Origin of the sequence: Pseudomonas sp. WS 5412, assembly GCF_012985615.1 — a bacterium.
GTDB lineage: Bacteria > Pseudomonadota > Gammaproteobacteria > Pseudomonadales > Pseudomonadaceae > Aquipseudomonas > Aquipseudomonas shahriarae.
Genome location: NZ_JAARMB010000007.1, coordinates 57672 through 114197 on the forward strand (window position 1 = coordinate 57672; position 56526 = coordinate 114197).

51 protein-coding genes and 3 pseudogenes (2 of these 54 running past the window's edge) are annotated in these 56526 nt (G+C 61.7%); 26 read left to right on the forward strand and 28 right to left on the reverse strand.

Going from position 1 to position 56526, the window contains the following annotated elements; translation table 11 throughout:
- Together HBR94_RS11600 and HBR94_RS11605 are read left to right on the forward strand one after the other, a co-directional pair.
- On the forward strand, positions 1-1340 hold the 3' portion of the coding sequence (locus HBR94_RS11600; protein ID WP_170044828.1) for a TRAP transporter permease. It extends 688 nt beyond the left edge of the window; 1340 of the gene's 2028 nt are visible here — the last part of the coding sequence; its start codon lies off the left edge, out of view; its stop codon occupies positions 1338-1340.
- Positions 1337-1753 carry a DUF1850 domain-containing protein gene (locus HBR94_RS11605; RefSeq protein ID WP_169961218.1) on the forward strand — a complete coding sequence of 139 codons (417 nt, stop codon included), beginning with the start codon at positions 1337-1339 and terminating at the stop codon, positions 1751-1753. The genes HBR94_RS11600 and HBR94_RS11605 overlap by 4 nt, the downstream gene beginning before the upstream one ends.
- A gap of 6 nt (positions 1754-1759) precedes the next feature.
- Here HBR94_RS11605 and HBR94_RS11610 read toward each other — a convergent pair whose 3' ends face one another.
- Entirely contained in the window at positions 1760-3907 is a 2148-nt protein-coding gene (locus tag HBR94_RS11610; protein WP_057439468.1) for a methyl-accepting chemotaxis protein, read from the reverse strand.
- Between the two features lie 237 nt (positions 3908-4144).
- Between HBR94_RS11610 and HBR94_RS11615 the strand changes: the two genes are divergently transcribed.
- On the forward strand, positions 4145-5464 hold the full coding sequence (locus tag HBR94_RS11615; protein ID WP_169961237.1) for a Na+/H+ antiporter NhaC family protein: 1320 nt from the start codon (positions 4145-4147) through the stop codon (positions 5462-5464).
- Between the two features lie 72 nt (positions 5465-5536).
- On the forward strand, positions 5537-7216 hold the full coding sequence (locus HBR94_RS11620) for a methyl-accepting chemotaxis protein (RefSeq protein ID WP_115128549.1): 1680 nt from the start codon (positions 5537-5539) through the stop codon (positions 7214-7216).
- A gap of 338 nt (positions 7217-7554) precedes the next feature.
- Here HBR94_RS11620 and yegQ read toward each other — a convergent pair whose 3' ends face one another.
- Entirely contained in the window at positions 7555-8874 is a 1320-nt protein-coding gene (gene yegQ, locus HBR94_RS11625; protein ID WP_170044829.1) for a tRNA 5-hydroxyuridine modification protein YegQ, read from the reverse strand.
- A 161-nt stretch (positions 8875-9035) separates the two neighbouring features.
- Between yegQ and HBR94_RS11630 the strand changes: the two genes are divergently transcribed.
- On the forward strand, positions 9036-10103 hold the full coding sequence (locus tag HBR94_RS11630) for an AI-2E family transporter (RefSeq protein ID WP_115128547.1): 1068 nt from the start codon (positions 9036-9038) through the stop codon (positions 10101-10103).
- Here HBR94_RS11630 and HBR94_RS11635 read toward each other — a convergent pair.
- From HBR94_RS11635 to HBR94_RS11645, 3 genes are all read right to left on the reverse strand, one after another.
- On the reverse strand, positions 10100-10279 hold the full coding sequence (locus HBR94_RS11635; RefSeq protein ID WP_057439464.1) for a hypothetical protein: 180 nt from the start codon (positions 10277-10279) through the stop codon (positions 10100-10102). The two genes, HBR94_RS11630 and HBR94_RS11635, sit on opposite strands and share 4 nt — an antisense overlap.
- 109 nt (positions 10280-10388) lie before the next feature.
- A complete protein-coding gene (locus HBR94_RS11640; RefSeq protein ID WP_029296627.1) occupies positions 10389-10583 on the reverse strand; it encodes a hypothetical protein in 195 nt (64 codons plus the stop codon).
- A gap of 231 nt (positions 10584-10814) precedes the next feature.
- Positions 10815-11162 (reverse strand): hypothetical protein, encoded by a 348-nt coding sequence (locus tag HBR94_RS11645; protein ID WP_057439463.1) that lies wholly within the window; start codon positions 11160-11162, stop codon positions 10815-10817.
- Positions 11163-11327: 165 nt separating this feature from the next.
- Here HBR94_RS11645 and HBR94_RS11650 point away from each other — a divergent pair, with 165 nt between their 5' ends.
- A complete protein-coding gene (locus tag HBR94_RS11650; protein WP_115128546.1) occupies positions 11328-12146 on the forward strand; it encodes a shikimate 5-dehydrogenase in 819 nt (272 codons plus the stop codon).
- Positions 12147-12332: 186 nt separating this feature from the next.
- Here the strand turns inward: HBR94_RS11650 and HBR94_RS11655 are convergent, their stop codons facing one another.
- A complete protein-coding gene (locus HBR94_RS11655) occupies positions 12333-12980 on the reverse strand; it encodes a DUF480 domain-containing protein (protein ID WP_057439461.1) in 648 nt (215 codons plus the stop codon).
- 115 nt (positions 12981-13095) lie between these two features.
- Here HBR94_RS11655 and HBR94_RS11660 point away from each other — a divergent pair, with 115 nt between their 5' ends.
- Complete coding sequence (locus HBR94_RS11660) at positions 13096-13605, forward strand: DUF1993 domain-containing protein (RefSeq protein ID WP_170044830.1); 510 nt, start codon at positions 13096-13098, stop codon at positions 13603-13605.
- Between the two features lie 175 nt (positions 13606-13780).
- On the opposite strand, the gene sstT is transcribed toward HBR94_RS11660, so the two are convergent.
- Positions 13781-15004 carry a serine/threonine transporter SstT gene (gene sstT / locus HBR94_RS11665; RefSeq protein WP_115128545.1) on the reverse strand — a complete coding sequence of 408 codons (1224 nt, stop codon included), beginning with the start codon at positions 15002-15004 and terminating at the stop codon, positions 13781-13783.
- A gap of 209 nt (positions 15005-15213) precedes the next feature.
- On the opposite strand from sstT, the gene HBR94_RS11670 reads away from it, so the two are divergent.
- Entirely contained in the window at positions 15214-16368 is a 1155-nt protein-coding gene (locus tag HBR94_RS11670) for an MFS transporter (RefSeq protein ID WP_057439459.1), read from the forward strand.
- Here HBR94_RS11670 and nhaR read toward each other — a convergent pair.
- Positions 16365-17264 carry a transcriptional activator NhaR gene (gene nhaR / locus HBR94_RS11675; RefSeq protein WP_170044831.1) on the reverse strand — a complete coding sequence of 300 codons (900 nt, stop codon included), beginning with the start codon at positions 17262-17264 and terminating at the stop codon, positions 16365-16367. The genes HBR94_RS11670 and nhaR overlap by 4 nt on opposite strands.
- 148 nt (positions 17265-17412) lie before the next feature.
- Between nhaR and HBR94_RS11680 the strand changes: the two genes are divergently transcribed.
- The 6 genes and pseudogenes from HBR94_RS11680 to HBR94_RS28650 all read left to right on the forward strand — a co-directional run.
- Complete coding sequence (locus tag HBR94_RS11680; RefSeq protein ID WP_057439457.1) at positions 17413-17664, forward strand: hypothetical protein; 252 nt, start codon at positions 17413-17415, stop codon at positions 17662-17664.
- A 29-nt stretch (positions 17665-17693) separates the two neighbouring features.
- Positions 17694-18443 carry a TerC family protein gene (locus tag HBR94_RS11685; protein ID WP_170044832.1) on the forward strand — a complete coding sequence of 250 codons (750 nt, stop codon included), beginning with the start codon at positions 17694-17696 and terminating at the stop codon, positions 18441-18443.
- 94 nt (positions 18444-18537) lie between these two features.
- On the forward strand, positions 18538-19572 hold the full coding sequence (selD, locus tag HBR94_RS11690; protein ID WP_057439455.1) for a selenide, water dikinase SelD: 1035 nt from the start codon (positions 18538-18540) through the stop codon (positions 19570-19572).
- Positions 19572-20672, forward strand: a complete 1101-nt coding sequence (mnmH, locus tag HBR94_RS11695; protein WP_170044833.1) for a tRNA 2-selenouridine(34) synthase MnmH — start codon at positions 19572-19574, stop codon at positions 20670-20672. The genes selD and mnmH overlap by 1 nt, the downstream gene beginning before the upstream one ends.
- Before the next feature lie 955 nt (positions 20673-21627).
- Complete coding sequence (locus tag HBR94_RS11700) at positions 21628-22896, forward strand: aspartate aminotransferase family protein (protein ID WP_170044834.1); 1269 nt, start codon at positions 21628-21630, stop codon at positions 22894-22896.
- Positions 22869-22994, forward strand: a pseudogene (locus HBR94_RS28650) (XRE family transcriptional regulator); the annotation flags it as partial. The gene HBR94_RS11700 and the pseudogene HBR94_RS28650, both read left to right, overlap by 28 nt.
- A gap of 186 nt (positions 22995-23180) precedes the next feature.
- Here HBR94_RS28650 and HBR94_RS11705 read toward each other — a convergent pair.
- The 3 genes from HBR94_RS11705 to HBR94_RS11715 form a co-directional block, all read right to left on the reverse strand.
- The gene (locus HBR94_RS11705; protein ID WP_120731713.1) at positions 23181-25214 is read right to left on the reverse strand and encodes a c-type cytochrome; all 2034 of its coding nucleotides are present in this window, start codon (positions 25212-25214) and stop codon (positions 23181-23183) included.
- Positions 25215-25378: 164 nt separating this feature from the next.
- Positions 25379-26986: a 5-guanidino-2-oxopentanoate decarboxylase gene (locus tag HBR94_RS11710; RefSeq protein WP_170044835.1), complete on the reverse strand. Its 1608-nt coding sequence runs from the start codon at positions 26984-26986 to the stop codon at positions 25379-25381.
- A gap of 118 nt (positions 26987-27104) precedes the next feature.
- Positions 27105-27989, reverse strand: a complete 885-nt coding sequence (locus tag HBR94_RS11715; protein WP_057960590.1) for a LysR substrate-binding domain-containing protein — start codon at positions 27987-27989, stop codon at positions 27105-27107.
- Between the two features lie 252 nt (positions 27990-28241).
- On the opposite strand from HBR94_RS11715, the pseudogene HBR94_RS11720 reads away from it, so the two are divergent.
- The 8 genes and pseudogenes from HBR94_RS11720 to HBR94_RS11755 all read left to right on the forward strand — a co-directional run.
- Positions 28242-29006, forward strand: a pseudogene (locus HBR94_RS11720) (ATP-binding cassette domain-containing protein); the annotation flags it as partial.
- 47 nt (positions 29007-29053) lie between these two features.
- A complete protein-coding gene (locus tag HBR94_RS11725) occupies positions 29054-29827 on the forward strand; it encodes a transporter substrate-binding domain-containing protein (RefSeq protein WP_120731709.1) in 774 nt (257 codons plus the stop codon).
- An 18-nt stretch (positions 29828-29845) separates the two neighbouring features.
- The gene (locus HBR94_RS11730; protein ID WP_057437878.1) at positions 29846-30559 is read left to right on the forward strand and encodes an ABC transporter permease subunit; all 714 of its coding nucleotides are present in this window, start codon (positions 29846-29848) and stop codon (positions 30557-30559) included.
- Positions 30560-30571: 12 nt separating this feature from the next.
- A complete protein-coding gene (locus HBR94_RS11735; RefSeq protein WP_057437876.1) occupies positions 30572-31261 on the forward strand; it encodes an ABC transporter permease subunit in 690 nt (229 codons plus the stop codon).
- A 21-nt stretch (positions 31262-31282) separates the two neighbouring features.
- Complete coding sequence (locus HBR94_RS11740; protein WP_057960592.1) at positions 31283-32464, forward strand: aminotransferase class I/II-fold pyridoxal phosphate-dependent enzyme; 1182 nt, start codon at positions 31283-31285, stop codon at positions 32462-32464.
- A 132-nt stretch (positions 32465-32596) separates the two neighbouring features.
- Positions 32597-34333, forward strand: a complete 1737-nt coding sequence (locus HBR94_RS11745) for an amidohydrolase (protein ID WP_170044836.1) — start codon at positions 32597-32599, stop codon at positions 34331-34333.
- Positions 34330-35247, forward strand: coding sequence for a GTP-binding protein (locus tag HBR94_RS11750; RefSeq protein ID WP_170044837.1), 918 nt, complete (start codon positions 34330-34332; stop codon positions 35245-35247). The genes HBR94_RS11745 and HBR94_RS11750 overlap by 4 nt, the downstream gene beginning before the upstream one ends.
- Before the next feature lie 108 nt (positions 35248-35355).
- Complete coding sequence (locus HBR94_RS11755) at positions 35356-36060, forward strand: hypothetical protein (RefSeq protein ID WP_170044838.1); 705 nt, start codon at positions 35356-35358, stop codon at positions 36058-36060.
- Between the two features lie 635 nt (positions 36061-36695).
- On the opposite strand, the gene cyoE is transcribed toward HBR94_RS11755, so the two are convergent.
- Genes cyoE through cyoA form a run of 5 tightly spaced genes read right to left on the reverse strand, consistent with a single transcriptional unit; the run spans position 36696 to position 41520 of the window.
- Positions 36696-37583, reverse strand: a complete 888-nt coding sequence (cyoE, locus tag HBR94_RS11760; protein WP_029300217.1) for a heme o synthase — start codon at positions 37581-37583, stop codon at positions 36696-36698.
- 11 nt (positions 37584-37594) lie between these two features.
- A complete protein-coding gene (gene cyoD, locus HBR94_RS11765) occupies positions 37595-37930 on the reverse strand; it encodes a cytochrome o ubiquinol oxidase subunit IV (protein WP_029300215.1) in 336 nt (111 codons plus the stop codon).
- Positions 37930-38556: a cytochrome o ubiquinol oxidase subunit III gene (gene cyoC / locus HBR94_RS11770; RefSeq protein ID WP_038446230.1), complete on the reverse strand. Its 627-nt coding sequence runs from the start codon at positions 38554-38556 to the stop codon at positions 37930-37932. Before cyoC ends, cyoD begins: the two co-directional genes overlap by 1 nt.
- Positions 38557-38559: 3 nt before the next feature.
- A complete protein-coding gene (cyoB, locus tag HBR94_RS11775) occupies positions 38560-40578 on the reverse strand; it encodes a cytochrome o ubiquinol oxidase subunit I (RefSeq protein ID WP_057444528.1) in 2019 nt (672 codons plus the stop codon).
- A 3-nt stretch (positions 40579-40581) separates the two neighbouring features.
- Positions 40582-41520 (reverse strand): ubiquinol oxidase subunit II, encoded by a 939-nt coding sequence (gene cyoA / locus HBR94_RS11780; RefSeq protein ID WP_029300208.1) that lies wholly within the window; start codon positions 41518-41520, stop codon positions 40582-40584.
- Positions 41521-41547: 27 nt separating this feature from the next.
- Between cyoA and HBR94_RS28955 the strand changes: the two are divergent.
- Positions 41548-41762, forward strand: a pseudogene (locus HBR94_RS28955) (hypothetical protein).
- Between the two features lie 77 nt (positions 41763-41839).
- Here the strand turns inward: HBR94_RS28955 and HBR94_RS11785 are convergent.
- The 3 genes from HBR94_RS11785 to hmpA all read right to left on the reverse strand — a co-directional run bounded on the left by HBR94_RS11785 (position 41840) and on the right by hmpA (position 44244).
- Positions 41840-42160, reverse strand: coding sequence for a hypothetical protein (locus HBR94_RS11785; protein WP_162947692.1), 321 nt, complete (start codon positions 42158-42160; stop codon positions 41840-41842).
- 155 nt (positions 42161-42315) lie between these two features.
- Positions 42316-42822 (reverse strand): disulfide bond formation protein B, encoded by a 507-nt coding sequence (locus HBR94_RS11790; RefSeq protein WP_057958354.1) that lies wholly within the window; start codon positions 42820-42822, stop codon positions 42316-42318.
- Positions 42823-43062: 240 nt separating this feature from the next.
- Complete coding sequence (hmpA, locus tag HBR94_RS11795) at positions 43063-44244, reverse strand: NO-inducible flavohemoprotein (protein WP_170044839.1); 1182 nt, start codon at positions 44242-44244, stop codon at positions 43063-43065.
- A 156-nt stretch (positions 44245-44400) separates the two neighbouring features.
- Here hmpA and norR point away from each other — a divergent pair, with 156 nt between their 5' ends.
- A complete protein-coding gene (gene norR, locus HBR94_RS11800; protein ID WP_057958352.1) occupies positions 44401-45942 on the forward strand; it encodes a nitric oxide reductase transcriptional regulator NorR in 1542 nt (513 codons plus the stop codon).
- 57 nt (positions 45943-45999) lie between these two features.
- Here norR and HBR94_RS11805 read toward each other — a convergent pair whose 3' ends face one another.
- Positions 46000-46911, reverse strand: coding sequence for a DMT family transporter (locus HBR94_RS11805; protein ID WP_170044840.1), 912 nt, complete (start codon positions 46909-46911; stop codon positions 46000-46002).
- Between the two features lie 136 nt (positions 46912-47047).
- Here HBR94_RS11805 and HBR94_RS11810 point away from each other — a divergent pair, with 136 nt between their 5' ends.
- A complete protein-coding gene (locus HBR94_RS11810) occupies positions 47048-47923 on the forward strand; it encodes an AraC family transcriptional regulator (RefSeq protein WP_169960559.1) in 876 nt (291 codons plus the stop codon).
- A gap of 31 nt (positions 47924-47954) precedes the next feature.
- Here the strand turns inward: HBR94_RS11810 and dacB are convergent, their stop codons facing one another.
- The 8 genes from dacB to HBR94_RS11850 all read right to left on the reverse strand — a co-directional run bounded on the left by dacB (position 47955) and on the right by HBR94_RS11850 (position 56024).
- Positions 47955-49409: a D-alanyl-D-alanine carboxypeptidase/D-alanyl-D-alanine-endopeptidase gene (dacB, locus tag HBR94_RS11815; RefSeq protein WP_170044841.1), complete on the reverse strand. Its 1455-nt coding sequence runs from the start codon at positions 49407-49409 to the stop codon at positions 47955-47957.
- Positions 49410-49478: 69 nt separating this feature from the next.
- Complete coding sequence (locus tag HBR94_RS11820) at positions 49479-51902, reverse strand: TonB-dependent receptor (RefSeq protein ID WP_170044842.1); 2424 nt, start codon at positions 51900-51902, stop codon at positions 49479-49481.
- 110 nt (positions 51903-52012) lie between these two features.
- Positions 52013-52162 carry a type B 50S ribosomal protein L36 gene (gene ykgO, locus HBR94_RS11825; protein WP_020297337.1) on the reverse strand — a complete coding sequence of 50 codons (150 nt, stop codon included), beginning with the start codon at positions 52160-52162 and terminating at the stop codon, positions 52013-52015.
- Positions 52163-52264: 102 nt separating this feature from the next.
- Positions 52265-53242 (reverse strand): FecR family protein, encoded by a 978-nt coding sequence (locus HBR94_RS11830; protein ID WP_057958349.1) that lies wholly within the window; start codon positions 53240-53242, stop codon positions 52265-52267.
- On the reverse strand, positions 53239-53817 hold the full coding sequence (locus tag HBR94_RS11835; RefSeq protein WP_115127456.1) for an RNA polymerase sigma factor: 579 nt from the start codon (positions 53815-53817) through the stop codon (positions 53239-53241). Before HBR94_RS11835 ends, HBR94_RS11830 begins: the two co-directional genes overlap by 4 nt.
- Positions 53818-53824: 7 nt before the next feature.
- The gene (locus tag HBR94_RS11840; protein WP_057437857.1) at positions 53825-54151 is read right to left on the reverse strand and encodes a DUF3325 domain-containing protein; all 327 of its coding nucleotides are present in this window, start codon (positions 54149-54151) and stop codon (positions 53825-53827) included.
- Positions 54151-55725 carry a PepSY-associated TM helix domain-containing protein gene (locus HBR94_RS11845; protein WP_170044843.1) on the reverse strand — a complete coding sequence of 525 codons (1575 nt, stop codon included), beginning with the start codon at positions 55723-55725 and terminating at the stop codon, positions 54151-54153. The genes HBR94_RS11840 and HBR94_RS11845 overlap by 1 nt, the downstream gene beginning before the upstream one ends.
- Positions 55722-56024: a DUF3649 domain-containing protein gene (locus tag HBR94_RS11850; protein ID WP_057437853.1), complete on the reverse strand. Its 303-nt coding sequence runs from the start codon at positions 56022-56024 to the stop codon at positions 55722-55724. The genes HBR94_RS11845 and HBR94_RS11850 overlap by 4 nt, the downstream gene beginning before the upstream one ends.
- Before the next feature lie 210 nt (positions 56025-56234).
- Here HBR94_RS11850 and HBR94_RS11855 point away from each other — a divergent pair, with 210 nt between their 5' ends.
- Positions 56235-56526, forward strand: partial view of a sigma-70 family RNA polymerase sigma factor gene (locus HBR94_RS11855; protein ID WP_170044844.1) — the 5' portion only. 197 nt of this gene lie beyond the right edge of the window; the window shows 292 of its 489 coding nt (coding positions 1-292); its start codon is at positions 56235-56237; its stop codon lies beyond the right edge, outside the window.

Sequence of the window (56526 nt, forward strand, 5' to 3'; positions counted from 1 at the left end):
TCACCGGTTCGGGGGTGGCCAACGTGGTCACCACCGGCCAATTCACCATCCCGTTGATGAAGCGCTTCGGCTACAAGTCGGCGTTTGCCGGTGGCTTGGAAGCGACCTCGTCGATGGGCAGCCAGATCATGCCGCCGATCATGGGCGCAGTGGCCTTTATCATGGCCGAGACGATCAACGTTCCGTTCTTCGAGGTGGCCAAGGCCGCGCTGATTCCGGCCATGCTGTACTTCGGCTCGGTATTCTGGATGGTTCACCTGGAAGCCAAGCGCTCCAACCTGCGTGGCCTGCCCAAGGACGAATGCCCGAACCCCTGGGCCGCGGTGAAGCAGCGCTGGTACCTGTTGATTCCGCTCTTTGTGCTGATCTACCTGCTGTTCTCCGGGCGCACGCCGCTGTTCTCCGGCATGGTCGGCCTGGCCCTGACGTCCATTGTGATTCTCGGCTCGGCGATCATCCTGCGGGTCTCGTCCAAGGTGATGCGTTTTGTCTTCTGGATCGTCCTGGGTCTGCTTTGCGCGGGCTTCTTCCGGCTCGGTATCGGCATGGTGTTCGGGGTGGTGGCGCTGCTGGTGGCGGTGTGCTGGTTTATCAAAGGCGGCCGCGACACCCTGACCATCTGCCTGCATGCACTGGTAGAGGGCGCACGGCACGCGGTGCCGGTGGGGATTGCCTGCGCCCTGGTGGGGGTGATTATCGGTGTCGTGTCGCTGACCGGGGTGGCTTCCACCTTTGCCGGCTACATCCTTGCCATTGGCCAGGACAACCTGTTCCTGTCGCTGGTGCTCACCATGCTCACTTGCCTGGTGCTGGGCATGGGGATCCCGACCATTCCCAACTACATCATCACCAGTTCGATCGCTGCACCGGCACTGCTGGACCTCGGCGTACCGCTGATTGTCTCGCATATGTTCGTGTTCTATTTCGGCATCATGGCCGACCTCACACCGCCGGTGGCATTGGCCTGTTTCGCGGCGGCACCGATTGCCAGGGAGAGCGGCCTGAAGATCAGCTTTTGGGCGGTACGCATCGCGGTGGCGGGGTTCGTTGTGCCGTTTATGGCGGTGTACGAGCCGGCGCTGATGCTGCAGGGCGATAGCCTGTTGGCCACACTGTATGTGGTGGCCAAAGCGTTGCTGGCCATTGGTATCTGGGGTGCGGTATTTACCGGCTACTTGCAAGCCAGGCTGAGTTGGTGGGAGCGCCTGCTGGGCTTCTTCGCCGGTGGTAGCCTGATTCTGGCGACGCCGTTAAGCGATGAAATCGGCTTCGTCATGGTGGGGCTGTTGATCGCACAGCACTGCTGGCGGGCCCATCGTGCCCAGGCGGCCACTGCGTGATCGGTCTGTGTCTGGGCTTGGCGGGCGCGGTATGGGCACAAGTGCCTACGCCTGTGTTCACCCTGGCCTGGACGCATACGATTGAGAAAGTGCGCTGGGAAGAGGATTACCGTGTAACGCCTGAGGGCCTGGTGTTGGGCGAGGCGCGGGTCAAGGGTTCCGGGGCCGGTATGGAGATCCCGCACGGCGCCGAACTGCGTGATGGCAGTTGGCATTACCAGCGTCAGTTGCCACCCTTGCAGCCCCTGCGCCTGGGCCGCACCCCCGAGGCCGGGGATTATCAACTGTGTTTCAACCAGCAGTGCCAGTGGCTGAGTGCCTGGCTCGGCCCGCCCCAGGCGAGCCAGCCGGCGGTAGAGCTGTGGGGGTGTGAGCTGGAGGTTGCGTCCAGCCCCCGGCCCCGCACCTTTTAACCGCGATCAGACCCGGAACTGGTCCATCAACCCCTGTTGCTGATTGGCCAGGCTATTGAGCGTCTGGCTGACCCGCGCCGATTCATTGGCTTGTTCCGACAGCGACTCGGTCACATCACGAATCGTCGCCACGTTGCTGTTGATCTCCTCGGCCACCGCGCTTTGCTGCTCGGCGGCGCTGGCGATCTGCAGGTTCATGTCGCTGATCACCGTCACCGCATCGCCGATCTGGCGCAATGCCGTGACGGCCTGGCCGACCTGTTCGACACTGCCTTGGGCCTGGCGATGGCTGTTGCTCATGGAGCTCACCACTTCCTGGGTGCCGTTTTGCAACTGTTCGATCACCTGGCGGGTTTCTTCCACCGACTCCTGAGTGCGCCGTGCGAGGTTGCGCACCTCGTCCGCCACCACCGCAAAACCACGCCCGGCTTCACCGGCACGGGCGGCTTCGATGGCGGCGTTGAGGGCCAGCAGGTTGGTTTGTTCGGCAATCGCGCGGATCACTTCCAGCACTGAACCGATCTGCTCGCTATTGGCTGCCAGACCTTCGACCTGGGCCATCGCCGTGCTCATGTCGGCAGCCAGGTGGCCGATGCTGGTGGTGGTGCGGTCGATCACCGTCAGGCCTTCGCGGGTGGCCTGGTCGGCATCCCGTGCAGCGTGTGCCGCCTGGGCGGCGCTGCGGGCGACATCCTGGGCGGTGGCGCTCATTTCGTGGGAGGCGGTGGCCACCTGATCCACCTGGCGGTACTGCTGCTCCATGCCGGCACTGGTCTGGCTGGCGATTGCCGCTGATTGGTCGGCGGTGCTGCGCGCGTCCTGCACCGAGCGTTTGACCTCGGCAATGATCGGTTGCAGTTTGTCGAGGAAGCGGTTGAACCAACTGGCCAGTTCGCCCAGCTCGTCGCGCTTGTCGTAGGCCAGGCGCCGGGTCAGGTCGCCTTCGCCGCTGGCGATATCTTCCAGCATATGGGCCACGCCGAGGATCGGCCGGGTGACACTGCGGGCCATCAGCCACACCAGCAGCAAACCGACGATGGCGGCGAGCAGGCCCAGGCCCAGTTCCAGCAGGGTGCCTTTGGTGTTGTCGGCATCCAGCTCGGCCTTGAGGGTTTCGGCGGGGCCGATCAGGACTTTTTCCGGCACATCCAGCAACACGCCCCAGGACTTGCCATTGGGAATGGGCTGGAAGGGTGCCAGCACCTTGAGTTGATGGTCGGTACGCAGGCTGTAGGTCTGGGTGCTGCTGGCCATGGCGCTGATCAGTTGTGCGCCGCTGGCGGTATCCACACTGTCCAGGCGCTGGCTGAGCTTGCTCGCATCCGGGCTGTAGCCGGCCAGCAAACCCACCGGGCTGATGATGCTGACGTTGGTCTGGCCGTCATACAGCTCGCGGCTGGCATTCTGGCTGACTGCCTGCAGGCTGTTGAGGTTGATGTCCACCGACAGCGAGGCGATGACTTTGCCATTGGCCATGAGCGGGAACACGATGCTGGTCAGCAAGACGTTGTGCCCGTCGATCACATAGAAGTACGGCTCGATCACACACGGCTTGAGGGTCGTGCGTGGGCAGGTGAACCAGGTGTTGGCCTTCTCGCCGCTGGGGCCGACGCTGGTGTCGGACATATCGCTTTCCGGCAGCGCCATCGAGGTCAGGGTGCCGGGTGTCGGCTGCGACCAGTACAGGGCAAAGCGTCCCTTTTCATTGCTGCCCAGCTCCGCTTGGCCGGCGAACAGCTCATCCTTGCCATCCAGGGCATTGGCTTCAAAGACCAGGGACAGGCCCAGCAGGTCCGGGTTGGCTTGCAGGGCGGCCTTGACCTGGCGGGTCAGGTCTTCACGCAGGTCGAAGGCATCGAGGAAGCGTTTTTCGGCCTGTTCGCGCAAAAACAGCACCTGGCGCGAAAAGCCATGGCCATATTGGTAGGCGTCCATAAATTGCTGGCGGATGCCCAGCGCCTGCACTTCACCCTGGGCTTCGATGCGCGATTGGGCTGCAACATTAAGCATCTGTGTGCTGGAGGTCTGGACCCGTTGTGAACTCTGGTCCATCCGATACAGCGAAAGACCCACCAGCAGGGTCACGATGCCCAACAGACAAAGGCCGGCGAGGAGGGTGATTTTCCATTGAATGGACAACTGCCTGAGCGACATGGAGATCCTTAACCTTTCGTTGCGACAGAGATAATCCACTCTATCGGCCGCGGGTTGTTTTTCTTTATTCATACGTTCAATTGAATCTATTCGCGACGTCGTTCTTTGACATGGCGCGCCGGCTGCTGCAAAGTGCGCGGCCTCTAATAAAACTCCCTTTCTGCGTGTGCCGTGGTCGACATCTGGCCGGGGCGCCGGCGCGTGTTGTGTTTATATTTCTGTCTTGAGGTAACCATGATTAACGCAGTAATCGCCGCGGTCGGCACCATGCTCGTGCTCAGCCTGTCCCGCGTGCATGTGGTCATCGCGATCATCGTGGGTGCCCTGGTCGGCGGTTTGACCGGTGGCCTGGGGATCGACGCGACGCTCAGCGCGTTCAACAGCGGCTTGGGCGGCGGTGCCACGGTGGCGTTGTCTTACGCATTGCTCGGTGCTTTCGCGGTGGCGATTGCCAAGTCCGGCCTGGCCCATGCCCTGGCGGACAAGGCCCTGCTGCTGGTGGGCCGCCAGGACGCCACTGGCGGCAGTTCTGTCAAATGGCTGCTGATCTGCCTGCTGGGAGCGGTGGCGATTGCCTCGCAGAACATCCTGCCGATCCATATCGCCTTTATCCCGCTGCTGGTACCGCCGCTGCTGTATGTGCTGACCAAGTTGCAGATTGACCGGCGCCTGATCGCCTGCGTCATGACCTTCGGCCTGATCACCCCGTACATGTTCCTGCCGGTGGGCTTCGGCAATATCTTCCTCAACCAGATCCTGCTGGCCAATGTCGCCAAGAGCGGGGTGGATATCAGCCAGGTCAACGTTACCCATGCCATGGGTATTCCGGCGCTGGGCATGGTGTTCGGCTTGTTGGTGGCGGTGTTTATCAGCTACCGCAAAAAGCGCATCTACGACCTGCAGAAGATCGAGCGGGTCGAGCAAGTGGCGGTGCAGTACAACCCGCTGACCCTGCTGGTCGCCGGGCTGGCCATTGCCTCAGCCTTTATTATCCAGTTGTGGCTGGACTCGATGATCATCGGTGCCTTGGCGGGTTTCCTGATCTTCTCGGTATCGGGCATCGTGCGCTGGCGCGACACCGATGATCTGTTCACCGAAGGCATGAAAATGATGGCGATGATCGGCTTCATCATGATCGCGGCGTCGGGGTTTGCCGAAGTGCTAAAGGCCACCGGCCAGGTACAGACGCTGGTGCAGGCTTCGGCCGAATTCATCGGCCACAGCCGTGGCGTGGGTGCGCTGTTGATGTTGCTGGTAGGCCTGCTGGTGACCATGGGCATCGGTTCGTCGTTTTCCACCGTGCCGATCCTCGCGGCGATTTTTGTACCGCTGTGTGTGCAACTGGGGTTCAGCCCGCTGGCCATTGTCTGCATCGTCGGCACCGCCGGGGCCCTGGGCGATGCCGGTTCGCCTGCGTCCGACTCTACCCTGGGGCCGACCTCGGGTTTGAACATCGACGGCCAGCACCACCATATCTGGGACACCGTGGTCCCGACCTTCCTGCACTACAACCTGCCGTTGCTGGTGTTCGGCTGGTTTGCTGCGATGACCCTGTAACAAGCAGATTCCTACAGTTTTCTCCTTTAGGGCCGTTAACCTCCTAACGTTGCCCTACAAGAGAGAAGATCCATGCGTCTGAGTCTGAAGGCCAAAGTCCTGTCCCTCGCTGTACTGCCAGTGTTGTTGTTTGCCGTGGTCATCAGCCTGACCACCGTGTGGATCCTCAAGGAACAGGCGCGCACCGAGGTGGCCGAAACCCGCCAGCGCCTGCTCAACAACGCCAAGGCCACCCTGCAAAGTTATGTCGAAGTGGCGATGACCACCATCAAGCCGCTGTACGACGCGGCAGCCCCCGGCGATACGGAGGCGCGGGCGCAGGTGGTCAAGCTGTTGTCCAACACAACCTACGGCAAGGACGGCTATTTCTTCGGCTACGACTCCGAAACCATCCGCCTGTTCAAGGGCAACAGCCCCGACGGCGTGGGCAAAAGCTTCAAGGACAACCGTGACCCCAACGGCGTCTACGTCAACCGCGACCTGGTCAAGGTCGGCAAGGACGGCACCCACTACCTGCAATACAGCTCGACCCAGCCGGGACAAACCGAACTGGTGCCCAAGCTCGGCTACACCGAGTACCTGCCCAAGTGGGACATGGTGATCGGTACCTCGGTCAACCTCGACGGTATCGAGGCCCTGGTCAGCGAAGTCGAAGCCAAGGTCAACGAGCGCATGGAAGGGGTGTTGTTGAGCATTGTCGGCATCGCCGTAATCCTGCTGTTGCTGATCGCTGCAGCGGGCATGCTGCTGGCCAATACCATCCTGCGCCCCTTGCACCTGATGAAAGCCAACCTCGACGATATCGCCGCCGGTGAGGGCGACCTGACCCGGCGCCTGGCAATCACCAGCCAGGACGAGTTGGGTGAACTGGCCGGCTCGTTCAATCGGTTTGTCGACAAGATCCACGGCCTGGTACGCCAGATCACTGACATGACCTCGCAACTGACCGGGCTGGTCAGCCAGGTGTCCGAGCAGGCCCATCGCTCGGAACAGGCCATGGAACGCCAGCGCCAGGAAACCGACCAGGTGGCGACGGCGATCAATGAAATGTCGTCTGCCGCCCATGAAGTGGCCCGCAGTGCCCAGGGTGCGGCCGTGGCGGCGCAGCAGACCGACGCCGAAGGCCAGGCCGCCAAGCGCGTGGTGGATGGCAGCATCGCGCAGATTCATGCGTTGGTGAATGACATCCGCAGCAGTGGCGTGTCGCTGGATAGCCTGCAACAGGACGTGTCGTCGATTGTCAGCGTGCTCGGGGTGATCCGCTCGATTGCCGAGCAGACCAACCTGCTGGCCCTCAACGCCGCCATTGAAGCCGCCCGTGCCGGTGAAGCCGGGCGTGGTTTTGCGGTGGTGGCCGATGAGGTACGCGCACTAGCCAGCCGCACCCAGCAAAGTACCCAGGAAATCCAGGGCATGATCGACCGCCTGCAAAAGGGCACCGAGGCGGCCGTGGAGTCCATGCGCCGCTCCAGCGATGCCGGCGACGGCACCTCGGCCCAGGCCAACGAAGCCGGGGCGTCCCTCGATACCATGGCGCAACTGATCGGCACCATCAACACGATGAACGCGCAGATCGCCAGCGCCGCTGAAGAGCAAACTGCCGTGGCCGAAGAGATCAACCGCAGCGTGCATCAGATTGCCGTGGCGGTGGACAGCGTGGCGGACGAGACCCAGCAGGGGGCACAGACCTCCCGCAGCCTGGCGGAACTGGGGCAGCGGTTGGGGCAGTTGGTGGGGCAGTTCAGGATCTGATCTGGCAATTGCGGTGCTTGATCTGGCCTCATCGCAGGCAAGCCAGCTCCCACACTTGATCGGTGAACATGGTCAAAATGTGGCGGTTGCTGGGGTAGTTCGGGATCTGATCTGGCAATTACGGTGCTTGATCTGGCCTCATCGCAGGCAAGCCAGCTCCCACACTTGATCGGTGAACATGGTCAAAATGTGGCGGTTGCTGGGGTAGTTCGGGATCTGATCTGGCAATTGCGGTGCTTGATCTGGCTCCATCGCAGGCAAGCCAGCTCCCACATGTTGAACTGTGAATGCAGTCAAATGTGGGAGCTGGCTTGCCTGCGATGGGGCCCTAACAGCCGCTACACATCCCGCATCAACAACCCAAACCCGATATCCATGTCCAACGGCACCGGCACATATACCGTGTGCCCATCCCCCGGCGCCACCTCAATCGCCTCACCCTTGGCGTTATGCATCATCCCCAGGTCAAAATGGAAGTTCCCCGCCGGGGTCATCAGTTCCAGGTGATTGCCCACGGCAAAGCGGTTCTTCACCTTGACTTCGGCCAGCTCCCCGCGCCGTTCGCCGGTCAATTCACCGACAAACTGCTGTTGTTCCGAGACGGAGCTGCCGTTCTGGTAGTTCTGGTATTCGTCATGCACGTGGCGGCGCAGGAAACCTTCGGTGTAGCCACGCTGGGCCAGGGACTCAAGGTTGGTCATCAAGCCCCGGTCGAACGCACGACCGGCCACCGCATCATCAATGGCCTGGCGGTACACCTGGGTGGTGCGCGCCACATAAAAGTGGGACTTGGTGCGGCCTTCGATTTTCAACGAATGCACGCCCATCTGCGTCAGGCGCTCGACATGTTGCACCGCCCGCAGGTCCTTGGCGTTCATGATGTAGGTGCCGTGTTCGTCCTCGAAGGCCGGCATCTGCTCATCCGGGCGGTTGGCCTCCTGCAGCAGGAACACCTGGTCGGTGGGCGCGCCAAGGCCCAGGGTCGGCTCGGGCTGATACTGCTGGACGATATCGCCCACGGTGTTTTCGGTCGCGGGTGTGGCCTGGTATCTCCAGCGGCAGGCGTTGGTGCAGGTGCCCTGGTTGGCATCGCGCTTGTTCATGTAGCCGGACAACAGGCAGCGCCCGGAGTAGGCCATGCACAGCGCGCCATGCACAAACACTTCCAGCTCCATGGCCGGCACGTGCTGGCGGATTTCGGCGATTTCTTCCAGGGACAGCTCCCGCGACAGGATGATCCGGCAGATGCCTTGCTGCTGCCAGAACTCGACACTGGCCCAGTTCACCGTGTTGGCCTGTACCGACAGATGGATCGGCATCTGCGGGAAGTGCCGGCGCACCAGCATGATCAAGCCCGGATCGGACATGATCAGCGCGTCCGGGCCCATGGCGATCACCGGTTCCAGGTCCTTGAGGAAGGTTTTCAGCTTGGCATTGTGCGGCGCGATATTGACCACTACATAAAAGCGCTTGCCCTGGGCCTGCGCCTCGGCGATGCCCAGGGCCAGGTTGGCGTGATCGAACTCGTTATTACGCACCCGCAAGCTGTAGCGCGGCTGGCCGGCGTAGACCGCATCGGCGCCGTAGGCAAAGGCGTAGCGCATGTTTTTCAGGGTGCCGGCAGGGGCGAGCAATTCGGGAGCGAGGACAGGGAGCATGGGATTCAGATCGCAAAAGGGCGGCAGGGTAGCCGAGCCGGGTCTGGCGGTTATTGATCTGGGTCTACGCTGTAGAAATAAAGATGGCACTCGCCGGATGCGCGGTGGACTAAGCAACAGGGCGCGCTGGGCGCCCAGCGTTTTTCTGGCACGGATCGGACATGAACCAAACGAATCTGCAATTCAAAACCCTGCTATTGCTGCTGGTCCTGGTGACCCTCGCGTTTTTCTGGATCCTGTTGCCGTTCTACGGCGCGGTGTTCTGGGCGGTCATCCTCGGGATCATCTTTGCGCCTATGCAGCGGCGCCTGCAGCTCAAGTTTGGCTGGAACCGCAACCTCACGTCGCTGTGTACCCTGATGGTGTGCCTGGTGATCGCGATCTTGCCGGTGATCATCACCAGCGCCTTGCTGGTGCAGGAGGGGGCGACGCTGTACAAGAACGTCGAAAGCGGCAAATTGGATGTGGCGGGCTACATCGAGCAATTCAAGAACTTCCTGCCGCCGTACTTCCAGAACCTGCTGGATCGCTTCGGCATGGGCAACCTGGAAGGCCTGCGCGAGAAAATCGTCAAGGGCGCGATGCAGGGTAGCCAGTTCTTTGCCAGCCAGGCATTCAGCTTTGGTCAGGGCACCTTTGATTTCCTGGTGAGCTTTTTCATCATGCTCTACCTGCTGTTCTTCCTGCTGCGCGACGGCCCCGAACTGGTGCGCAAAGTGCGCACGGCGGTGCCGCTGGCCGAGCCACAGAAGCGTCGCCTGCAACTGAAGTTCAACCGGGTGGTGCGGGCGACCGTCAAGGGCAATGTGCTGGTGGCGGTGACCCAAGGGGCGCTGGGTGGCCTGATCTTCTGGTTTCTGGATATTCCCAGTGCGTTGCTCTGGGCGGTGCTGATGGCGTTTCTGTCATTGCTGCCGGCGGTGGGTGCCGGGATTGTGTGGGGGCCGGTAGCCGCGTACTTCCTGCTCAGCGGTTCAATCTGGCAAGGGGTGGTGCTGGCCTTGTTCGGGGTGTTTGTGATCGGCCTGGTGGACAACGTGCTGCGCCCGATCCTGGTGGGCAAGGACACCAAGATGCCGGATTACCTGATCCTGATCTCGACCCTGGGCGGCCTGTCGGTCTTCGGCCTCAATGGTTTTGTAATCGGGCCGTTGATTGCCGCGCTGTTTATTTCCAGCTGGGGGCTGTTTGTCGAAACCAAGCCCCGGGTACGCCTGCCATTGCCCTAAGCCGAGAAACAATGGGCCATCTTGCGTGACAGGGCCTGGGCATCGGGCAGTGAGGTCAGGGGGCCACTGATGGCTTCACCGTCGCGTACCAGGTACCAGCAGGCGAGCAAACCCAGCTCGCGAAGGGGTACAGGGACGGCACTGCCGACGACGGACATGATCTGGATAGTGGGCATATCTACCTCCATTGCTGATGGAGGTCACCTTACGGTGGCCCGGCGGCGAGGGAAAATCACCTTGCTCGATAGTCAACATCACTGTCATCGAGGCTGCACCGGCAGGGGCTCAGTCAACCACCTGGTCCAGCATGTGCAGCACTTCCTGTTCATTGAGCAGGCCTTTGTGGACCAGGTTTTCTGCCAGCAGCGAAAGAAACTTGGCGCTGCGATGGCCTTCCAGGTGCTTGAGCTCGGTCAAGGCGCTATAGACCTTGCTCGAGGTGCAGAGGCCGGCGGTACGGTGCGGATTTTGTGTGGGCATGCTGGGGCGTCCTTGTTGTTATGGCCTGTTATAGGGGACAGTTTTGATAGTGAGAGTGCCGTGTGACACAAACATGACAGCGCGGCCCCCCATTGGGCAAGTGCACGTTGGCCCTAATAATGTCGGAATTAACAGCCAGGGTTGTCCCCATAACGACCCTGGCGAGATTTATTCAGACCTGGCCACCCATAAAAAAGCCCCGCCGGGTGTGCGGGGCTTTTGCTGATGGGTTTACCAGCCACGCCCGTAATAGCCACGGGGCGGGCCGTAGTAGCCACGTGGTGGCCCGTAATACACGGGCGCCCGGCGGTAATACACCGGTTGCTGCACGTACACTGGCGCCGGCTGATAATAGACCGGTGGCGGGGCGGCATACACCGGCTGGGGCTGGTAATACACCGGTTGCTGCTGCACATACACCGGTCGATCATGGCTGGCGATCACAGAGCCCACTACGGCTGCGCCGACAACCGCACCCAATACGGCCGGGCCACCCCAACCGCCACCATGGGCGGAGGCTTGGCCGGCTACAGCAAGTGCACCGATCAGCAAAGCGATCCTGGGGATTTTACGAATCATGGTCTTTCCTCGGTTGGCCCCTGCGCTTGTGGTCTGCAATCAATAGACTCAAGGATTGTCGCGGGGATACTTTTAAGACAACGTATTTCAGGAAAACAGCACGGCCACTAGGTAAAGGTTGTGTAAGGTCTGTACCGATTTGCTTACTTCGAAGAGGCGTTACCGATGCTGATGAACCCCAACAAGGATACCCAGCTGTGCATGTCGCTGTCGGCCCGTCCGGGCAATTTCGGCCTGCGATTTCATAACCATTTGTATGAGCAGCTGGGGCTGAACTTCTACTACAAGGCGTTCAGCAGCCAGGACTTGAACGGCGCCGTGGCCGGGATCCGTGCCTTGGGGATTCGTGGGTGTGGGGTGTCGATGCCGTTCAAGGAAGCCTGCATCGAGCTGGTCGATGAGCTCGACGAATCGGCCCGCGCCATCGCCTCGATCAACACCATCGTCAACACCGCCGGGCACCTCAAGGCCTACAACACCGACTACATCGCCATCGAGCAACTGCTGCAAAAACACGCGGTGCCCAAGGAATCGACCTTCGCCCTGCACGGCAGCGGCGGCATGGCCAAGGCCGTGGCCAGTGCCTTGCGGGATGGTGGCTATGCCAATGGCGTGATCGTTGCGCGCAATGAAACGGCGGGCCGGGCCCTGGCGCAGAACCTGGGCTATCAGTGGCAGGCGACCTTGGGTGAAGCGCGCCCGCAGATGCTGGTCAACGTGACGCCGATCGGCATGACTGGCGGCGCCCAGGCGCAGGACCTGGCGTTTGCGGCCGACGCAATTGATGCGGCAGACACCGTGTTCGATGTGGTGGCCATCCCCGCCGAAACGCCGTTGATCGTGCGGGGCAGGGCCCAGGGCAAGCGGGTGATTACCGGCCTGGAAGTGATCGCGATCCAGGCCCTGGAGCAGTTCGTGCTGTACACCGGCATCCGGCCGACGGACGAACAGTTCCAGAAGGCGGTGGATTTCGCCCGGCAGTAAACACCGCCGGCCCAGGTGGGAGCGGGCAAGCCCTAATGCAACGCAATGCTCAAAGCAGCGAAAATCAAATGTGGGAGCGGGCTTGCTCGCGAAGACGTCGGCCCAGCAAACATTGATGTTGACTGACCCACTGCTTTCGCGAGCAAGCCCGCTCCCACACAAGCCCGCTCCCATAAGGGGGGACGTTTATTCGAGGCGCGACAGGCGCTCTTCCAGCGCCGCAATCCGCGCCTCCAGCTCCTCGATGCGCTCCACGGAAACCCCACTGGCGCTGCTGCGCTCCACCGGGCTACCGCGGGCGGCCAGGATCGCCTCGATATCCGCGGGATCGCCCAGGGAGTGGGTGTAGCGGTCTTCGCGCTGGCCGGCCTGCTTGGGTACCAGCACCGCCAGGTCACGGGCGATCAGGCGTTCCAGTTGATGCACCACCTGCTCGGCATCTTCAAAATCATGCATGCGCCCGCTGCGGGTCAGCAGTTCGTTGACCGTCTGCGGCCCGCGCAGGAACAGCAGGCCGGTAAGGATCACCTGTGCCGGCACCAGTTCCAGGGCCTTGTCCACGCGGTGTTCCCAGCGGTCGGCGCGACTGCCCATCACCAGCTTGGTAAAACCACGGCCCTCCAGGGCGCGCAGGCTCTGGCCAACCTGGCCCTGGCTGAGGTTCATCACCGGTTCCCGGCTGGTTTTCTGGTTGCAGGCCAGGACCAGGGCATTGAGGGTCAGCGGGTAGGTTTCCGGATTAGTGGCCTGTTTCTCGATCAGGCAGCCCAAAACGCGGATTTCCGTGCTGTTCAGGCGCGGCTCGGAAGAGGTGGTGTCGTGCTCGGCGGTCATCGCGCTTTCCCTATGCAGTGAGCCCACTAGCCTAATCCCGAAAAAATAAAAGACAAGCAGCGCTCATGTCTATAATCGCCGCTGTTCAAACCCTGTCACCACTGTCGAGACTGTCATGACTATTTCCCTGTACGCCGCTTCACTTCCGGTCTTCAAGCAAATGCTCAACGCCCTGAGCGATGTGCTGAACAAGGCCGAGGCCCACGCCACCGCCAAGAACATCGACCCTAACGCCTTGCTGCAGGCGCGTCTGTTCCCGGACATGTTCCCGCTGGTCCGTCAGGTACAGATCGCCGTGGATTTTGCCAAGGGCGTTTCCGCGCGCCTGGCTGAGATCGAAGTGCCGAAATACGAAGATACCGAAGTTTCCTTCGCTGACCTGCAAGCGCTGATTGCCAAGGTCCTGGCCTTTATCGACACCATCACCCCGGCACAGATCGACGGCAAGGAAGGCATCGAGATCGTCACCCGTCCGGGCACGCCTAAAGAGAAGCGCTTCAGCGGCCAGTCCTACTTGCTGACCTACGGCCTGCCGCAGTTCTTCTTCCACGTCACCACCGCCTACGCCTTGCTGCGTCATAACGGTGTGGAAGTGGGCAAGCGTGACTACATGGGCGCATTCTAAGCCCCGAGTCACACCGCAAAACAAATGTGGGCGCTGGCTTGTGTGGGAGCTGGCTTGTCGGATCGCCGCATCGCTGCGATAGCATCACCTCGGTATCACTGATAGACCGAGTTGCTTGCATCGCAGGCAAGCCAGCTTCCACCCAAACCAGCGCCCACTTGCTTGCCGGGTTGTGTCAGGCCGGGTTCTTGTCTTCCTGGCCCAGGCACGCCGCAGCGGTGAACAACACGTCGGTAGACGAGTTCAGCGCGGTTTCCGCCGAATCCTGCAACACCCCGATAATGAAGCCTACGGCCACCACTTGCATGGCGATTTCACTCGGAATGCCGAACAGGCTGCACGCCAGTGGAATCAGCAACAGCGACCCCCCGGCCACACCCGACGCGCCACAGGCACAGATCGCTGCAACCACGCTGAGCAGCACGGCGGTCGGCAAGTCGACGGCGATGCCCAAGGTGTGCACGGCCGCCAGGGTCAGCACGGTAATGGTGATCGCGGCGCCGGCCATATTGATGGTCGCACCCAACGGGATCGACACCGAATAGGTGTCTTCATGCAGGCCCAGGCGCTCACTCAACGCCAGGTTGACCGGGATATTGGCCGCCGAACTGCGGGTGAAGAAGGCGGTGATCCCACTTTCACGCAGGCACAACAGCACCAGCGGGTACGGGTTGCGGCGCAGTTTCCAGAACACGATGGCTGGGTTGACCACCAGTGCCACGAACAACATGCAGCCGATCAGCACCAGCAACAGGTGCGCATAACCCAGCAAGGCATCGAAGCCGGAAGCGGCCAGGGTAGAGGCCACCAGACCGAAAATACCCAGGGGGGCGAAGCGAATCACCACGCGCACGATCAGCGTGACGCCGTTGGACAGGTCGTCCAGCACGGTTCGGGTGGTTTCCCCGGCATGGCGGATCGCGATGCCCATGCCGATGGCCCAGGCCAGGATCCCGATGAAATTGGCGTTCATCAGAGCGCTGATAGGGTTGTCCACCACGCTGAGTAACAGGCCCTGCATCACCTCGCCAATCCCGCCGGGGGCGCTGACGGCCACGTCATGGGTGCTGAGCACCAGGTTCGAGGGGAAGAGGGTGCTGGCAATGACCGCGACCACCGCCGCCGAAAAGGTGCCCAGCAGGTACAGGAACAGAATCGGCCGGATATGGGTTTCCTGGCCATGCTTGTGGTTGGCAATCGAGGCCATCACCAGCACAAACACCAGGATTGGCGCCACGGCCTTGAGCGCCGAGACAAATACCTTGCCGATAAACGCGGTGGACAGGGCCGCACTGGGCGACAGCAGGGCCAGCAAGATGCCAGCGGTCAGGCCGATGACAATCTGGGTGACCAGGCTGAGGCGCATAAGTCGTTGAAAGAGTGAGGGAGCAGCAGTCATAAGAGTGTCTCTAGTTTTTTTAATGTGTACAGCGCTATGCGGGGCGCGAAGTCTAACATGCTGTAGGAAATATCCAGTTTACTGCGGCATTCAGTCGCCAAGGCCGTGTGTGGCACGGTCACATTCTGTTAAGATTCGCCATCCTCTTCTTATATCTCTGTCAGCGGGCCTCAAGGCTAACGCTGGCGTCGCCGTTTCTGGAGTTGTGCATGTTGTTGCCCATCCTGCTGCTGTCCGCAGCCGGTTTTACCGTGTTGACCACCGAATTTGTGATTGTCGGGCTATTGCCCTCCATCGCTCGCGACCTGGATGTGAGCGTGTCCCAGGCCGGTCTGCTGGTGACTTTGTTTGCCTTTACCGTGGCCGCGTTCGGGCCGTTTCTGACCGCGTATTTCGCGCGTTTCGAGCGCAAGCGTCTGTTTATCAGCATTCTATTGATGTTTGGCGCGGCCAATACCCTGGCGGCCCTGGCGCCGAATATCTGGGTGATGGCCGTGGCCCGCCTGATTCCCGCTCTGGGGCTGCCGGTGTTTTGGGCCCTGGCCAGTGAAACGGCAGTGGACATCGTCGGGCCGGACTACGCTGGCCGGGCGATTGCCAAGATCGGTTTCGGGATTGTCTGCGCTACCGTCTTCGGCATCCCGGTGGGCACCCTGATCTCCGATGCGTTTGGCTGGCGCAGTGCCTTTGGCATCCTCGCCGGGGTGGCGATGCTCAAGGCATTGCTGCTGTTGATCTACCTGCCGGCCACCACCGTGAAAAAGGACGCGGTGACCCTGCGTTCGCAGTTCAAGATCCTGCGCAGCCCGTTGATGCAGGGCCACGTGTTGCTGTCGATCCTGGTCTTCAGCGGCATGTTCACCGCTTACACCTACCTGGCCGATATTCTGGAGCGCCTGGCCGGCTTCGATGGCACCCTGGTGGGCTGGTGCCTGATGGGCTTTGGCGCCGTTGGCCTGATCGGTAACTCCCTGGGCGGGCGCATGGTCGACAAGCATCCGCTGATCGCTTCTATGGTGTTCTGCGGCTTTATGATCGCCGGCATGGTAGCGCTGGTACCGGCGATCCACTCCACCCTCGGCCTGGCGGCGGCCATGGCGATCTGGGGCGTGACCCAGGCGGCGCTGTTTTTGGTCAGCCATGTGCGGTTGATGAAGGCCGCACCCCATGCGCCGGCATTTGCTGCGTCCTTGAACATTGCCGGGGCCAACCTGGGCATTGGCCTGGGCGCGATGGTCGGTGGGCGGGTGATCGACACCATGGGCCTGGGCAGCCTGGGGTTTGCCGCGTCGGGGTTTATCCTGCTGTCGATTCTCCTGGCCCTGTGGCTGATGACCGCCAAGACCCGGGTCGCCTGCGCCTAAAGCGCGGTAAACAGCTCGCGGCGAGCACCTTCGGTAATCGCCACGATGCCGGGGTGCTTGACCTTGCGCTCCACCGAGATGGCATAGAACGACTCGGTGACCGCGTCTGTCTGGCCAATCAATGCCACGCTGTATTGGCGTAGCACTTCCTCGGCAATTACGCTGGGGGCGATAAAAATCCCGCTGCCGGATTGGCCGAACGCCTGCATCAAGGCGCTGTCGTCGAACTCGCCGATAATCTTCGGACGGATCTGCTGCTCGGCGAACCAGCGCTGCAAACGGCTGCGCACCACGGTTTCTGCACCAGGAATCAACAGCGGCGCACCGTGCAGGCATTGTGGGAAATCGCCGCCGTGCAGGTCCGCCAACGCCTGTGTGGCGAAGAAGCTGATGCCACATTCCCCCAGCTTCTGGCTGTAGCCCTTGATATCCAGGTGGGTCGGCATCGGGCTGTCGGAGATCACCAGGTCCAGGCGCTGGATCGCCAGGTCGGCCAACAGCCGCTCGAGTTTGTCTTCGCGGCAGGTGATGCGCAGCGGCTCGCTCAGCTCCATGGTCGGCGCGATCAGGCGGTAGACGATGGACTTGGGCACCACATCCGCCACGCCGACACGAAACACAATCTGTTGTTCATTGGGCTGGGCGCGCAACATCGCTTCCAATTCATTGCCGGTCTGGAACATCTGCTCGGCATAGGGCAGGGCCTGGCGCCCGGCCTCGGTCAGCTCCAACTGGCGGCCGACTCGTTGAAACAGTGCGATACCAAATGTCTGCTCCAGCAGGCTGATTTGCCCGCTGATGGTCTGCGGTGTGAGGTTAAGTTGCTCGCAGGCACGCACGATGCTGCCGGTCTTGGCGACCACCCAGAAGTAATGCAGTTGTCGGTAGTTGAGCATCAGGTGCCTCGGTTGCAGAGTGTTACTTCGTATAAATCGAAGTATAAGCGAAAAAAATACGAATTTTCCTGAAGTGTTCGCTTCCTTAGAATGCCTCGCTATCGCGGGCCCAATGCTTGGGCCCAACGGTTCTAACGAGGAATACATCATGAAACTCAATTCCCTGGGCGCGGCGTCGTTGCTTGCGCTTTCATTAGTGGTGCTCAGTGGTTGCGACCAGGTCGAGAAAAGCACGCAGCAGGTGCTGGGCAAAGCCAGCGAAGCGGCCAAGCAGGCCATTGACGACACCCATAAAGCCGCCGAACAGGCGTTGAGCGAAGCGACCCAGGGCTTGATCGCCCCCAAGGACGACGAGCAAGATCAGGACTCCAAGCCTGAGCCAAGTTCCAAAGAAGCTTAATTCCCCGTATACCGAGTCAGGACTGACCTATGGATTATCTTGTACAACTGGCCGCGAGCCCTACCGCCTGGGTGGCCCTGGCGACATTGATCGTCATGGAAATCGTGCTGGGGATCGACAACCTGATCTTCATCTCGATCCTCACCAATAAATTGCCGGAGCAGCACCGGGCCAAGGCACGGCGCATCGGCATCAGCATGGCGCTGATACTGCGCCTGGGCCTGTTGAGCACCATCGCGTTTATTGTGCAATTGACCTCGCCGGTATTCGAAGTCTTCGGCCAGGCGTTTTCGTGGAAGGACATGATCCTGATCGCCGGCGGCCTGTTCCTGGTATGGAAGGCAACCACCGAGATCCACCACAGCATGGACCCGGAGCCCGAAGAGAAGACCAGCGTCGGCAATACCGTGGCTATTGGCTTTGCCGCGGCCATCGGGCAGATCCTGTTGCTCGACCTGGTGTTCTCTATCGACAGCATCATCACCGCCGTCGGTATGACCGAGCACTTGCCGATCATGATCATTGCTGTGGTGACTTCGGTAATCGTGATGCTGGTGGCGGCTGAACCCCTGGCCAAGTTCATCAACGACAACCCGACCGTGGTCATGCTGGCCCTGGGCTTCTTGATCATGATCGGCATGACCTTGATCGCCGAAGGCTTCGGTGCCCATGTGCCGAAAGGCTACGTGTACGCGGCCATGGCTTTCTCGGCTGCCATCGAGTGCCTGAACATTGCCCGGCGTAATCGCCACAAGCGTTTGCTAGCTGCCCGCCAGTAACCGCTGAACCCCAAAGGCCGGCTGCGCTCACAAGAGCCCAGCCGGCCTTTTGCTGTCTGTTAGAATCCCCGCACTTGATAGTTTGAGGTCCACCATGAACGAGCCGATTCGCCTGACCCAGTACAGCCACGGTGCCGGTTGCGGCTGCAAGATTTCGCCACAGGTGCTGGAAGTGATCCTCGCCGGCAGCGGTGCGCAGAACCTCGACCCCAAGCTCTGGGTGGGTAATGCCTCGCGGGACGACGCGGCGGTGTACGCCATTGATGACGAGCGCGGGGTGGTGTCCACCACGGACTTTTTCATGCCGATCGTCGACGATCCCTTCGATTTCGGGCGCATTGCTGCCACCAACGCCATCAGCGATATCTACGCCATGGGCGGCGATCCGTTGATGGCCATCGCGATTCTCGGCTGGCCGGTCAATGTGCTGGCCCCGGAGATCGCCCGGGAAGTGATTCGCGGTGGCCGTGCAGTGTGCGACGCGGCGGGCATTCCCCTGGCCGGTGGGCACTCCATCGACGCCCCGGAGCCGATCTTCGGCCTGGCCGTCACCGGGCTGGTGCACAAGCGTCATATGAAGCGCAACGACACCGCCACCGCCGGTTGCCGCTTGTACCTGACCAAACCCCTGGGCATCGGCATCCTTACCACCGCCGAGAAGAAGGGCAAGCTGCGGGAAGCCGATATCGGCCTGGCGCGGGACTGGATGTGCACCCTCAACAAGCCCGGCAGCCGCTTTGGCAAGCTGGCCGGGGTCAGCGCCATGACCGACGTGACCGGTTTCGGCCTGCTCGGGCACCTCGTGGAAATGGCTGACGGCAGCGGTTTGACCGCGCTTATCGAATACGAAAAAGTCCCACGCCTGCCAGGGGTCGAATACTACCTGGACCAGGGTTGTGTGCCTGGCGGTACGTTGCGCAACTTCGACAGTTACTCGCGCCAACTGGGCCGTATCAATGAGTTGCACAAGCGCGTGCTGTGCGACCCGCAAACCAGTGGCGGGCTGCTGGTGGCGGTCACGCCTGAGGGCGAAGCCGAGTTTCTCGCGGCAGCGGCCGAACTGGGGCTGAACCTTGCGCCCATTGGCCAGTTGGTCGAGCGACAGAGCCACGCGGTAGAGGTGTCTTGATGCCCATCGACATCACCGATTACCGCGATATCTTTCTTAACGACCGGCCGATGATGGATACCCGTGCGCCGGTCGAATTCGTCAAGGGTGCGTTCCCCGGCGTGGTCAACCTGCCGTTGATGAACGATGACGAACGCCAGCGGGTGGGCACTTGCTATAAGCAGCAAGGGCAGCAGGCGGCGATTGTGCTGGGGCACCAACTGGTCAGCGGCGCAACGCTGCAGGAGCGACTGGCGCGCTGGACCGCGTTTGCCCAGGCCAACCCTGACGGTTACCTGTATTGCTTCCGTGGCGGCTTGCGCTCGCACTTGGTGCAGAAGGTGCTCAAGGACGAAGCGGGGATCGACTATCCCCGGGTCGGCGGTGGCTACAAGGCTATGCGTACCTTCTTGCTGGAGACCGTGGACCAGGCTGTGGAACAGTGCGATTTCGTCCTGCTGGGTGGCCTGACCGGCAGCGGCAAGACCGAAGTGCTCCAGCAACTGCGCAATGGCCTGGACCTGGAAGGCTACGCCAACCACCGGGGCTCCAGCTTTGGCAAGTGGGCCACGGGCCAGCCGTCGAATATCGACTTTGAAAACCGCCTGGCGGTGGACGTACTGAAAAAGCGCGCGCGGGGCATCGAGCAGTTTGTGCTTGAGGACGAAAGCCGCATGATCGGTAGCTGCGCTTTGCCGCTGAACCTGCACCGGGGCATGCAGGCGTACCCGATGGTGTGGCTGGAAGAGAGCCTGGAAAACCGCGTCGAGCGGGTCTTGCGCGACTATGTGATCGACCTGTGCGCGCAGTTCAACGCAGAGTTTGGTGAAGCGGGCTTCAGCCTGTTCGCCGAGCGCCTGGTGCAGAGCCTGGCCAATATCCACAAGCGTCTGGGTGGGGAGCGCTACCAGCGCTTGCACGGGCTGATGCAGGACGCCCTGGCCGAGCAGGCTCGCTCGGGGAACGTGGATTTGCATCGCGGGTGGATTGTCGGGCTGCGTGAATACTACGACCCGATGTACGCGTTCCAGCGTGAGAAGAAGGGCGCCCGGATCGAGTTTTCCGGGGAGCAGGGCGCGGTGGTGGAGTATCTGCGCGAGCGTGCTGCCCGACGCGGGTGATTGGTTGGTTTTCAGGGCACCATCGCTGGCTTGCCTGCGATGAGCTACACGTCTCTTTAGTGATTCTTAGGTTTGTGTACATATCCGTTGCTGCGGTCATGGCCACTTAGGGTTCCGCCCTTACGGCGGCTCACTTTGGAAAGCCCCAAAGTAAGCAAAGGGCTCTTGCCCCACCACTCGGCACCTCGCCCAGGCTCGGTGTGCCCGTCATCCGACATTGATTTGGGGGGCCGCCGCGATGGGCCATCCATGGCCCAGCGCGGCTAACCCGGCGTCCTGCCGGTTTACCCCCCAAATCAATATCGGATGACGGCCAGCGTGGTTTAACGGGGCGCCTCAGATCAAAAGCAAAGCGAGGCGGCCTGACAGCCGACCTGATCGTCGAGATGTACGCATATACCTGTGGGAGCTGGCTTGCCTGCTCCCACAGGGGGAATGCAGCTTCGCGCTCTGGCTCTGCTGTTGCTTTGCTTTTGATCTGGCTTTTGATCTTGATCTCAGGCGCCCCGTTAAACCACGATGGCCGCAGGCAGGTATTGCGCAGTGGGCACCCCGGCATGGATGCCGGGGTAGCCGCGACACGGCCATGGATGGCCGATCGCGGCGGGCCCACGGAGCAATGCCTGACTGCGGGCATGCCGAGCCTAGGCGAGGCACCGAGTGGTGGGGCAAGAGCCCTTTGCTTACTTTGGGGCTTTCCAAAGTGAGCCGCCGTAAGGGCGGAACCCTAAGTGGCCGTGACCGCAGCAACGGATATGTACACATCCCCAACAACCAAATCAACCAACCCATCTGCTGACTGATACACCACCATCGCGGGCAAGCCCACTCCCACCGCAAAGCCATTGCCACATCCCGATTTTTGCGAATGACCCGGCGACTTTATTTCGTTTGCCGGGCCACCGCGCTCGCGGCTTAGATAGGCGCAAACCGCCCCTTTGCGAGCCCGTGATCCATGAGCCACGAAACCATCAGCCAGTCGATTTCCATCGTCCATCCCATCTGCCTGAGCCACGGGCGCAACGCCGAAGTCTGGGACACCGAGGGCAAGCGCTATATCGACTTTGTCGGCGGCATTGGCGTGCTCAACCTCGGCCATTGCCACCCGACTGTGGTCGAGGCAATTCGCGAGCAGGCTACCCGGCTCACCCATTACGCCTTCAACGCCGCGCCGCACGCGCCCTATATCCAGTTGATGGAGCGCCTCAGCGCCTTTATCCCGGTGGCTTACCCGGTCAGCGGCATGCTCACCAACAGCGGCGCCGAAGCCGCCGAGAACGCACTGAAGATCGTCCGTGGCGCCACCGGCCGCACCGCCGTGATTGCTTTTGACGGCGGCTTCCACGGGCGCACCCTGGCCACCCTCAACCTCAACGGCAAGGTGGCGCCCTACAAGCAAAAAGTCGGCGTGCTACCCGGCCCGGTTTATCACCTGCCCTACCCCAGCGCAGACAATGGCGTGACCACAGACGATGCACTCAAAGCCATGGAGCGCCTGTTCAGCGTCGAAATCGATATCGCCGACGTGGCCTGTTTCATCCTCGAACCGGTGCAGGGCGAAGCCGGTTTCCTGGCCCTCGACATTCCCTTCGCCAGAGCCCTGCGGCGCCTGTGCGATGAACACGGCATCCTGCTGATCGCCGACGAAATCCAATCCGGCTTTGGCCGCACTGGCCAGCGTTTCGCCTTCTCACGCCTGGGCATCGAACCCGACCTGATCCTGCTGGGCAAAAGCATCGCCGGCGGCGTGCCCCTGGGCGCGGTGGTCGGGCGTAAGGCCTTGCTGGACAACCTGCCCAAAGGCGGCCTGGGCGGCACCTATTCCGGCAACCCGATCGCCTGCGCGGCCGCCCTGGCCACCCTGGATGTGATGAGCGACGAACACCTGCAAACCTGGGGCGAACAACAGGAAGCCGCGATCACCCGGCGTCATGCCGCCTGGCAGGCGAAAAAAATCTCGCCCTACCTCGGCCGCCTGACCGGCGTCGGCGCCATGCGCGGTATCGAGTTGGTCAACCCCGACGGCAGCCCAGCCAGCGCCCAACTCCAACAACTGCTGAACCTGGCCCGCGACGCAGGATTGCTGCTGATGCCCAGCGGCAAGGCCCGGCATATCATCCGCTTACTGGCCCCGCTGACCATCGAGCCGGCGGTGTTGGAGGAAGGCTTGGATATTCTGGAGAAATGCCTGGCACAGCTCGACGCGCCGGCATGTCGCAGATGACCCAGCGGGCTCTGGAGCGAGGCGCTGCGGGTGTCACCCTCGGCCTGTCTGTGCTGCAGGTACTGGGTTTGGAACCGGACATAGCCCATATCGCCGCCAAAGGTGTCGATTGGCAACGGATACTGATTGCTCCAGGCAGAACATTGGGCGGCGTACGTCCAATACGACGGCCACCTGCCGGATCGCCAATGGCCGACATTGGCCAACGTCCTGGGTATACGGATGAGCCGGGGATTCAGGCTGGCGCTGTAGGAGCCGACAAGTCGGCCCCTACAGGGTTGAGGTCAGTAACGCGCGTCCACCGGCTTACCGCCGTTCGGCCAGTCCTTCACCTTGTCCGGGAAGTCCGGGCGTGGCTTTTGCGAGAAGTAGGCGGCAACGTCTACCGCTTCCTGGTCCGACAAGCCGCCCTGGCCCAACGGGAATTTCTCGTGGAAGCCGATCGGCATATTGCGTTTGACGAACGCGGCCGCCGTGTAGGTGCGGGCCATGCCAGCGCCGATGTTGAAGGACTGGTCGCCCCACAACGGTGGGTACACCAGGCTGCCGTCGGCACGGGCCAGGCCCTCGCCGTCGCTGCCGTGGCACACCGCGCATTGCTTGGCGTAGACCTGCTCGCCATTGGCCAGGTCGGGCTTGATGGCCGGGTCGATCTTGCCGACACCACGGCCAGGGACTTTATCCTCGGGCTTGGTGTTGTTTTTCATCCAGTCGAAGTACGCCACCATCGCCTGCATATCCGCCGATTGAGGCGGTATTGGCTTGCCGTTCATCGAGCGGCGGAAGCAGCCGTTGATGCGCTCCTCCAGGCTCACCACCTTGCCGGCACGTGGGGCGTAGCTGGGGAAGAAGGCCGACACGCCCACAAACGGCGAGCCATCCGCCACGGTGCCAGCGTTGAGATGGCAACTGGTGCAGTTCAGCGCGTTGCCGACATTGTCTGGCAGCAGTTCCTTGGTCTGCAGGTGCAGGCGCATGCCGCGGACCACTTGATCGGCATTGGATGCTGCCAGCAGGTTGGCCAGGCGCGGCGTCTCGAACGCCGAGGAGTCGGTGCTCACCGGGTTGAGTTGGTCACGCATTTTCTTCACCTGGGCGGTGCTGATCGGCGTGCCTTCGTTGCCCCAGCGTGTGCGCACAAAGGTGAGGATTTCCGCCACTTCGTTGTTCGCAAGCCTGGCAAAGCCCGGCATGGTGTAGACCCGTGGATGGGCGGCGGTCTCGGCGGTTTCCCAACCGGTCAGGGTGATGTGCAGCAACGAGGTCGGGTTGCTGGCAACCACGCCGGTGTTGCCGGCCAATGCCGGGAACAGGCCCTTCACGCCCGCGCCATCGCTGCGGTGGCAATCGCTGCAGAACTGCATATAGCCCAAACCGCCACGGCTGGTGAACAAGTCCTTGGGCAGTTCGGCCGGGCCTTTGGCGACGGCCGGCATCGGCAGGTCATCCTTGCCCGGTGGCAGGGATTTGAGATAGGTCGCAATGGCCGTCAGGTCAGCATCCGTGAAGTGCTGGGTGCTGTGCCGGATCACGTCCACCATGTTGCCCGATACCGTGGCAAAGCGGTTCTGCCCGGTCTTGAGCAGTTGCACGGTGTCTTGCACCGTCCATAGGTTGCGCAGGCTCAAGGCGCGCCAATGCTCGACGGTTTCCCCGCCCAGGTAATGCTCGCCGCTGCTGCCGGCGTCGCTCATGGCTTTTTCCTGGAAGGCGATACCGCGCGGGGTGTGGCACGAGCCACAGTGGCCGAGGCCCTGGACCAGATAGGCGCCCCGGTTGAGCACGGCATCCCGGGCCGGGTCGGGCTGGAACGGTTGCTTGTCGAGGAACATGAAATTCCACAACGCCAGGCCCCAGCGCTGGTTGAACGGGAAGCCCATGTCGGCTTCGAGGTTGGCCTGTTTCACCGGCTCGACGGCGTGCATCAGGTAGGCGAACAAGGCACGCATGTCCTCTTCGCTCATCTTCGCGTAGGACGGATACGGCATCGCCGGGTACAGGTTCATACCCGCCGGCGTCACGCCTTCACGCATCACACGGTCGAACTGTTCGAAGGTATAGGCACCAATCCCGGTCTCGCGGTCCGGGGTGATGTTGCTGGAGTAGATGATGCCCATGGGCGTGCTCAGCTCCAGGCCACCCGCCATCTCGGGGCCTTGCTTGGCGGTGTGGCAGGCGATGCAGTCACCCAGTTGGGCAACGTATTTGCCCTGGGCAATCAGTTCGGTATCGGGTTTGGCGGGTTCGTTGGCGTGCAGGGGAAGCGCAAGACACAGCGTCGCCCCCATCCAGGCCAAACGTGACAGAGAAAGGGCCATCGCATTATTCCTTTAATAACCTGGCCTGGGGGTTGGCCCCTGGGTACAGGTTTGTCTGCGTTTTTATGAGGTCATCAGGCGGACAACCGGGGCTTTGTAAGCCCCGGTTTGTTGTAGCGGATTTTCGAGGGGAGCCCGTTGATATGGATCAGGCCGAGGGCGGTTCAGGCGTTTTGCAGGTAGTGCGCGGCGTCGAGCTCGATCATCACCGGTTGACGGCTATCGACCAGGGTTTGCAACAACCCGTGCAAGGCCTGTGGCGTGTCGGCCGTGTGATAGGCGACGTGGCAGCTGCGGGCCATCGCGGCAAAGTCCGGGGTCAGGATATCCACCCCCAGCGGCGCGATTTCCCGGGCCTGCATATAGTCCCGGATCTCGCCGTAGCACTGGTTATTCCACACCACCAGGATCACACCGATGCCGGCCTCACGGGCCGCGATCAGTTCGTTGCTGGCAAACTGCAGGCCGCCATCGCCGACCAGTGCCACCACTGGCCGTTCAGGCTTGGCCAGCTTGGCACCGATCGCCGCTGGCAATCCGTAGCCGAGGGTGCCGTAGCCGGTGCCGGCGTTGAACCAACTGTTGGCCGCCGGCGCTTGGTAGCCCACCGCGCCCTGGTACACCGGCTGGGTCGAATCGCCAACGATCAGCGGGTCGACCAGGCTGTCGCGCAGCAGGTCCAGCAAGCCTTGCAGCCCCTGTTGCTTGGCGTTCCAGCTCTCGCGTTCCAGACGGTTGACGCGCTGCACGCTGTCCTGTGCCCAACGCCCGCTCGGCGCTGGCGGGCTGACCGCAGCCAGCAACGCCTGCAAGCCTTCGCGGGCATCGCCCAGCAGCCCGACATGGGCGCGTTGCACGCCCATGACTTGCATCGGGTCGATATCCAGGCGGATCAGCGGTGCCTTGAATTTCAGTGGGCCAAGGCCGAAGAAGTCGTAGTCGGTTTCTCCCAATTCAGTGCCCACGGCGAGGATCACATCGGCCTCGTCAAACAACGAGCGGCCATGCCTGGACGACTGCACACCATCCAGCAACAGCGGGTGACCCATGGGCAGCAGGCCACGGGCATTGGTGGTCAGGGCCACCGGCGCTTGCAGGCGTTCGGCCAGTTGCTGCAACACCTCAGCGCAATCACGGGCACCGCCGCCGGCGAGGATCAGCGGCCGCCGCGCTTCATTGAGCAGGCTCAGCGCCGCCCGCAGCGAGGCCGGCGCCGGAGCCGGGGCGCCGGGCAGGCTGCGAGGCATCAGGTTGAGGTCGATGGCCGGCATCTCCAGCACATCCAGGGGGATTTCCAGATGCACCGGGCGCGGGCGCGCGCACTTGAACACCGCGAAGGCGCGGGCCAGCAGTTCCGGCAATTGCTCCGGTGATTGCAGGGTATGGCTGAAGGCACACACACCGGCGACCATCGCCCGCTGGTCCGGCAGCTCGTGCAGATGCCCGTGGCCCAGGCGCAGATGTTCGCGGCGGTTGGTGGTGGATATCACCAGCATCGGCACCGAGTCGGCATAGGCCTGGCCCATGGCGGTCAGAATATTGGTCATGCCGGGGCCGGTAATGATGAAACACACGCCCGGCTTGCCACTGGCGCGGGCGTAGCCGTCGGCCATAAACCCGGCGCCCTGCTCATGGCGCGGGCTGACATGCCGCAGACGGCTGCCATGCAGGCCGCGATAGAGCTCGACGGTGTGCACACCGGGGATGCCGAACACGGTATCTACCCCATAACCTTCCAGCAGGCGAACCAGGGACTGGGCACAGGTGGTCATTGCTCATTTCCTTCTTATTGTTCTGTGTCGATTGGTCAGACCTTAGGGGGCGCTCCGAGGGCGGACAAGCAAAAAATTTGCCGACCATTGGCAAAAAAAATTCACGGATTGCCGCGCACTACAGCCCACCGCCCAGCTGCGACTTCACCCACTCGCCAAACGCCTGCACCACCGGGCGCTCGACTTTCTGATGATCGGCCACCAGGTAATAACCACGGTTGGATTCGATCTCGGTCTCGAACGGACGCACCAGCAAGCCCCGGGCCAGGGCCTCGCCGCTGATCAGGTTGTCGCCCATGGCGATGCCCTGGCCGGCGATGCACGCCGACTGCACAAAGTGCGCATCGGCAAACACGATGCCGCGCTGCACATCCACATTCGGCGCCCCGGCGGCGGCCAGCCATACGCGCCAGTCGGAGTAGTCGATCATATGCAGCAGCGGTGCGCCGGCCAGGTGTTCCGGGTTCTTCAGGCCGCCCATGGTGTTGACCAGGCGCGGGCTGCACACCGGGAAATAACGCAGCGAAACGATTTTCTGCACATGCTGGTTAGGCCAGTCGCCCATGCCGTAGGCGATAAACAGGTCGGCGCCGTGGTCGCTGGTGTCGTCCGGGGTGCGCGGTGATATCAGGTGCAGTTCGACCTGTGGATAAAGTGCCTGGAAGTCGGCGATATGGGTGCACAGCCAATAGGTGGCAAACCCCGCCGGGCTGCTGATACACAGGCGCCCGCTGACCTGCTGGCCATCGAAACGCTGCCCGGCTTCAAGGATATTGGCCAGCAGCCCATGGATATCCCGGGCATAGCGCTCGCCCTGCCAGGTGATGCGGATGTTGCGCCCGGTGCGCTCGGTCAGGGCAAACCCCAGGGTCTGTTCCAGGCTCTTGATCTGGTGGCTGATGGCGCTGGGGGTGAGGTTCAGCTCGGCGGCTGCCTCGGACACGCTGCCCAGCCGGGCCACCGCGTCCAGCGCCCGCAAGGCGGTCATGGAGGGGTAACGCATGGATGTTCACCTGCTCGAAGATACCCGCACCATAGCCGGAATCAGCCGTCAGACATAGCCACCGGCGAGCGGGACAGTTGAATTAAATTTCAATATCGAGCGAAAAATGCTCGATTGACCTCATGTGGCCAGTGGCTATTCTCGATCCTCATCACTGCATGCCTGTGCAGCTTTGCGCAGGAGCCGGCTCCTGCAGAAAACTGCCTCATCTACAAAAATAAAGAGGGATAACCCTTGAACCCAGTCACCCCGGTGGTCGCCATTGATGCTCTGCACAAGAGCTATGCCGCGCACCATGTTCTCAAAGGCATTTCCCTGCGCGCCAACGAAGGCGATGTGGTGTCGCTGATCGGCTCCAGCGGTTCGGGCAAAAGCACCCTGCTGCGTTGCATCAACCTGCTGGAGATCCCGTGCAGCGGCAGCCTGCGCATCAATGGCGAAGAAGTGCGCCTGAAAAAGGACCGCGCCGGCAACCCGCTGATCGCCGATCCCGACCAGGTGGCACGCCTGCGCACGCAACTGGGCATGGTGTTCCAGAGCTTCAACCTGTGGCCCCACCGCACCGTGCTGGAAAATGTCATCGAAGCACCGGTGTATGTGCTGGGTGAAGACCGCAAGGACGCCATCGCCCACGCCGAGCACCTGCTGGAAAAAGTCGGCCTGGCGAGCAAGCGCGATACCTTCCCGGCCTTCCTCTCCGGTGGTCAGCAACAGCGCGTGGCCATCGCCCGCGCCCTGGCCATGCGCCCGCGCGTATTGCTGATGGATGAACCCACCTCGGCCCTCGACCCGGAGTTGGTCGGCGAAGTGCTGAAGGTGATCCAGGGCATCGCCGAAGAAGGCCGCACCATGATCCTCGTCACCCACGAAATGGCGTTTGCCCGGGATGTATCGAGCAAGGTCATGTTTTTGCACCAGGGATTGGTTGAAGAAGAAGGCACGCCCCAGCAAGTCTTCCAGAACCCCACCAGCGAGCGTTGCCGCCAGTTCGTCATGGCCCAGGACAATCGCGTTTGAACTGCCGCTTCCATCCTTCAAAACAATAACTTCGAAAGGGTCAAGCCATGCATAACTCTCTGAAATCCCTCGCCGCCGGCTGCGTGCTCGCCGTGCTTTCCCACAGTGCAGTGGCCGCCGAAAAAATAGTGTTCGGCATCGCCCTGGAACCCTACCCGCCGTTCTCCGAAAAAGCCGGCAATGGCGCCTGGAGCGGTTTCGAACCAGACCTGATCAAGGCCCTGTGCGAACGCCTGCAAGCCCAATGCCCGCTCAAGGAAGTGTCCTGGGACGGTTTGATCCCGGCACTGCAATCGAGCCAGATCGACGTGATCCTCAACTCCCTGAGCATCACCGAAGAGCGCGAAAAGGTCATTGCCTTTACCGCCCCCTACTACCAGACCCCGGCCATGTGGGTCGCCGACAAAAGCCTGGACCTGGTCACCACCCCCGAAGGTCTCAAGGGCAAGTTGATTGGTGTGCAGGGCTCGACCTCCAACGCCACCTACCTCAAGGCCTACTACGCCAAGGGCTCGACCCTGCGCTACTACAACACCCAGGACGACATGACCGCCGACCTGCAAAGCGGGCGTATCGACGTGATGCTGGCCGACGCGCTGACCATCGAGCCGATGCTCAAGTCCAATGCCGGCAGTGGCCTGGCTGACAAGGGCCTGGCGCCCAAAGACCCGTTGTTCGGTTCCGGTATCGGTGCCGCCGTGCGCAAGGGCGACGACAGCCTGCGCGAGCAGCTCAACACCGCGTTGGCGGCGATCAAGGCCGACGGCACCTACGACAAAATTCGCAGCCGCTATTTCAGCGTCGATATTTCCGCGCAATAACGTCCAACGGAACGCGCCATGATTTCTTTGTCCGAACTCACCCAGTTGTTCGTCGCCGACGGCTGGCTCAACGCGCTGCTCCAGGGCGCGGTGGTGACCTTGCAGATTTCCGCCGGGGCTTTTGTGCTGGGCCTGGGCATCGGTTTGCTGGTGGCCATGATCAAGCTCAAGGGCCCACGCTGGATGGTGCGCCTGGCCAACCTGTACACCACGCTGTACCGCGCGGTGCCGGAGCTGCTGCTGATTTTGCTGCTGTATTACGCCGGCACCGACCTGCTGAATATGGCGATGGCCGCCATGGGCCGCGACAGCGTGACGGTCAACGGTTTTATCGCCGCCGTGCTGGTGCTGGGCATCGTTCAGGGCGCGTACTCCGCGGAGATCATTCGCGGCGCGATCCAGGCCATTCCCGTCGGCCAGCTGGAAGCGGCGCGGGCCTTTGGCATCGAGCGCTGGCTGCTGGTGCGCCGGGTGTTGCTGCCGAGCATGTTGCCGTTTGCCATGGCCGGCCTGTCGAACCTGTGGCTGGTGCTGGTCAAGGACAGCGCGCTGATCAGCATCGTCGGCTACAGCGAGTTGCTCTCGGTGGGCAAACAGGCGGCCGGCTCCACCAAGCATTATCTGGTGTTCTACCTGGCGGTGGCGGCGGTGTATTTCATCATCACCCTGATTTCCAACGGCGCCTTCCGGGTGTTCGAGCGACGGATCAACCGCTGGATGCCGCAGCACTAAGGAGCGCAGCCGATGGACTTTTCATGGATCAACAGTTTTGGCAACGAGCTGCTGCACGGCCTGGGTATCACCCTGAAGTTGCTGGCCTTGTCCGGGGTGTTTGGCTTTTTGCTGGCGGTGCTGGTGGCCTTGGGGCGCTTGTCGTCCAACCCGCTGATCAGTGGGCCGTTGCGCGCCTATACCGCGGTGTTCCGAGGCACGCCGCTGCTGGTGCAGATCTACATCCTGTATTACGGCGTGGGCAGCGTGTTTGCCAGCTACCCGCTGATTCGCGGCAGCTTCCTCTGGCCGTACTTGCGTGAAGGCTTCTGGTACGTGGCCCTGGCCCTGATTCTGTGTGTCGGCGCGTATGTCGGCGAAGTGCTGCGCGGCGCCCTGCGTGCGGTGCCACGGGGCGAGCTGGAAGCGGCGCGGGCGTTTGGCATGAAGCGCCTGATGGTGCTGCGCCGGGTCTGGTTGCCACGGGCCCTGGAGCTGGTGAAGCCGACCCTGGTGGGCGAGACCGTGTTGCTGCTCAAGGCGACCGCCCTGGCCTCCACCGTGGCCGTCACCGACCTGCTCGGCGCCGCCAACCTGGTGCGGGCGCAGACGCTGCGGGTGTATGAACCACTGTTGGCCGTGGCGGTGATCTACATTGTCCTGGCGTTCGTGATCGAACACGTCTTCTCGCGCTGGGGCAAAGTCCCGCAGCGCCAGGCTTGAATCAATTTTAGGAGAACAAGGATGCGTTATTCACCGTTTGTCGAGCGCATTAGTGGCGAGTCCGTCAGCGCCTGGGATATTCACTACGCGGCCGTCGAAGCCCGTGGCCGTGGCGAAGATGTGATTGTGTTGAGCGTCGGCGATCCCGACTTCGCCACCGCCAGTGCCATTTGCGAAACCGCCGTCGACGCCCTGCGCGCCGGCGACACTCACTACACCCATGTCCTCGGCCGACCGGCCCTGCGCGAGGCGATTGCGGCCAAGCAAAGCCGTCTGCAAGGCATCGCCGTACACGCCGATAACGTGGCCCTGGTGGCCGGTGCGCAAAACGGCCTGTTCGCCACCTCGCTGTGCCTGTTCAGCCATGGCGACGAAGTGCTGGTGCCGGAGCCGATGTACCTGACCTATGAGGCGTGCATCCACGCTTCCGGGGCGCGCATCGCGACCATCGAGCAACCGGCAGCCAACGGCTTTCGCCTGACCCGCGCGGCCCTGGAAAAAGCCATTACCGCCAAGACCCGGGGCATTGCCCTGGCCACGCCGTGCAACCCCACCGGGAACGTCTACAGCCGTGAAGAGCTGGAGTGGGTGGCCGAAGTCGCCCGTGAGCACGACCTGTGGGTGATTTCCGATGAGGTCTACGGCCAGATCACTTACGACCAGCCGCACCTGAGCATTGCCTCGCTGCCAGGCATGGCCGAGCGCACCGTGGTGCTCAACAGCCTGTCGAAAACCCACGCCATGACCGGCTGGCGCGTGGGCTGGGTGGTGGCCCCGACCGCGTTGGTCGGCCACCTGGATAACCTGCTGCTGTGCATGCTCTATGGCTTGCCCGGGTTTATCCAGGAAGCGGCGATCAAGGCCCTGGAGCTGGATGACGAGGTGGTGAGCGACGCGCGCACGGTGTATCGCCGCCGGCGCGACCTGGTGGTGGCCGGCCTGGGTGGCATCGCCGACCTTGATTGCCGGGTGCCACAGGCCGGCATGTTTATGCTGGTGGACGTGCGCCGCACCGGGCTGTCGAGCATGGACTTTGCCTGGCAGCTGTTCCGCGCCACCGGGGTGTCGGTGCTCGATGCCCAGGCGTTTGGCGCCAGTGCCGAAGGCTTTGTGCGCATCTCCTTTACCGTCGCCGACGACACCCTCAAAGACGCTTGCCAGCGGATTGCCGGGTTTGTCGAGGGCCTGCGCGCCAACCGCTGAGCTTTATGTGGGAGCGAGCGTGCTCGCGATGCGGGCAACTCGGCCCCACAGGCACACCGCGGTGATGCCATCGCAGGCAAGCCAGCTCCCACCCTTTGATCGTCGCCGCTTCTGAATATTGAGGTTTCCCCCGTGACCGCTTCCGACCAATTCACTTCCACCCACTCCGTTGTCGGCGAGCACGCTGACCTGGTGCTGCACCACGGCCGCTTCTACACCCTCGACCCGGCCCAACCGTGGGCCGACGCGGTGGCGATTCGCGGGGGACGTTTTATCGCAGTCGGCACATTCGCCGACCTGCAACACCTGATCGGCCCGCAGACCCGCCAGCATGATCTGCTGGGCGCATTCTGCATGCCCGGCCTGCACGATATGCACACCCATCCCGACCTCGCCCTGGCGCCACGCTACAGCGATGACCTGGATGTGGGCATCGAAGATCCCACCCCCGAACAACTGGCGACGGCGATCCACGCCTACGCCGATGCCCACCCCGGCGATAGCTGGATCTACGGCCAATACTGGGTGCGCTACACCTTCCGCGAAGCCGGGCTGACCCCAGGGCGCGAATGGCTCGACAGCATCATGCCGGACCGCCCGGTGGCGCTGCTGGACCGTATGTGGGGGACCATGATGGTCAACTCCTGCGCCTTGAAACTGGCCGGCATCGACCGCCACACCGCCGACCCGCGCAACGGCTATATGGAGCGCGACGAACTCAGCGGCGAGCCCAACGGCCTGATGATCGACGGTGCCTACGCACTGATCCACGCGGCCATGCCGCCGACCCCGGTGGCGGTGCTGCGCCGAGCCTATCGCGACGGCGTGCATTTCCAGAGCTCGCGTGGCGTTACCGCGACCAAATATGTTCACGTCTGCGAGCGGCGCCTGGACGCCCTCAAGGAGCTGGACGATGCGGGCGAATTAAGCCTGCGTGTGGAAGCCGCGATCAGTTGGCAGGACGATATCTTCCCGGTGCGCCGGCGCTGGGAGTTGCTCGGCGGCGAGCGTCACTACTATCGCAGCGCGCGGCTGAACGCCAACGCGGTAAAGTTCCATTTCGACGGCACCGTGGAGCCCAAGTCTTCGTACCTGATGACCCCCTGGGCGGCCGACTCCACCTGGCGCGGCAAGCTCAACCTGACCCCGGAACATATCACCGACATGGTGGTGGACATGGACCGCCGTGGCCTGCGGGTGATCGCCCACTGCACCGGCGACGGCGCTTCCGATGTATTCCTTGATGCGGTCGCCGAAGCGCGGCGGGTCAACGGTGACAGCGGCATTCGTCACCAATGCGCCCACAGCACCTTGCTGCATCCGGGCAACCTCAAGCGCTTCAAGGCGCTGAATGTGATCGCCGAGTTCTCCCCGGCGGCCTGGTACCCGACGCCGTTTGCCAGCGGCGCCCGCTCCGGTTATGGCGCCGAGCGCCTCAAGCGCATCTACGACTTCAAAGGTGTGCTGGCCGAAGGCGGCCTGGCGGTAATGGGCACCGACTGGCCGGTGGCCTCGATTGACCCGTGGCTGGCCCTGGAAACCATGGTCACCCGGCAGAACCCCTGGAACCAGGAACCGGACTGCTTCGGCGAGCCGATCACCCTGGAACAGGCACTGCAAGTGGCGACCCTCAACGGCGCCCACGCCATGGGCCTGGAGCACTCCACCGGCAGCCTGGAAGTGGGTAAGTGCGCCGACCTGATCGTGATCGACCGTGACCTGTTCGCCCAGCCGGCGCGCAACTACATCCACCAGACCCAGGTGCTGCTGACCCTGGTCGATGGTCGGCCGGTGTACGACCGCCTCAACACCTTTGAAGGCACGGCGCTGCAAGCCGTGTGGCAAGGCCTGCCGCCGGTGATCGAATGAATAGCGAGAGCATTGCAGTCACGGTAGTTTCGGGCTTTCTCGGCGCAGGCAAGACCACCCTGCTCAACCGCATCGCCCAGCAGCCGCAACATGGGCGCATGGCGGTGATCGTCAATGACTTCGGCGAGCTGAACATCGATGCGGCGATCATCGCCGAAGTCACCGACGCCGTGTTCAGCCTGCAGAACGGCTGCATCTGCTGCACGGTGCAAGAGGACCTGCTGGCGCAGCTGGTGAGCCTGAGCCAACTGCGCCCCCGCCTGGACCGTATCGTCATCGAGTGCAGCGGTGTGTCCGACCCGCAACGCATTGTGCAAACCCTGGGTTATCCACAGCTCAAGGCGCACCTGCATCTGGATACGGTGATCACCCTGGTGGACGCCAGCGGCTATGGCGCCTTGGAAGGTGAGTTCGCACGCTTGTCCCGCGCTCAGGTGGCCTGTGCCGACCTGGTGCTGCTGAACAAAGCCGACCTGGTCAGCGCCGCCGAACTGCAAAGCCTGCGCGCAACTATCGGTGCCCGCACACGCGTGATCAGCACCGTGCAGGCGCAGATCCCCGATGCCCTGCTGCTGGGCGAGCGCACCCCGCGCAACGGCTTCACTCCCGTGCCGACGCCGCACCACGAACTGTTCGAAAGCTGGACCTGGCAAGCCACCCAGGCCCTGCCGGCCAAAGCCCTGCGCGATTGGCTGGGGCAACTGCCCAAGGACTTGTTCCGCCTTAAAGGCCTGGTGCATTTACAGGGCAATGAGCAACCCTTCTGGTTGCAACATGTGGGCAACCGCAGCCAGTTCAGCCTGGCCAGCGGCGAGCACGCGCAGGACTCGGCGCAACTGGTGTTTATCGCCCGACGGGATAGCGGGCTGCGGGAAACGCTGGAGGCGCAATTGCGGGAGATGCAGGAACTGTAAGCGCGGATGACGATGAAGGCAGAGTGCCGCCTTGACCTTGCTACCCCGGCCCTTGAAAATGCCCGACGTTTTTCCCGTCTCCCCGCTTACAGAAGTAGTGAAATTTCAATGTCAGATTCCCGTACTGAAGAATCCGTAGTCACTTTGCAGTCCAAAGCTGAATACGAAAACGCCATCAATATTTCACAGCATGTGCCAGCGGCCAAGAACATCAGTGAAATGGTGCTGGACGCGTTCCACACCTCCAAGGAAAGCGACCAGATCCGCGAATTGCGCGTCGCCATCCGCCAGGCCCACGATGCCTTTGACGATGACCAGGCCTATGACTTGATGGGCCAGCTCAAGCAGCTCAAAGACGCCGAAGCCGCCGACAACGCAGCCCTGGAAGACCTGAGCAGCAAGTTTTCGATCAGCCGAATCCTTTCCAGCTTCAAGGACGACCCCGAGTTCCAGGAACTGGTGTATGGCCTGGCGCTCAAGGTGTTGAACCAGACCCACCAGGCCATCAGCAACCCGAGCGCCGGCAAGGGCAAGGCTGCGCGGGCGAAGAAGGAAGTTGAGGTATTTGTGATCAGCAAGGACGGGATCAGCGTGACCCTGCCGATGCGCACGCCGCGCTCCAAGCTCAATGTTGACCGCGAGGCGCTGGAGTTTTTGGGCTTTAGTTTTGTGGGTGAAGGGGATGAGGCGGAGCTTGAGAGTGAAAGCTTTGTGGATAACTCCGGTGCCGAGCAGCCTTTGACGCGCAAGAGTATTGTGACGGCGCTGCAACAGCAGACGGCGTTTGCTGGGTACAGCATTGCTCAGCAATAGGTCTTGATTGAGTACATATCCGTTTTTTGTAATGGCGGCTATTGGTTCCGCCCTTACAGCGGCTCACTTTTGTAGAGCGCGAAAGTAAGCAAAACACTCTTGCCCCACCACTCGGTGCCTCGCCTAGACTCGGCATGCCCCTCATCCGACATTGATTTGGGGGGCCACGGTGCATCAGTCGATAAATCTATTGACTGACCTGCCACCATCGCGGGCAAGCCCGCTCCCACAGGGGAAGGCAGCTTCGCACCCCGGCTTTGCTGTTGCTGTTGCTCTGCTTTTGATCTGGCTTTTGATCTTGATCTTAGGCGCCCCGTTAAACCACGATGGCCGCAGGCAGGTATTGCGCAGTGGGCACCCCGGCATGGATGCCGGGGTAGCCGCGACACGGCCATGGATGGCCGATCGCGGCGGGCCCACGGAGCAATGCCTGACTGCGGGCATGCCGAGCCTAGGCGAGGCACCGAGTGGTGGGGCAAGAGCGCTTTGCTTACTTTGACGCTCTTCCAAAGTGAGCCGCCGTAAGGGCGGAACCAATAGCCGCCGTTACCGCAGAAATGGATATGTACCCATACCCCCCCCACAAAAAAGCCCCGCTCTTCTCTCAAAGGCGGGGCTTTTCACGACATCCCAACTCAGTGGGCGTAAGTCAGCAACAACTCTTTCGGCACCTGGAAATCCAGGGACATCATCACGCTCAAAGCCGTAATGGTGAAGATCGAGAAGACAAACAACTTACGCGCCCAGACAGTGTCATCCACCGCCTTGTAGCCGGTCCAGGCCATGTACAACCAGTACATGCCCATGGCCGCGGCGACGGCGAGGTAGCTCATGCCGGCATACCCACTGAAGGTCAACATCAAGGTCGCCACAAGGAAGGCCAGGATGTACAGCAGGATGTGTTTCTTCGCCACCTGGATGCCACGCTTGACCGGCAATACCGGAATCGAAGCCGCCAGGTAGTCGTTGAAACGGAAGATCGCAATGGCGTAGGAGTGCGGCATCTGCCACAGGCTGAACATCACCAGCAGCACCAGCGCAGCCATGTCGAAGCTATTGGTCACAGCCACATAACCAATCACCGGCGGCATCGCCCCCGACAGGCTGCCCACCAGCGTGCCGTGAACCGACTTGCGCTTGAGGTACAGGCTGTAGAGGCCGACGTAGATGACAAAACCGATCACGGCAAACAACGCCGCCAGCGGATTGGCCACCGTGTACAGCAATGCCACGCCGGCAACACCGAGGACGGTCGCGAAGATCAGTGCCAGTTTCAGGGAGATAAGGCCCTGGACCAGCACGCGATTCTTGGTGCGCTCCATCTTGATATCGATGTCACGGTCGATGCAGTTGTTGAACACGCAACCGGACGCCACAACAAGGGAAGTGCCGATCATTGCCGCCAGGAAGATGGCCAGATCGACATGCCCCTTGGAGGCCAGGAAGAAACCGCCTGCCACAGAAAGCACGTTACCGAAAATGATCCCCGGTTTGGTGATTTGGATAAAGTGCTTAAGCGACATCGGGTCTTACCTCACTTCGCCATCATGTAGGTGTGGATGCTGAACATGATCCACAACGACAGGCCAACCAGCAGCAGGATCACAATGGCCGTGAACACAAACGCAATCACGTTGTTGCGCTGGGCCTGGGAGCGATCCAGGTGCAGGAAGTAATACAGGTGGACAACCACCTGGATCACCGCGAACAACAGCACGATGGCCAGTGTCGTGGCCTTCGGCAAGGTTGGGTACATCACCAGGCCGAATGGGATGATCGTCAGGATCACCGACAGGATGAAGCCGATAGCGTAAGACTTTACGCTGCCGTGGCTCGCATCATGGCTGTCATGGGAGTGTGCATTAGCCATTACAGAGTCCCCATCAAGTAGACAACGGTGAAGACGCAGATCCAGACCACGTCCAGGAAGTGCCAGAACAGGCTCAGGCAGCTCAGGCGGGTCTTGTTGGTCGACGTCAGGCCATGCTTGTTGACCTGGTACATCATGATCGCCATCCAGATCAGACCGGCGGTTACGTGCAGACCGTGGGTACCGACCAGGGTGAAGAACGCCGACAGGAAGCCGGAACGGCTAGGGCCGTAGCCTTCGGAGATCAGCAGGTGGAACTCGTTGATCTCCATGGCGATAAAGCCAAGGCCGAGCAGGAAGGTCAGGCCCAGCCACTTGAGCACGCCTGCCTTGTTGCCACGGAAGAACGCCAGCATGGCGAAGCCGTAGGTGATCGAACTGAACAGCAGCAAGGCGGTTTCGCCCAGCACGTAATTCAGTTCGAAGATGTCGTGGCCCGACGGGCCACCCGCTACGTTGTTTACCAGTACCGCGTACACCGCGAAGATCGACGCAAACAGGATGCAGTCGGTCATCAGGTAGAGCCAGAAACCGTATACGGTCATCTCGCCCGAGTCGTGGTGATGGTCATCGTGCCCATGGTCATCGACATGGGCGTGTCCAGCATTGGTCACTAAGTTCGACATGGTTTAAGCCTGTTCCAACGAGGTTTCAACACGGTTGGCCGGAATCTTCTTCTCGGCTACCAGGCGAGCGTGCTGCTCGGCTTCGATGCGCTCGATCACGTCGACCGGCACCATGTAGCCTTGATCATCACGCGCCGCGTGGATCACGAAGTAGATCACGGTGCCAGCCAGGCTAGCGATGGCCAGCCACCAGATGTGCCAGATCATCGCGAAACCGAAGACCGTCAACAGCGCGCCCATCACCACGCCAGTGGCGGTGTTGTTCGGCATGTGGATCGGTTCGTAGCGCACAGGTCGCTGGTACGCAGTACCGTTTTCCTTGGCTTCGGTGAACGGGTCGATGGTCTCGGCCTTCGGCAGTACAGCGAAGTTGTAGAACGGCGGTGGCGACGAGGTCGACCATTCCAGGGTGTGTGCATTCCATGGGTCGCCGGAGTCGCAGGCGTTTTGCTTGCGGTCACGGATACTCACGTACAGCTGGATCAGCTGGCAGGCGATGCCGACAGCGATCATCACCGCACCGAACATGGCGACGTACAGGTACGGCACCCACTCAGGGTTGGTAGTGGCGTTCAGACGACGGGTCATGCCCATGAAGCCCAGTGCATAGAGCGGCATGAACGCGACGAAGAAGCCGGTGATCCAGAACCAGAACGCAGCCTTGCCCCAGCCTTCGTGCAGCTTGAAGCCGAACGCTTTCGGGAAGTAGAAGCTGAAACCAGCGATGTAGCCGAATACCGCACCACCGATGATCACGTTGTGGAAGTGCGCGATCACGAACAGGCTGTTGTGCAGCACGAAGTCAGCACCCGGGATGGCCAGCAGTACGCCGGTCATGCCGCCGATGGCGAACGTCACCATGAAGCCCAGGGTCCACAGAACCTGGCTGGTGAAGCGCAGGCGGCCGTGGTAGATGGTGAACAGCCAGTTGAATAGCTTCACCCCCGTCGGGATCGAAATCAGCATCGTCGCCAGGCCGAAGAAGGCGTTGACGCTGGCCCCCGAACCCATGGTGAAGAAGTGGTGCAGCCAGACCATGAAGCCCAGTACGGAGATCGCGCCCGAGGCGTAGACCATCGAGTGGTGACCGAACAGGCGCTTGCCGGTAAAGGTCGAGATCACTTCGGAGAAGATACCGAACGCTGGCAGGATCAGGATGTACACCTCAGGGTGACCCCATGCCCAGAACAGGTTCACGTACATCATTGGATTGCCACCAAGTTCATTGGTGAAAATGTGGAAATCCATGTAACGGTCAAGCGTCAACAGTGCCAGGGTAGCGGTCAGGATCGGGAACGAAGCCACGATCAGAACGTTGGCCCAGGTGCAGGTCCAGGTGAAGATCGGCATGTCCATCAGCTTCATGCCTGGGGTACGCATTTTCAGCACGGTGGCCAGGAAGTTGACCCCCGTCAGCGTCGTACCTAACCCGGATAGCTGTAGCGCCCAGATGTAGTAATCCATCCCCACGCCCGGACTGTATTGCAGCCCCGACAACGGCGGATAGGCAACCCAACCGGTCTTGGCGAATTCGCCGACGCCCAGGGACAGGTTGATCAGCACCACGCCGGAAACCAGCAGCCAGAAGCTCAGGGAGTTGAGGAACGGGAACGCAACGTCACGCGCACCGATCTGCAGCGGCACTGCCAGGTTCATCAGGCCGGTGAAGAAAGGCATCGCCATGAAGATGATCATGATCACACCGTGGGCGGTGAAGATCTGGTCATAGTGTTCAGGCGGCAGGTAGCCAGGCGAACCCTCGGTGGCCATGGCCAACTGGGTACGCATCATGATTGCGTCGGCAAAACCACGCAGCAGCATGACCATGGCGACGATGATGTACATCACGCCGATTTTCTTGTGGTCGACCGACGTCAGCCACTCGGTCCACAGGTAGGTCCACTTCTTGAAGTAGGTGATTGCCGCAAACAGTGCCAGACCACCCAGCGCGATCATGGCGATGGTCACCATCACGATCGGCTCGTGGAATGGGACCGCTTCCCAACTTAATTTACCAAACATCGTTTACTCCTCTGCCCCGGCAGCTGAATGCGAATTTGCGTCCGTCCCTTCCACAGCAGCCACTTCTTTCTTCTCGTGCTTGACCGGCTTGCCTGGTTTCATCCCTTCATACTTGTCGATGATTTTCTGAAACAGGTCCGGCGTGTACGAGGAGTACAGCTCTACAGGGTTGTTCTGGCTTGGCTTGGCAAGGGCTTCGTATTCAGCTTTTTCAAGCTGTTTTGGTGAGCTCTTGGCTTCTTGTACCCAGGCGTTGAAGTCTTCCTGGGTGGTGGCGATTGCTTTGAATTTCATGCCGGTAAAGCCCGCACCACTGTAGTTGGCGGAGATACCGTCGAGCTCGGCGTTCTGGTTGGCAATCAGGTGCAGCTTGGTCTGCATGCCCGCCATCGCGTAGATCTGGCCACCCAGGCCCGGGATGAAGAACGAGTTCATCACCGCATCCGAGGTCACTTTGAAGTTGATCGGGGTGTTGGCCGGGAACACGATCTTGTTGACGGTGGCGATCCCTTGCTCGGGATAAATGAACAGCCACTTCCAGTCCAGCGCGACCACTTCGATAGTGATTGGCGGCACGTCGGATTCCAGCGGACGGTAAGGGTCCAGCTCGTGGGTCGACTTATAGGTGATGTAACCCAGGGCGATAATGATCAGTACAGGTACCAGCCACACCGCGATTTCAATCTTGGTGGAGTGCGACCACTTCGGCGCGTAGGTCGCCTTGGTGTTGGATGCGCGGTATTTCCAGGCGAACGCGAAGGTCATCACGATCACCGGCACCACGACCAACAGCATCAGCAAGGTGGCCGTGATGATCAGGTTACGTTGCTCTACGCCGACCTGACCCACAGGGTCGAGCAGCGTCCAGTTGCAGCCTCCCAGCAATAACATGCCGAAAAGCGGCACTATGCCTAGTAATCGGGTGTACCTGTTTTTACTCATCTCACGACCTCTAAAGCAGCTTGCGCAATGCAGTTGGGTTTTGATCGCCAACACTTCACCCTGCCAAGGGTTGGCATTTCTCTTCGATTGAATAAGGGCCTGCCCGGCGCTTCATGCGCTGATCGACACGTCCAGGTCTGGCGGTGAATTCTTATTCGATTTCGTTGGTCAAAGGCCTTGTTACAGACCAATTCCATTTGGTGCGGATAGTTGAAAGGCTGCCGGCACCTGGGGTCGCATGAAGCATTGTTTCCGCCTCTCGACCGCCCTATTTGCTCAGGGTTGAGCAGCACCGGACACTCAGTGCGGGCGATTGTAGTTAGCTGGCGATGTATAAACCATGACCTATAAAGAAATAATTTTTATCGTTTCCAGCAATAATCCTGCGCCATTGTTGCAAAGGTTCGGGATCGTATCGCGTTTGATTCTCAACAAAAACCCCAAAAAAAGCCGTGTTATTGCCCATTCTGTCGCACCCAGAGACCTCTTCCAGGGTCGCCAAACCCCAGGCAAGCCCGCTAAAAACAAGGCATTCGCCCATCACTGGATGTTCTGTAGAGCACGCCGCGCGCGGGGTCGGCCAGGGTGGAAAATGACAGGCAAAAGCGCCCAACCCATGGTCGATTAAGCGCTGTGCCATGGGGTATGAAATGTCCTGCGGCGCCCTCAGTGTGACAACGTGTCGCACGTTGCGCGCAGCCAATCTTGTCCAGCGTCATGACCCCTTCACAAAATGCCCACACACAAAAACGCCCCTGCCTGCATCAGCAGGACAGGGGCGTTTTGTAGGACGATTTAAGCGTTGTGCTTGCGATTACGGTAAATGCCCAGGGGCACCAGGATCACCGTCAACACAAACGCCACCAGCGCCCACTGGGCCAGGGACAAGCCCAGGACCGGCGGGTACGGGGTACTGCAGAAACCATCGACCTGGAAGCCCAGGGGGAAGATCTTCGCCAGGGGCAGGTCATCGACAATCGGCTGCAGCACATCGACGCCACAACTGATGGTTGGATAGAACTGGGTGTACACATGATGCCCGGCGGCAGCGACACCACCGAGGGCGCTGAGCACGACCAGCACTTCAAAGACCGTGACACTGCGCTGGGTGCGCATGGCCGCGCCAATAAAGGCAAAGAGCGCAATCAGCAACAAGGCATAGCGTTGCAAGATGCACAAAGGGCATGGCGCTTCGCCCAGCACTATCTGCATATAAAGCGCGCCACCGATCAGCGCCAGGCAGATGATGCCCAGCAACACCAGGAAGCGCCGCTCACGGCCCAACCGCATTTCGTCAATCATCCCCGTTTCCCTTTGCCTAATGATGGGTATGCCAATGGCCGCAAGTTTACACACAGGTGGTGAAAATTTAGCAGTAGGCGTCGCAATCTTAGGCGCAGGCGGGTTAACGACACATTAATGTGGTGGTCTTTCGGGCCTCTTCGCGAGCAAGCCCGCTCCCACATTTGAATGTATTCACAGATCAAATGTGGGAGCGGGCTTGCTCGCGAAGAGGCCAATACGGTGTTGAAGAGCGGCCGCTTATTCCAGCGCCGCCGCCGGCCCGAAGAACTCATACCGGCTCTGCTTCTCAGGCACACCCAAAGCCTTGAGGTGACGCTTGATCGCGCTCATAAAACCCTTCGGCCCCAGGAAGTAGGCATCCACATCACGCTCTTCGGGCAACCACGCCGCCAGTTGCTCCTGGGTCAGCAGCCCGAGGTTGTCCGCCGCCGGGCTGATGCCGTCGTCTTCGGCATAGCAGTAAAAGCGCTGCAGTTGCGGATGGCGCGCAGCCAGGGCATCGACCCAATCGCGGAACGCATGCACGCCGCCATTGCGTGCGCAGTGGATAAAATGCACCGGGCGCTCGGTGGCCAGGGCCGCTTCCAGCATCGGCAAGGTCGGGGTGATGCCCACCCCGCCGCTGATCAGTACCAGGGGTTTGTCGCTGGGCACCAGGGTGAACTCCCCCGATGGCGGGAACAGGTCGATGGTCGCGCCCACGTGCATCTGGTCATGCAGGTAATTGGACACGCGCCCGCCCGCTTCACGCTTGACGCTGATGCGGTACAGGCCCGCATCGGTGCGCGCCGACAATGAATAGTTGCGGCGCACTTCTTCGCCATCGAGGATCAGCTTCAGGCCGATGTACTGGCCGGGCTCGGCGGTGAGGATCGGGCCATTGTCCACCGGGGCAAAGTACAGGGAGACGATTTCACTGCTCTCCTCCACACGCTTGACCAGCAGAAACGCACGCGCCCCGCGCCAGCCGCCAACGGCCTGGGCTTTTTCGTCGTAGATGGCGCTTTCTGCGCCGATCAGAATGTCGGCCAACTGACCATAAGCCGCGCCCCACGCGCTCATCACTTCTGGGGTGGCGATTTCGTCACCCAGCACCTCGGAAATCGCCCGCAGCAGGCAGCTGCCGACAATCGGGTAGTGCTCCGGGAGGATTTGCAGGGCCACGTGCTTGTTGATGATCTTGGCCACCAGGTCGCCCAACTGATCCAGTTGGTCGATATGCCGGGCGTACATCAGCACGCCATTGGCCAGGGCGCGGGGCTGGTCGCCGCTGGCCTGGTGGGCCTGGTTGAACAGCGGGCGCACTTCGGGGTACTCGGAGAGCATCATGCGGTAGAAGTGGGTGATCAGGGCTTCGCCACCGCTTTCGAGCAGCGGCACAGTGGACTTGATGATGGCACGGTCTTGAACGCTAAGCATGGGGAGACTCCTGAGCCTTTAAGGCTTCTGAATGATTACCCTGTAGCAGTCAGTATTCATGCCAACTAATAAACCCTTTATTATCAAGAACTTAAATTAAACATAGTCAATATGACTTCCTACACCTTATAGTCATTAGGACTACAAGGAGTCATTATGACTGCACACTCCCTGCTCACCACCCTGCTGCCACTGGTGGCTGACCTGTCCCGTGAACTGCCGGAAGGCGAGCGTTACCGACGCCTGCTGCAAGCCATGCGCACCCTGCTGCCCTGTGATGCCGCCGCGCTGTTGCGCCTGGACGGCGAATGGCTGGTACCCCTGGCCGTGGACGGCCTGAGCCCGGACACCCTGGGCCGTCGCTTCAAGATCAGCGAACACCCGCGCTTTGCCGTGCTGCTGAGCAGCCCCGGCCCGACCCGCTTTGACAGTGACAGCGAACTGCCCGACCCCTACGACGGCCTGGTCGATGGCCTGCACGGGCATCTGGAGGTCCACGACTGCATGGGCTGCCCGCTGTTTGTCGACGACCATCCCTGGGGCCTGCTGACCCTGGATGCCCTGGACACCGAGCGGTTTGACCGGGTCGAACTGGACGCCTTGCAGGCCTTCGCCAGCCTCGCCGCCGCCACGGTCAATGTGGCCGAACGCATGGAGCACCTGGCCCTGCGCGCCGAAGACGAACACCAGCGTGCGGAAATCTATCGCCAGGCCAGCGGCCAGCAGCACAAGGAAATGATCGGCCAGAGCAAGACCCACAAGCGCCTGGTGGAAGAAATCAAACTGGTGGGCGGCAGCGACCTGACCGTGTTGATCACCGGTGAAACCGGGGTCGGCAAGGAGCTGGTGGCCCAGGCCATCCACGCTGCCTCGCCCCGCGCGGAGAAGCCGCTGATCAGCCTCAACTGCGCCGCCCTCCCGGAAACCCTGGTGGAAAGCGAGCTGTTCGGCCACGTGCGCGGCGCGTTTACCGGCGCGCTGAACGAGCGTCGGGGCAAGTTTGAATTGGCCAACGGTGGCACCCTGTTCCTCGACGAAGTGGGAGAGTTGTCGCTAACAGTCCAGGCCAAGCTGTTACGCGTCCTGCAAAGCGGGCAGTTGCAGCGGCTGGGTTCGGATAAGGAGCATCAAGTGGACGTGCGCCTGATCGCCGCCACCAACCGCGACCTGGCCGCCGAGGTGCGCAACGGCCGCTACCGCGCCGACTTCTATCACCGCTTGAGCGTGTACCCCCTGCAAGTGCCGGCCCTGCGTGAACGCGGGCGCGATGTGTTGTTGCTGGCGGGATTTTTCCTCGAACAGAACCGTTCACGCATGGGCCTGGGCAGCCTGCGCCTGACCAGCGATGCCCAGGCGGCATTATTGGCTTATGGCTGGCCCGGGAATGTGCGCGAGCTGGAACACCTGATCGGCCGCAGCGCGTTGAAGGCCCTGGGCAATTGTCGCGAGCGACCGAAGATCCTCAGCCTCAGTGCCAAGGACCTGGACTTGCCCAATGACTCTGCGCCCTTGATAGAGGAGCCTGGCGAAATCCCCGTGGTGACTGGCGATCTGCGCCAGGCCACCGAGCACTACCAAAGGCAAGTGATCAGCGCCTGCCTGGAGCGCCACCAGCACAACTGGGCCAGCGCCGCCCGCGAACTGGGCCTGGACCGCGCCAACCTGGGGCGCATGGCCAAGCGCCTGGGCCTGAAGTAACGCGGATCACACTGTGGGAGCTGGCCTGCCAGCTCCCACATTAGATCTTCTTGCACATTAGGTTTGCTTCGGTTGCAAAAGCGGGCTCACAGGCGCAACCGCCCTGGGCTTACGAAACACCAGCACATTCCCCAGCATCACCAATACCAACCCGGCCAGCGCCGTGGCGCTCCATTGGTAGCCTTCGAACAGCGCCGAGACGTTCAATGCCACCACCGGGAACAGCACCGTGCAATACGCCGCCCGCTCCGGGCCCATGCGGCCGACCAGGGTCAGGTACGCGGTAAAGCCAATCACCGAACCGGGGATCACCAGGTACAGCAGCGAACCGATATAGCGGGTGTTCCACTCCATCTCAAACGGAATGCCCTGGACCACGCAGTACAGCGCCAGCATCGACGCGCCATAGGCCATGCCCCAGGCGTTGGTGGTCAACGGCCTGAGCCCGGCTTTCTGTTGCAGGCTCGACAGCATATTGCCTGCCGAGAAACACAGGGTGCCCAGCAGCGCCAGGCCCAGGCCCAACAGTGTTTCGGGGCTGGCGGTATGCCCGACCAGTTCCGGCCAGAACAGCAGCCCCAGCCCCAACAACCCAAGGCCGCCGCCCAGCAGTACATTGCGCGCAACTTTCTGGCCGAAGAACACCCGCGCATTCAACGCATTCCACAGTGTCGCGGTGGAGAACACCACGGCCACCAGGCCGCTGGGGATCCACTGGCTGGCCGTGAGGAAGCACATGAAGTTCACACAAAACAGGCACAAGCCCTGGGCCAGACAGATCAGGTGACCCCGACGGTTCATCACCTGCAATTTGCGGCTGAGCAACAGCAGCCCAAACAGCACCAGTGCCGCCAGGCCGAAGCGGTAGACGATCGAGACCGGAATTTCCACCACGCCCAATTGCCACTTGAGGGCAATCCAGGTGGTGCCCCAGATCAGCACGGTCAGTAAATACAGGGATAGGTTCATGGCGCACTCCGGTGGTTGAGCCACAGTTTCACCCCGCCTTGCTGCTGGGCACTTGCAGATTCTTGCGCTTTTGTCGGGCCGAGGGATCACAGCGCCAGCCGCCGGGAGTAGGATGCAAGGCGTCGGAGAGAACCCCATGTCTGTACTGGAAAACCTGCAAGTCTTCAAAGCCCTGAACAGCTCGCCCAACGCTCGCCTGGAGCTGTCTGCCGAGCTTGGGGACGGCTTGTCTGCAGCTTTGTGGAGCAACCACCACGATGCCCAGGATTACCAGGCGCCCAGCCATCACACCTTGTCTTGCTATGTGGCCGGCGGCACCGGCACTTTCCGGCGCAACCAGCCCGGTACCAAGGGCGGCCCCGACAAGCTGTGCATCCTGCCCGCCGAGCATCAGTCGGCCTGGGTGATCAATGGTGAAATCCGCCTGGCCCATGTGTACTTCAGCCCCGAGCAATTTGCCCTGGGTTGCGTCACCCTGCTGGACCGTGAACCCCGCGCCTTGCAACTGCGCGAAAGCACCTTTCTGGAAGACGAACAGCAAGCGCGACGTTTTCATCAACTGATCCGCCTCAATTGGCAGGAACCGGCAGAACGCTTGCTGACCAGCAGCCTGGCCTTTGAAATGCTCAACCACACCCTGCTCAGCCAGGTCGGCCTGCGTGAGGGGTTGCGACTCAAGGGCGGCCTGGCGGCGCACCAGCGCCGGCAGTTGGTGGAGTACATCGACCAGCAACTGGCCGAGCCGATCAGCCTTGGGCAACTGGCGGGGCTGTGCGCCTTGTCGGAATACCACTTCGCGCGGATGTTTCGCACAAGCTTTGGCCTGCCGCCCCATCAATATGTACTGGCCCGCCGCCTGTCCCGGGCCCAGGCCCTGTTGCGCAGCGGCTCACTGCCGCTGGGGGAAATTGCCCTGGCGTGTGGGTTTTCCAGCGCCAGCCACTTTACCAACCGGTTTCGCCAGGCAATGGGAGCGACACCGGGGGAATACCGGCAGGCGTTCCAGCCCTAGAGGCCTTACACAAAACCAATGCGTGCGGGTTTCAATCGAGGCTTTGTGCCAGGACCACGGCCAGTCGATCTTCCAGCGCCTTGATCCGGCTCCCCTGCACCACATAGTTGTTGGTCAGCATCGAAAACACCAACCGCCGCCCACCCGCATCGGTGATGTAGCCCGTCAACGAAGACACCCCACCCATCGACCCCGTCTTGGCCTGCAGGTTGTTTTGCGCCGCTGTCCCGCGCAGGCGGTAACGCAGGCTGCCTCCGTCCAGCCGGTCCGGGTTGCCGGCGATGGGCAGTGCGTCGTACCAGGCGTTGAACCACGGCTGCTTGTTAATGGCCAGCAACAGGTCGGTGAAGTTCTGCGCCGACACCAGATTACGTCGCGACAAACCCGAGCCATCCACCTGGCTTAATGTCGCCGGATCCAGGCCCTGGCGCTTGATAAAGTCGGCGACCGCCGCAACCCCGGCCGCCGCCGTGCCGGCATTCGCCTGCTGGCGCCCCATGGCCTTGAGCAGCGCTTCGGCCATGCTGTTATTGGACAGTTTGAGCAAGGGCCTGATCAGCTCCTGCAACGGTGCCGACTGGTGTGTTGCCAGGACAGTGGCGGTCGCCGGACTCACACCACCGACCACCCGCCGCCCCTGCACGCTGATCCCCTGCTCCGCCAAGGCCTGGGCAAACAGATTGGCCACCAGTTGCGTCGGCTCCCACACGCTGACCCATTGGCGGCTTTGCTTGCCCGGCGGTAACGCGCCGCTCAGGCGCAGCAGGTTGCTGCCATGCTGGCGATTGAGCCCATAGCTATTGCCCGGGCCGCTGACGGCCAGGTTGCTGAGCTGTACATAATCGGTGGGCGGACTCAGGGTGACATTCACCAACTGGCCGACCGTTGTGGGCGCCTTGGCCGTGACGATCAAGGTGCCCGCATCAAAATCAGCATTGGGTGACACGGTCAGCGCGGAAATCTGCGCGCCGTAATACTTGTCTTCGTCGTCATGGGCCCAATCCACACCCAGGCGCTCGGCGTCGAACCAGCTGTCATCGAACACCATATCGCCCTGGACCTGACGGATGCCCTGGGCGGCGAGGCTCGCCGCCAGCGCCTGGTAATCCGCCCACTGGATCGTCGGGTCACCCAGCCCCCGCAGGTACAGGTTGCCCAGCAGGCGCGTGCCCTGTTGGCTGCCATTGCTCAACAACTGCGTAGAAAACCGATACTGCGGGCCCAGTACATCCATGGCCGCCGCAGTGGTCAGCAGTTTCAGGCTGGAGGCCGGCACCAGCCGCGTGCGTGGGTTGTGCTGGTACAGCGTGTTGCCGCTGCGAGCATCACGCACCATCAGCGAAACACTGGCACCCGCCAAGGCAGGATCAGCCAACAATTGGTCCAGCGCCTGTTCGCCGGTTTTCGAAGGCGTGGCACAGCCACCCAATAACAGGCTCACGCCCACCAGCATGGCGCTGGTGTGTATCCATCGTCCCAACTGCATCAAACCGTCCCGGCAATCATCAAAGAGCGCAACGCTAGCAGCTCAGGCCGCCAGCGTCATCGCCGACGGTCAGAACTCCAGCGTACTGGACAACGATACCTGGCGCGCATCGCCCATGGACACAAACAAGCGGCTGACGGCCGAGGTGTAGTAGGTACGGTCAAACAGGTTCTTCACATTGAGCTGGAACTTGACCTTCTGCCCGTCGACCTTGGTGTCATAGGTGGCAAACGCATCGGCCACGGTGTAGCCCGGCAGGTCGAAGCTGTTGAGGGCATCGCCAGCCCGCTCGCCCACATAACGCGCACCGGCACCGACGCGCAGTTGGTCGCCGCCGACGATAGTGCCGAAGTCGTACACGGCTGAAACAGAGCCGGAGTTTTTCGCCACGTTCTGCAGGCCCTTGCCTTTGTAGGTCAGGTCTTCGGTGACCTCGGCATCGGTGTAGGCATAGCTGCCGATCAGGCTCCACTGGTCGGTCAACTGCCCACTCAGGTCCATTTCCAGGCCACGGGAGCGCACCTTGCCGGCGACGCTGTAGATCGAGGTCGCGCCCTCGGTGATCGACACCAGCACGTTGCGTTTTTGGATATCAAACAAGGCCACGTTAGCGGTAATACGCCCCGGCATATCGAGCTTGGCCCCCAGCTCCCAGGATTTGGACTGTTCCGGGGCGATGCTACCGTCGATCACCATCTTGTTGTCCAGCGGCGCAATGGTGGAGTTGGGTTTGAACGATTCGGTGTAGCTGCCATAGAACGACAGCTCATCGGTGTAGCGATACACCAGGCCGGCACGAGGTACCCACTTCTGGCCGTTGCTGTTGGTGTTGGCCGTGAACGGGCGGCCCTTGCCGGCGTATTGGTCGTATGCCTGGAAGCGCGCACCGCCGACCAGGATCCACTGGTCGGTGAGGTGAATGGCGTCCTGGAAAAACACCGAATCGCTGCGCAGCAGGTCGGTCTGGTTGCTGTCCGGCGCGCTGACGTTGGTGCCCGCCACTTCGCGGCCGTACACCGGGTCGTTGTAGTTGAACACGCTGCGGCTGGCCTGGCGGATCAGGTCAGCGCGGTAGATTTTGCGGTACTCGTCATCCAGGCCGAATACCAGGTCATGGCGCATGCCGGCCAAGTCCACCTTGCCTTCAAGGCTCACAGTAGTGAAGCGGTCGGTGGTCAGCGCGCCCTGGGTGCCGTCCATGTTGCGCGTCAAAGTGCCATTGGCATTGACCTTAGTCACGCGCACCTGGCTGGCGTCGTAGGTTTCGCGGTTCCAGCTGTAGCCGAAGTGGGCCGTCCAGTCGTCGTTCAGGTCGTGGTCGACTTGGACGCGATACAGGTCCGAGCGGCCTTCCATATTATTGAAGGGCTCATCCAGGCGGCGCGTGGCGGGGATGTCCAGCGGGTGATTGGTCTTGGGGTCGATGGCCGTGCCACGGTCGAACGGTGAGAGAAATTCGCGGTGCTCGTAGGCCAGCAGCACCTGGGTCGTGTCGCCGTACCAGGCCAGGGACGGCGCGATCAGGCTTTCGCGATAGGTGCCGAAGTTGCGCCAGTAGTCCTCATCCTGATGGTCGACGATCAAGCGGTAAGCCAGGCCGCTGTCGCCCAACGGGCCGGTGGTGTCGAGGTTGCCGCCGCTGCCGTTCTTGCCGCTGCCATAGGTCGAGCCACGCACGGTCAAGGCGGTGGATTGGGTCAGTTCGGGTTTCTTGCTGACAATGTTGATCACCCCGCCCGGGTCCTGGATGCCATATAGCAACGACGCCGGGCCCTTGAGCACTTCGACGCGCTCGGCGGTTTCGTTCAGCGCCCGGCCTTGCACCACGGGCATGCCGTCGCGCATGACCGAGCCATTGCGGTTGTCGCCAAAGCCACGCAGCATCACCGCATCCTGGGTGCTGCCCAAGGTGTTGGTCTGGGTGATGCCGCTGATGTTGGCCAAGGCATCATCGAGGTTGCGCGGCACCTGGTCGCGCATCACCTGGGCCGGCACCATGTTCACGGTTTGCGGGGTTTCCAGCAGCAAGCCCTGGGAGCGCATCACCGAGCTGGTGGGCGGTGGCTGGTAGCTGGTGGTTTGCTGCTGGTTGACACCGCTGATGGTGGTGGCGCCGAGGTTGACCGCGCCTTCGCTAGGCAGCGGTTCCAGGGCCAGGGTGCGGGCGTCGATCTGGCGGAAGGTCAAGCCGGAGTTGCCCAGCAGGCGCTGCAGAGCCTGGGCGGCACTCATCGGCCCACTGACGGCCGGGGCGTTGAGGGTGTAGGGGGCTTCGTCGGTGTAGACCACGCTGATGCCGGTCACCCGGCTGAAATCGCTCAGGGCCTGGGGCAACGGCTTGGCCGGCAGCGCAAAGCTGAAGACTGCGCTCTGCTCCTGCGCCGCTTGCGCCAGGCTCAGGGGTTGTAATGCCAGGCCTGAAGCGGCCAGAAGGGAGGCTCCCAGCCACTGTTTAACCGAACCGCCTACCGCCGATTTTGCCCTGGACTTCATGCTTGAGAACCCGTGTAGAAAACGCTGTTAATGCGAATTGATCGCAGTTTCAAGCACTACACGGATGGCGTGGGGTTTTACCTCAGGTGAAATTGAAAATAATTTCAACATCAGCCTTTATTCTTGTTTTTCGCCCCGCCCTGCCGGGCCTTGAAGCGTGGGTTGGATTTGCAGATCACATAGATCCGCCCCCGGCGCTTGACGATCTGGCAGTCGCGATGACGGTTCTTGGCTTCTTTGAGGGAGGACAGGACTTTCATAGGGTGGCTCCTTTGCATGAATGTAATAACATATCATAAATGCAAATAAGAATAATTATCAACTTTCTCTTCAGGCGTTCACGATTCCTGTGGGGCTGGTTTTTAGCGGACCACGATCAACCGCCCCAACACACTGTGCTGCTCAAAGCCCAGCACCGCTTGCAATGCCTTGAGCACCGCCTCGGGGTCTTTGCTCGGAAAGCTGCCGCTGACCCGGCGGGCGCCGAGTTCGTCATTGAACAGCAGGATGCGGCCGGGGTAGTAACGGCCCAGGTCCTTGACCACATCGGCCAGCGGGGTCTTGTAGTAGTTGAGCCAGCCATCGCGCCAGCCCAGGCGCGATTCACTGTCCACCGCATGCCGCTCATCAGCCACACCCTCGGCGTAGGCCACTTGCTGGCCGGCCGTCAGTATTTGCTGAGGACCCTGGGCCGACGGCGTAACCCCTACCCGCCCCGACAGCACCGTCACCTGGGCGCCCGCCGGTTGCAGGCGCACTTCAAATTGGGTGCCCAGCACCCGCACTTCGCCGCTGTCGGCGTGCACCACAAAGGCTTGCCCGGTGTGGGCCACGCTGAAGAAACCGGCACCGCGACGCAATTGGATATGCCGCTCACCGTGACTGAAATCCACGGCAATCGCGCTGTCGGCATCCAGGGTGACTTGGCTTTGATCAGCCAGGGTCACGGTTTTGACTTCACCCGGCGCACTGACGTAATCGGCGCCCAGGTCATCGACCCAGCGCTGCGGCTGCCACCCCGCGCCCAGCGACACCATCAGCACCAGGCACGCCGCCACTGCCAGCGCTGCAGACCAGCGGCGCATGCGGGAGCCTTTCGCACCGTCCATGGCCTTGAGGTAACGCTGCAAGGCCAACGCGTCTTCGTCAGCCAGAGTACTCGCCGGGACTTCGCTCAGTTCCCACAGCACCTGGGCCTGGGCATACGCCTCGACATGGGCCGGGTCGGCACGCAACCAGTGGCTGAAGGTAGCCTGGTCGCCACTGCTCGGCGCATCGTGCAGCAGGCTGAGCCAGGCCAGGGCGGCCTGTTCCTGGGCGGGTGTCGGGGTGACGTTCACGGTGCTTTCCCTGGCGAGCGTGGCGGATGGGCTTGCCGAAGGCTGGCTTTGCAGGCCTCGAGGGCGCGCATCATATGTTTTTCCACGGCACTTTGGGACAGGCCCATGGCCTTGGCGATTTCTGCGTATTTGCGCCCGTGGATGCGGTTGAGCAAAAAGATCTGCCGCGTACGCTCCGGCAAGCTGCGCAGCGCCGCTTCGACATGGCGCAGATCGTTGCCCGCTTCCAGCGCGGCCTGGGGCTCGGAGCTGTGATGGTCGTGCTGCTCCGGCATCCAGCCTTCAGTGCCGCGCACCCGCGCGTTTTCGCTGCGCAGGTGGTCGATGGCGATATTGCCGGCGCAGCGCAGCAGGTAGGTGCTGAGTTCTTCGACCTGCACCAGGGGCCGGCGCCAGAAACGCAGAAACAGGTCCTGTACCAGGTCCGCTGCCGTCGCCCGGCAGCCTACGCGGCGACTGACCAACGCCTCCATCTGTGAACGCTGGGACAAAAATACCTGCAGGAAATGTGCGCGCCCGCCCGACGCTTCTGCGTGGGGCTGATCCTGGGACTCGGGCGGCGTGGCGATCATCAAAAGGCGCTCAGAGGGTCGCGAAAGCCGCAACGGGGCTGACCAGCAGGCCGACGCCCGCGAGAACCAGGGCCAGCCTTGGCCGATACGGCAACAGCAGCACCAGCAACAGCCCGCTGAGCATCAGCACCGCGCACCAGTCCACCAGGCCCCGGCTCCAGCCGGCCATGTGTACCGCCGGCCAGATCGACAGCCCCAGCAACAACCAACCGCCCACGCGCAACCCCAGGCGCCGTCGTGGCGAAGGCTTGCTGTGCAGCAACTCGCCATGGTGACGGTCCAGGGACAGGCACAGTGCAACAAAGCCCGCATAGCACAGCAACAAGGCCAGCAACATCAGTGCACCTCGCTTTTGAGGGTCAGTGGGCGGGCGCGCTCGGCCCGGGGCTGGGCGGCGCTGCGGTGCTGCATTTTCCAGGCAGCCCAGGCCAGGAACAGGCCGCTGCCCAGGCAGGTCAGGTCAAAGCCGGCCATGGCCCAATCACCCTTGGCCACTGACACGCCCAGGTGCTCGGAGGTGGTCAGCGCATTGAGCAGCGGCACCGCCATAAACAGCACGGCGCCCAGGCCCAATTGCTCGATCCAGGCACGGCGGCCACGGCGCAACATGGCATGGAGCAGGGTCAGGCCCCAGGCGATAAAGAAGCTCTGCACTTCCCAGTGCGAGCGTTCGGCGAAGCTCACAGGCAGCAGGCGATTGGCCCAGAAAAACGCGGCAATGGCGATGACCAGCCCGGACATGCTGGCAATGTTCAGCACTTCCACCAGGCGCAACTCAAACGGCATCACCCCGGTCTTTACATGCTTGAGCTGACGCTTGCCCAGCCAGATCACCAGGCCGGTGCCAATCATCGCCGTGCCCGCCAGGCCGCAGATAAAGTACAACCAGCGCAGCAGCGGGCCGGCGAAGTGCCCCATGTGCAGGCCATAGAAGCTGCCGCTGATCGCCTTCGGCAGCGACTGTTCGGCACTCACCCGCAGCAGTTCGCCGGTGGAGCCATTAAAGGACACGGTGCTGCCGAAATCATGCACCACCCGGTCAGAACCGGCGCGGGAGACATTGACTGCGGCATTCACATCGCCGGGGTTGTTCACCGCCAGCCGCCCCACGTGCCCACCGTCCCACTGCGCCCGTGTCTGTTCTACCAGCGGCGCCAAGGGCAGCAGCTTGCCCGGCTGGCCGAGGGCCGGTGCGTTGTTGGTGGAAGGGAACAATTCATTGAAGAAGGCGCGGGTGTCGCCGTCATAGGACGCAAGGATGCTGGCGGGCATGACCATGGTCATGAAAATCACCAGGCTGCTGTAGGTGATCATCAGGTGGAACGGCAACACCAGCACGCCCACCGCGTTGTGCCCATCGAGCCAGGAGCGCTGGCCCTTGCGCGGGCGGAAGGTGAAGAAGTCCTTGAAGATTTTCTTGTGGGTGATGATCCCGGTGATCAGCGCGACGAACATCACCATCGCCGCAATGGTCGACAACCAGCGACCCCACGGGTGAGGCATCTGCAACTGGAAGTGGAACCGGTAGAAGAACTCGCCGCCCATGGTTTCCCGGGCCTGGAGTTGCTCGCCGGAGACCGGGTCGAGCATTTTTTCAATGAAGTTGCCGCGCCGGCCAGGGTCGACCTTGTCTTGCCACATCACCGACAAACCGGGGTCGCGGCTGTTGGGCAGGCCGATAAACCAACGCGCCGCCGTGGGGGCGTGCTGTTCCAGATAGCTTTGCGCCACGGCCACACTGCGTGCATCGTCCACCGCATGGGCGGGCACTTCCGGCTGCATCCAGTGGGTGATTTCGCCCTTGAAGTAAGCCAGGGTGCCGGTGAGGAAAATCGCGAACAGCAACCAGCCGAAAATCAACCCGGCCCAGGTGTGCAACCAGGCCATGGCCTGACGGAAACCCTCTTTCATGGGCGCGCCATCCAATAGGCCAGGCCTGCCAGGGTGGCCAGTATCGCGCAGGGCACCAGCACGCCAAACCAGGCGCGGGCGGCACTGCGGCAGGCAAAACACCAGATCACCGCCAGCAGGTAGAACACAAAGGAACTGAGCATGCCGCTGACCACCGCATCGGCGCGGGAGATTGGCAGCCACAAGGTCAGGCACACGCTGGCCAGGGACGCCAGCACATAGCCACCGACCACAGCCGCCAGCACCCGCGACGTCACGCCGAGACGATAGGAAACAGGAAGTGATGCTTTGCTTTTCATGCCAGTGGAACCTGGTTATCAGGGGCGGGAGTTTAATGATAATTATTCTTATAAGCAAAAGAGAACGGATGAAGCGAATACCCACAGGGTTTTGTGTCGGCTTTAAAACGGCTATCGGTCCCGTGCTGATTGCCGAATGCCGCCTGGCTACTCTACAATGCGAACAATTCTCGTTATCTAAAGCATGCAGATGCTGCCGGAGTGTTCGCGTTGCGGCCGTCCAATACCGTCGAAGTCCTGTATCACGACCATCACCACTGGCTGACCGGCTGGTTGCGACGCAAGCTCGGCTGCCCGCACAGCGCCGCCGACCTGGCCCAGGACACGTTTATCCGGGTGTTGAGCGCCCGCGAAACCCCGACGCTGATCGAGCCCCGCGCCTTCCTCACCACCATCGCCAAGCGCGTGCTGTTCAACCACTACCGCCGCCAGGACCTGGAGCGCGCCTACCTCGACGCCCTGGTGCAAATGCCTGAACTTGCTGCGCCATCAGAAGAAGAGC

Bases quoted from the DNA above. Each gene is read 5' to 3' on its own strand.
- HBR94_RS11620 (WP_115128549.1), top strand. From the start codon at position 5,537: ATGCGTCTGAGTCTGAAGGCCAAAGTCCTGTCCCTCGCTGTACTGCCA.
- cyoD (WP_029300215.1), bottom strand. From the start codon at position 37,930: ATGGCTAATGCACACTCCCATGACAGCCATGATGCGAGCCACGGCAGC.
- HBR94_RS11845 (WP_170044843.1), bottom strand. From the start codon at position 55,725: ATGAAAGAGGGTTTCCGTCAGGCCATGGCCTGGTTGCACACCTGGGCC.
- sstT (WP_115128545.1), bottom strand. From the start codon at position 15,004: ATGACTGCTGCTCCCTCACTCTTTCAACGACTTATGCGCCTCAGCCTG.
- HBR94_RS11630 (WP_115128547.1), top strand. From the start codon at position 9,036: ATGAACCAAACGAATCTGCAATTCAAAACCCTGCTATTGCTGCTGGTC.
- HBR94_RS11710 (WP_170044835.1), bottom strand. From the start codon at position 26,986: ATGACCACCTGTGCCCAGTCCCTGGTTCGCCTGCTGGAAGGTTATGGG.
- HBR94_RS11635 (WP_057439464.1), bottom strand. From the start codon at position 10,279: ATGCCCACTATCCAGATCATGTCCGTCGTCGGCAGTGCCGTCCCTGTA.
- HBR94_RS11735 (WP_057437876.1), top strand. From the start codon at position 30,572: ATGGACTTTTCATGGATCAACAGTTTTGGCAACGAGCTGCTGCACGGC.
- HBR94_RS11725 (WP_120731709.1), top strand. From the start codon at position 29,054: ATGCATAACTCTCTGAAATCCCTCGCCGCCGGCTGCGTGCTCGCCGTG.
- HBR94_RS11640 (WP_029296627.1), bottom strand. From the start codon at position 10,583: ATGCCCACACAAAATCCGCACCGTACCGCCGGCCTCTGCACCTCGAGC.
- HBR94_RS11730 (WP_057437878.1), top strand. From the start codon at position 29,846: ATGATTTCTTTGTCCGAACTCACCCAGTTGTTCGTCGCCGACGGCTGG.
- HBR94_RS11810 (WP_169960559.1), top strand. From the start codon at position 47,048: ATGTCTGTACTGGAAAACCTGCAAGTCTTCAAAGCCCTGAACAGCTCG.
- HBR94_RS11655 (WP_057439461.1), bottom strand. From the start codon at position 12,980: ATGACCGCCGAGCACGACACCACCTCTTCCGAGCCGCGCCTGAACAGC.
- cyoC (WP_038446230.1), bottom strand. From the start codon at position 38,556: ATGTCGAACTTAGTGACCAATGCTGGACACGCCCATGTCGATGACCAT.
- nhaR (WP_170044831.1), bottom strand. From the start codon at position 17,264: ATGCTCAACTACCGACAACTGCATTACTTCTGGGTGGTCGCCAAGACC.
- cyoB (WP_057444528.1), bottom strand. From the start codon at position 40,578: ATGTTTGGTAAATTAAGTTGGGAAGCGGTCCCATTCCACGAGCCGATC.
- selD (WP_057439455.1), top strand. From the start codon at position 18,538: ATGAACGAGCCGATTCGCCTGACCCAGTACAGCCACGGTGCCGGTTGC.
- HBR94_RS11755 (WP_170044838.1), top strand. From the start codon at position 35,356: ATGTCAGATTCCCGTACTGAAGAATCCGTAGTCACTTTGCAGTCCAAA.
- dacB (WP_170044841.1), bottom strand. From the start codon at position 49,409: ATGCAGTTGGGACGATGGATACACACCAGCGCCATGCTGGTGGGCGTG.
- HBR94_RS11650 (WP_115128546.1), top strand. From the start codon at position 11,328: ATGCTGATGAACCCCAACAAGGATACCCAGCTGTGCATGTCGCTGTCG.
- HBR94_RS11685 (WP_170044832.1), top strand. From the start codon at position 17,694: ATGGATTATCTTGTACAACTGGCCGCGAGCCCTACCGCCTGGGTGGCC.
- HBR94_RS11645 (WP_057439463.1), bottom strand. From the start codon at position 11,162: ATGATTCGTAAAATCCCCAGGATCGCTTTGCTGATCGGTGCACTTGCT.
- HBR94_RS11660 (WP_170044830.1), top strand. From the start codon at position 13,096: ATGACTATTTCCCTGTACGCCGCTTCACTTCCGGTCTTCAAGCAAATG.
- HBR94_RS11610 (WP_057439468.1), bottom strand. From the start codon at position 3,907: ATGTCGCTCAGGCAGTTGTCCATTCAATGGAAAATCACCCTCCTCGCC.
- HBR94_RS11705 (WP_120731713.1), bottom strand. From the start codon at position 25,214: ATGGCCCTTTCTCTGTCACGTTTGGCCTGGATGGGGGCGACGCTGTGT.
- HBR94_RS11670 (WP_057439459.1), top strand. From the start codon at position 15,214: ATGTTGTTGCCCATCCTGCTGCTGTCCGCAGCCGGTTTTACCGTGTTG.
- HBR94_RS11750 (WP_170044837.1), top strand. From the start codon at position 34,330: ATGAATAGCGAGAGCATTGCAGTCACGGTAGTTTCGGGCTTTCTCGGC.
- cyoA (WP_029300208.1), bottom strand. From the start codon at position 41,520: ATGAGTAAAAACAGGTACACCCGATTACTAGGCATAGTGCCGCTTTTC.
- HBR94_RS11740 (WP_057960592.1), top strand. From the start codon at position 31,283: ATGCGTTATTCACCGTTTGTCGAGCGCATTAGTGGCGAGTCCGTCAGC.
- norR (WP_057958352.1), top strand. From the start codon at position 44,401: ATGACTGCACACTCCCTGCTCACCACCCTGCTGCCACTGGTGGCTGAC.
- HBR94_RS11850 (WP_057437853.1), bottom strand. From the start codon at position 56,024: ATGAAAAGCAAAGCATCACTTCCTGTTTCCTATCGTCTCGGCGTGACG.
- yegQ (WP_170044829.1), bottom strand. From the start codon at position 8,874: ATGCTCCCTGTCCTCGCTCCCGAATTGCTCGCCCCTGCCGGCACCCTG.
- HBR94_RS11680 (WP_057439457.1), top strand. From the start codon at position 17,413: ATGAAACTCAATTCCCTGGGCGCGGCGTCGTTGCTTGCGCTTTCATTA.
- ykgO (WP_020297337.1), bottom strand. From the start codon at position 52,162: ATGAAAGTCCTGTCCTCCCTCAAAGAAGCCAAGAACCGTCATCGCGAC.
- hmpA (WP_170044839.1), bottom strand. From the start codon at position 44,244: ATGCTTAGCGTTCAAGACCGTGCCATCATCAAGTCCACTGTGCCGCTG.
- HBR94_RS11840 (WP_057437857.1), bottom strand. From the start codon at position 54,151: ATGTTGCTGGCCTTGTTGCTGTGCTATGCGGGCTTTGTTGCACTGTGC.
- HBR94_RS11715 (WP_057960590.1), bottom strand. From the start codon at position 27,989: ATGCGTTACCCCTCCATGACCGCCTTGCGGGCGCTGGACGCGGTGGCC.
- HBR94_RS11790 (WP_057958354.1), bottom strand. From the start codon at position 42,822: ATGATTGACGAAATGCGGTTGGGCCGTGAGCGGCGCTTCCTGGTGTTG.
- HBR94_RS11820 (WP_170044842.1), bottom strand. From the start codon at position 51,902: ATGAAGTCCAGGGCAAAATCGGCGGTAGGCGGTTCGGTTAAACAGTGG.
- HBR94_RS11700 (WP_170044834.1), top strand. From the start codon at position 21,628: ATGAGCCACGAAACCATCAGCCAGTCGATTTCCATCGTCCATCCCATC.
- cyoE (WP_029300217.1), bottom strand. From the start codon at position 37,583: ATGTCGCTTAAGCACTTTATCCAAATCACCAAACCGGGGATCATTTTC.
- mnmH (WP_170044833.1), top strand. From the start codon at position 19,572: ATGCCCATCGACATCACCGATTACCGCGATATCTTTCTTAACGACCGG.
- HBR94_RS11785 (WP_162947692.1), bottom strand. From the start codon at position 42,160: ATGGCACAGCGCTTAATCGACCATGGGTTGGGCGCTTTTGCCTGTCAT.
- HBR94_RS11805 (WP_170044840.1), bottom strand. From the start codon at position 46,911: ATGAACCTATCCCTGTATTTACTGACCGTGCTGATCTGGGGCACCACC.